Annotated in this window: 53 protein-coding genes and 1 pseudogene (2 of these 54 cut by a window edge); 26 read left to right on the top strand and 28 right to left on the bottom strand. The window is 59.8% G+C overall.

The genetic code is table 11. The annotated features are described in order from the left end of the window. On the top strand, window positions 1–159 hold the end of the coding sequence (gene deoR, locus ACIOYV_RS14555) for a DNA-binding transcriptional repressor DeoR (protein ID WP_177332721.1). The gene continues 612 nt to the left of window position 1, outside the view; the window shows 159 of its 771 coding nt (coding positions 613–771); its start codon lies off the left edge, out of view; its stop codon occupies window positions 157–159. On the opposite strand, the gene ACIOYV_RS14550 is transcribed toward deoR, so the two are convergent. The 3 genes from ACIOYV_RS14550 to rbsK are packed head-to-tail and all read right to left on the bottom strand — an operon-like array spanning window position 152 to window position 3,508. After that, the gene (locus tag ACIOYV_RS14550; protein WP_401324538.1) at window positions 152–1,210 is read right to left on the bottom strand and encodes an aldose 1-epimerase family protein; all 1,059 of its coding nucleotides are present in this window, start codon (window positions 1,208–1,210) and stop codon (window positions 152–154) included. The two genes, deoR and ACIOYV_RS14550, sit on opposite strands and share 8 nt — an antisense overlap. Beyond that, on the bottom strand, window positions 1,207–2,538 hold the full coding sequence (gene fucP / locus ACIOYV_RS14545; RefSeq protein ID WP_290026927.1) for an L-fucose:H+ symporter permease: 1,332 nt from the start codon (window positions 2,536–2,538) through the stop codon (window positions 1,207–1,209). Before fucP ends, ACIOYV_RS14550 begins: the two co-directional genes overlap by 4 nt. A gap of 43 nt (window positions 2,539–2,581) precedes the next feature. Continuing rightward, window positions 2,582–3,508, bottom strand: a complete 927-nt coding sequence (rbsK, locus tag ACIOYV_RS14540) for a ribokinase (protein ID WP_401324536.1) — start codon at window positions 3,506–3,508, stop codon at window positions 2,582–2,584. Window positions 3,509–4,003: 495 nt separating this feature from the next. On the opposite strand from rbsK, the gene ACIOYV_RS14535 reads away from it, so the two are divergent. Beyond that, window positions 4,004–4,954: an alpha/beta hydrolase gene (locus ACIOYV_RS14535; protein WP_290029472.1), complete on the top strand. Its 951-nt coding sequence runs from the start codon at window positions 4,004–4,006 to the stop codon at window positions 4,952–4,954. A gap of 3 nt (window positions 4,955–4,957) precedes the next feature. On the opposite strand, the gene ACIOYV_RS14530 is transcribed toward ACIOYV_RS14535, so the two are convergent. Continuing rightward, window positions 4,958–6,769: an ABC transporter ATP-binding protein gene (locus tag ACIOYV_RS14530; protein WP_401324534.1), complete on the bottom strand. Its 1,812-nt coding sequence runs from the start codon at window positions 6,767–6,769 to the stop codon at window positions 4,958–4,960. A gap of 161 nt (window positions 6,770–6,930) precedes the next feature. Here ACIOYV_RS14530 and ACIOYV_RS14525 point away from each other — a divergent pair, with 161 nt between their 5' ends. Then, window positions 6,931–7,509, top strand: a complete 579-nt coding sequence (locus tag ACIOYV_RS14525) for a DUF6932 family protein (RefSeq protein WP_401324532.1) — start codon at window positions 6,931–6,933, stop codon at window positions 7,507–7,509. Then, the gene (locus ACIOYV_RS14520) at window positions 7,502–8,407 is read left to right on the top strand and encodes a hypothetical protein (protein ID WP_401324530.1); all 906 of its coding nucleotides are present in this window, start codon (window positions 7,502–7,504) and stop codon (window positions 8,405–8,407) included. The genes ACIOYV_RS14525 and ACIOYV_RS14520 overlap by 8 nt, the downstream gene beginning before the upstream one ends. Before the next feature lie 99 nt (window positions 8,408–8,506). Here ACIOYV_RS14520 and ACIOYV_RS14515 read toward each other — a convergent pair whose 3' ends face one another. Next, window positions 8,507–9,547: an AraC family transcriptional regulator gene (locus ACIOYV_RS14515; protein WP_401324766.1), complete on the bottom strand. Its 1,041-nt coding sequence runs from the start codon at window positions 9,545–9,547 to the stop codon at window positions 8,507–8,509. A 165-nt stretch (window positions 9,548–9,712) separates the two neighbouring features. Here ACIOYV_RS14515 and ACIOYV_RS14510 point away from each other — a divergent pair, with 165 nt between their 5' ends. From ACIOYV_RS14510 to ACIOYV_RS14490, 5 genes are all read left to right on the top strand, one after another. Continuing rightward, window positions 9,713–10,564, top strand: coding sequence for a 3-hydroxybutyryl-CoA dehydrogenase (locus ACIOYV_RS14510; RefSeq protein WP_401324528.1), 852 nt, complete (start codon window positions 9,713–9,715; stop codon window positions 10,562–10,564). Further along, complete coding sequence (locus ACIOYV_RS14505) at window positions 10,551–11,147, top strand: TetR/AcrR family transcriptional regulator (RefSeq protein WP_401324526.1); 597 nt, start codon at window positions 10,551–10,553, stop codon at window positions 11,145–11,147. The genes ACIOYV_RS14510 and ACIOYV_RS14505 overlap by 14 nt, the downstream gene beginning before the upstream one ends. Window positions 11,148–11,203: 56 nt before the next feature. Beyond that, window positions 11,204–11,806 (top strand): hypothetical protein, encoded by a 603-nt coding sequence (locus ACIOYV_RS14500; protein ID WP_204280793.1) that lies wholly within the window; start codon window positions 11,204–11,206, stop codon window positions 11,804–11,806. Between the two features lie 151 nt (window positions 11,807–11,957). Continuing rightward, the gene (locus tag ACIOYV_RS14495) at window positions 11,958–12,371 is read left to right on the top strand and encodes a VOC family protein (RefSeq protein ID WP_163909400.1); all 414 of its coding nucleotides are present in this window, start codon (window positions 11,958–11,960) and stop codon (window positions 12,369–12,371) included. Window positions 12,372–12,612: 241 nt separating this feature from the next. Further along, the gene (locus tag ACIOYV_RS14490; protein ID WP_401324523.1) at window positions 12,613–13,374 is read left to right on the top strand and encodes a hypothetical protein; all 762 of its coding nucleotides are present in this window, start codon (window positions 12,613–12,615) and stop codon (window positions 13,372–13,374) included. A gap of 111 nt (window positions 13,375–13,485) precedes the next feature. Here the strand turns inward: ACIOYV_RS14490 and ACIOYV_RS14485 are convergent, their stop codons facing one another. Then, on the bottom strand, window positions 13,486–14,232 hold the full coding sequence (locus tag ACIOYV_RS14485; RefSeq protein ID WP_401324521.1) for an EAL domain-containing protein: 747 nt from the start codon (window positions 14,230–14,232) through the stop codon (window positions 13,486–13,488). Between the two features lie 212 nt (window positions 14,233–14,444). On the opposite strand from ACIOYV_RS14485, the gene ACIOYV_RS14480 reads away from it, so the two are divergent. Then, window positions 14,445–15,446, top strand: coding sequence for an AraC family transcriptional regulator (locus ACIOYV_RS14480; RefSeq protein WP_265044626.1), 1,002 nt, complete (start codon window positions 14,445–14,447; stop codon window positions 15,444–15,446). A 248-nt stretch (window positions 15,447–15,694) separates the two neighbouring features. Continuing rightward, on the top strand, window positions 15,695–16,639 hold the full coding sequence (gene folD / locus ACIOYV_RS14475; RefSeq protein ID WP_401324519.1) for a bifunctional methylenetetrahydrofolate dehydrogenase/methenyltetrahydrofolate cyclohydrolase FolD: 945 nt from the start codon (window positions 15,695–15,697) through the stop codon (window positions 16,637–16,639). Between the two features lie 211 nt (window positions 16,640–16,850). On the opposite strand, the gene ACIOYV_RS14470 is transcribed toward folD, so the two are convergent. Both ACIOYV_RS14470 and ACIOYV_RS14465 read right to left on the bottom strand, forming a co-directional pair. Next, on the bottom strand, window positions 16,851–18,125 hold the full coding sequence (locus ACIOYV_RS14470; protein WP_401324517.1) for a glucarate dehydratase family protein: 1,275 nt from the start codon (window positions 18,123–18,125) through the stop codon (window positions 16,851–16,853). A 26-nt stretch (window positions 18,126–18,151) separates the two neighbouring features. After that, the gene (locus ACIOYV_RS14465) at window positions 18,152–19,501 is read right to left on the bottom strand and encodes an MFS transporter (RefSeq protein ID WP_054053104.1); all 1,350 of its coding nucleotides are present in this window, start codon (window positions 19,499–19,501) and stop codon (window positions 18,152–18,154) included. A gap of 105 nt (window positions 19,502–19,606) precedes the next feature. Between ACIOYV_RS14465 and ACIOYV_RS14460 the strand changes: the two genes are divergently transcribed. Then, window positions 19,607–20,512, top strand: coding sequence for a LysR substrate-binding domain-containing protein (locus ACIOYV_RS14460; protein ID WP_163909393.1), 906 nt, complete (start codon window positions 19,607–19,609; stop codon window positions 20,510–20,512). Between the two features lie 88 nt (window positions 20,513–20,600). Here ACIOYV_RS14460 and ACIOYV_RS14455 read toward each other — a convergent pair whose 3' ends face one another. The 12 genes from ACIOYV_RS14455 to nac all read right to left on the bottom strand — a co-directional run bounded on the left by ACIOYV_RS14455 (window position 20,601) and on the right by nac (window position 30,525). Next, on the bottom strand, window positions 20,601–21,434 hold the full coding sequence (locus ACIOYV_RS14455) for an ABC transporter substrate-binding protein (protein ID WP_081360935.1): 834 nt from the start codon (window positions 21,432–21,434) through the stop codon (window positions 20,601–20,603). A gap of 56 nt (window positions 21,435–21,490) precedes the next feature. After that, the gene (locus tag ACIOYV_RS14450) at window positions 21,491–22,219 is read right to left on the bottom strand and encodes an amino acid ABC transporter ATP-binding protein (protein WP_265045762.1); all 729 of its coding nucleotides are present in this window, start codon (window positions 22,217–22,219) and stop codon (window positions 21,491–21,493) included. A gap of 23 nt (window positions 22,220–22,242) precedes the next feature. Continuing rightward, window positions 22,243–22,986, bottom strand: a complete 744-nt coding sequence (locus ACIOYV_RS14445) for an amino acid ABC transporter permease (protein WP_265044617.1) — start codon at window positions 22,984–22,986, stop codon at window positions 22,243–22,245. A gap of 6 nt (window positions 22,987–22,992) precedes the next feature. Then, window positions 22,993–23,694: an amino acid ABC transporter permease gene (locus tag ACIOYV_RS14440; RefSeq protein ID WP_401324514.1), complete on the bottom strand. Its 702-nt coding sequence runs from the start codon at window positions 23,692–23,694 to the stop codon at window positions 22,993–22,995. A gap of 117 nt (window positions 23,695–23,811) precedes the next feature. After that, window positions 23,812–24,564, bottom strand: coding sequence for an SDR family oxidoreductase (locus ACIOYV_RS14435; protein WP_265044614.1), 753 nt, complete (start codon window positions 24,562–24,564; stop codon window positions 23,812–23,814). Between the two features lie 131 nt (window positions 24,565–24,695). Beyond that, window positions 24,696–25,463, bottom strand: coding sequence for a LamB/YcsF family protein (locus tag ACIOYV_RS14430; protein ID WP_265044612.1), 768 nt, complete (start codon window positions 25,461–25,463; stop codon window positions 24,696–24,698). Between the two features lie 179 nt (window positions 25,464–25,642). Then, on the bottom strand, window positions 25,643–26,044 hold the full coding sequence (locus ACIOYV_RS14425; protein WP_401324512.1) for a biotin/lipoyl-containing protein: 402 nt from the start codon (window positions 26,042–26,044) through the stop codon (window positions 25,643–25,645). Between the two features lie 12 nt (window positions 26,045–26,056). Further along, window positions 26,057–27,028 carry a biotin-dependent carboxyltransferase family protein gene (locus tag ACIOYV_RS14420; RefSeq protein ID WP_401324510.1) on the bottom strand — a complete coding sequence of 324 codons (972 nt, stop codon included), beginning with the start codon at window positions 27,026–27,028 and terminating at the stop codon, window positions 26,057–26,059. Next, complete coding sequence (gene pxpB / locus ACIOYV_RS14415; protein WP_401324508.1) at window positions 27,025–27,696, bottom strand: 5-oxoprolinase subunit PxpB; 672 nt, start codon at window positions 27,694–27,696, stop codon at window positions 27,025–27,027. Before pxpB ends, ACIOYV_RS14420 begins: the two co-directional genes overlap by 4 nt. Then, on the bottom strand, window positions 27,693–29,045 hold the full coding sequence (gene accC, locus ACIOYV_RS14410; protein ID WP_401324507.1) for an acetyl-CoA carboxylase biotin carboxylase subunit: 1,353 nt from the start codon (window positions 29,043–29,045) through the stop codon (window positions 27,693–27,695). The genes pxpB and accC overlap by 4 nt, the downstream gene beginning before the upstream one ends. Window positions 29,046–29,076: 31 nt before the next feature. Then, window positions 29,077–29,505, bottom strand: coding sequence for an acetyl-CoA carboxylase biotin carboxyl carrier protein (locus ACIOYV_RS14405; RefSeq protein ID WP_401324505.1), 429 nt, complete (start codon window positions 29,503–29,505; stop codon window positions 29,077–29,079). A 114-nt stretch (window positions 29,506–29,619) separates the two neighbouring features. Continuing rightward, window positions 29,620–30,525: a nitrogen assimilation transcriptional regulator NAC gene (nac, locus tag ACIOYV_RS14400; protein ID WP_401324504.1), complete on the bottom strand. Its 906-nt coding sequence runs from the start codon at window positions 30,523–30,525 to the stop codon at window positions 29,620–29,622. Between the two features lie 389 nt (window positions 30,526–30,914). Between nac and ACIOYV_RS14395 the strand changes: the two genes are divergently transcribed. The 3 genes from ACIOYV_RS14395 to ACIOYV_RS14385 all read left to right on the top strand — a co-directional run bounded on the left by ACIOYV_RS14395 (window position 30,915) and on the right by ACIOYV_RS14385 (window position 35,073). Next, complete coding sequence (locus tag ACIOYV_RS14395) at window positions 30,915–32,123, top strand: aspartate transaminase (RefSeq protein WP_401324502.1); 1,209 nt, start codon at window positions 30,915–30,917, stop codon at window positions 32,121–32,123. Between the two features lie 10 nt (window positions 32,124–32,133). Then, window positions 32,134–33,678: an MFS transporter gene (locus ACIOYV_RS14390; protein ID WP_401324501.1), complete on the top strand. Its 1,545-nt coding sequence runs from the start codon at window positions 32,134–32,136 to the stop codon at window positions 33,676–33,678. 63 nt (window positions 33,679–33,741) lie between these two features. Further along, window positions 33,742–35,073 carry an OprD family porin gene (locus tag ACIOYV_RS14385; RefSeq protein ID WP_401324499.1) on the top strand — a complete coding sequence of 444 codons (1,332 nt, stop codon included), beginning with the start codon at window positions 33,742–33,744 and terminating at the stop codon, window positions 35,071–35,073. A gap of 134 nt (window positions 35,074–35,207) precedes the next feature. Here the strand turns inward: ACIOYV_RS14385 and treS are convergent, their stop codons facing one another. The 5 genes and pseudogenes from treS to ACIOYV_RS14360 all read right to left on the bottom strand — a co-directional run bounded on the left by treS (window position 35,208) and on the right by ACIOYV_RS14360 (window position 41,302). Further along, complete coding sequence (gene treS, locus ACIOYV_RS14380; protein ID WP_054053100.1) at window positions 35,208–37,274, bottom strand: maltose alpha-D-glucosyltransferase; 2,067 nt, start codon at window positions 37,272–37,274, stop codon at window positions 35,208–35,210. 175 nt (window positions 37,275–37,449) lie between these two features. Then, window positions 37,450–37,746 (bottom strand): annotated as a pseudogene (locus ACIOYV_RS14375) (helix-turn-helix transcriptional regulator); the annotation flags it as partial. Next, complete coding sequence (locus tag ACIOYV_RS14370; protein ID WP_054053098.1) at window positions 37,743–39,377, bottom strand: GMC family oxidoreductase; 1,635 nt, start codon at window positions 39,375–39,377, stop codon at window positions 37,743–37,745. The gene ACIOYV_RS14370 and the pseudogene ACIOYV_RS14375, both read right to left, overlap by 4 nt. Then, on the bottom strand, window positions 39,374–39,913 hold the full coding sequence (locus ACIOYV_RS14365) for a sugar dehydrogenase complex small subunit (RefSeq protein WP_401324497.1): 540 nt from the start codon (window positions 39,911–39,913) through the stop codon (window positions 39,374–39,376). Before ACIOYV_RS14365 ends, ACIOYV_RS14370 begins: the two co-directional genes overlap by 4 nt. Window positions 39,914–39,928: 15 nt before the next feature. Then, complete coding sequence (locus tag ACIOYV_RS14360) at window positions 39,929–41,302, bottom strand: c-type cytochrome (protein WP_401324496.1); 1,374 nt, start codon at window positions 41,300–41,302, stop codon at window positions 39,929–39,931. 608 nt (window positions 41,303–41,910) lie between these two features. Between ACIOYV_RS14360 and ACIOYV_RS14355 the strand changes: the two genes are divergently transcribed. Next, complete coding sequence (locus ACIOYV_RS14355; protein WP_401324494.1) at window positions 41,911–43,551, top strand: methyl-accepting chemotaxis protein; 1,641 nt, start codon at window positions 41,911–41,913, stop codon at window positions 43,549–43,551. Window positions 43,552–43,619: 68 nt separating this feature from the next. On the opposite strand, the gene ACIOYV_RS14350 is transcribed toward ACIOYV_RS14355, so the two are convergent. Further along, complete coding sequence (locus ACIOYV_RS14350; protein ID WP_401324492.1) at window positions 43,620–44,552, bottom strand: helix-turn-helix transcriptional regulator; 933 nt, start codon at window positions 44,550–44,552, stop codon at window positions 43,620–43,622. Window positions 44,553–45,135: 583 nt separating this feature from the next. Between ACIOYV_RS14350 and ACIOYV_RS14345 the strand changes: the two genes are divergently transcribed. From ACIOYV_RS14345 to ACIOYV_RS14330, 4 genes are all read left to right on the top strand, one after another. Continuing rightward, window positions 45,136–46,485 carry an MFS transporter gene (locus ACIOYV_RS14345; RefSeq protein ID WP_054053087.1) on the top strand — a complete coding sequence of 450 codons (1,350 nt, stop codon included), beginning with the start codon at window positions 45,136–45,138 and terminating at the stop codon, window positions 46,483–46,485. Between the two features lie 100 nt (window positions 46,486–46,585). Next, window positions 46,586–47,278: a fumarylacetoacetate hydrolase family protein gene (locus ACIOYV_RS14340; protein ID WP_401324490.1), complete on the top strand. Its 693-nt coding sequence runs from the start codon at window positions 46,586–46,588 to the stop codon at window positions 47,276–47,278. Between the two features lie 41 nt (window positions 47,279–47,319). Next, window positions 47,320–48,078, top strand: coding sequence for an SDR family oxidoreductase (locus ACIOYV_RS14335; RefSeq protein ID WP_054053083.1), 759 nt, complete (start codon window positions 47,320–47,322; stop codon window positions 48,076–48,078). Window positions 48,079–48,109: 31 nt separating this feature from the next. Further along, window positions 48,110–49,066 (top strand): 2-hydroxyacid dehydrogenase, encoded by a 957-nt coding sequence (locus ACIOYV_RS14330; RefSeq protein ID WP_401324488.1) that lies wholly within the window; start codon window positions 48,110–48,112, stop codon window positions 49,064–49,066. 45 nt (window positions 49,067–49,111) lie between these two features. Here the strand turns inward: ACIOYV_RS14330 and ACIOYV_RS14325 are convergent, their stop codons facing one another. Next, window positions 49,112–50,413: an Nramp family divalent metal transporter gene (locus ACIOYV_RS14325; protein ID WP_401324486.1), complete on the bottom strand. Its 1,302-nt coding sequence runs from the start codon at window positions 50,411–50,413 to the stop codon at window positions 49,112–49,114. Between the two features lie 229 nt (window positions 50,414–50,642). Between ACIOYV_RS14325 and ACIOYV_RS14320 the strand changes: the two genes are divergently transcribed. After that, on the top strand, window positions 50,643–51,776 hold the full coding sequence (locus tag ACIOYV_RS14320) for a lactonase family protein (protein ID WP_265044588.1): 1,134 nt from the start codon (window positions 50,643–50,645) through the stop codon (window positions 51,774–51,776). A gap of 132 nt (window positions 51,777–51,908) precedes the next feature. On the opposite strand, the gene ACIOYV_RS14315 is transcribed toward ACIOYV_RS14320, so the two are convergent. After that, complete coding sequence (locus ACIOYV_RS14315; protein WP_401324484.1) at window positions 51,909–52,838, bottom strand: LysR family transcriptional regulator; 930 nt, start codon at window positions 52,836–52,838, stop codon at window positions 51,909–51,911. Between the two features lie 181 nt (window positions 52,839–53,019). Here ACIOYV_RS14315 and ACIOYV_RS14310 point away from each other — a divergent pair, with 181 nt between their 5' ends. From ACIOYV_RS14310 to ACIOYV_RS14290, 5 genes are all read left to right on the top strand, one after another. Then, window positions 53,020–53,412 (top strand): nuclear transport factor 2 family protein, encoded by a 393-nt coding sequence (locus ACIOYV_RS14310; protein ID WP_401324482.1) that lies wholly within the window; start codon window positions 53,020–53,022, stop codon window positions 53,410–53,412. Between the two features lie 175 nt (window positions 53,413–53,587). Beyond that, window positions 53,588–54,424, top strand: a complete 837-nt coding sequence (locus ACIOYV_RS14305; protein ID WP_401324480.1) for an SDR family oxidoreductase — start codon at window positions 53,588–53,590, stop codon at window positions 54,422–54,424. 191 nt (window positions 54,425–54,615) lie between these two features. Next, window positions 54,616–55,605: an aldo/keto reductase gene (locus ACIOYV_RS14300; RefSeq protein WP_401324478.1), complete on the top strand. Its 990-nt coding sequence runs from the start codon at window positions 54,616–54,618 to the stop codon at window positions 55,603–55,605. A 67-nt stretch (window positions 55,606–55,672) separates the two neighbouring features. Beyond that, window positions 55,673–56,665, top strand: coding sequence for an aldo/keto reductase (locus ACIOYV_RS14295; RefSeq protein ID WP_401324476.1), 993 nt, complete (start codon window positions 55,673–55,675; stop codon window positions 56,663–56,665). A gap of 70 nt (window positions 56,666–56,735) precedes the next feature. Continuing rightward, window positions 56,736–56,837 carry the start of a cupin domain-containing protein gene (locus ACIOYV_RS14290; protein ID WP_401324474.1) on the top strand. 390 nt of this gene lie beyond the right edge of the window, so only the first 102 of its 492 coding nucleotides appear in the window; the start codon lies at window positions 56,736–56,738; its stop codon lies off the right edge, out of view.

Here is a 56,837-nt window from a genome sequence, read left to right as displayed (position 1 = left end):
CAACAACGGTTACTGCTGGCCGATCACAGCAAGTTCGACACCGTGCGCACCGCACATTTCGCCGCTCTTGAGGATTTCCAGTACGTGGTCAGCGACAAGAAAATCCCCAAGGCCTATCGCGACGCCATCGCCGCCAGCGGTGCCCAGTTGATTATCTGATCAAGGCCCGTTGCTCGGCCTTGTTCAGATAGCCGGTGGTGACCTTGAACGCCGCCGTCTCCCCCGCCGCCAATGCGCGCACGTGGCCCTTGGCGGACTCAGCGCGATAGCCTTCCGGCTCGCAGGTGGCGGGCAAGATAAACGCCGCCACTTGTTGATCGGCGTTGTGCAGGATCCAGCGCGCGGCGTGGTCGAATTGGTCGGGGCGATAGCGCGTGTAGAACGCCGCGCCGTCCGGATGACTCAGCAGGAAATGCGCATCGCCATTGGCATCGGCGTGCACGCCGTCGAAGAAAAACACAATCTCCGGGTCGTACAGCTCCGGGCGATCCAGGCACTGGAACTGTTCCGGCTCCAGCGCCAATTGCTCCATGTAGCGGCTCCAGGCCGGCGTCGGCTTGACGTGGGCCGGCACGCTGCTGCGCAACCGCACCCGTTCAAAGCCCAACGGTTCGACAAACCGCGCGCCCTCGACGTAGGCGTAATTCATGTGCGCCATGTACATCAGGTCCATGGGTTTGCCGGCCAGATTGGTCACGTGCATGGCGATATCGAACAGGCCTGAATCGGCGCGCAAAGTGACGCTCGGGCTGGCCAGATAACGGTCGCCAAAACCCTGGGCGTATTCGTACTCGCCGCCCAGGCGCAGGAACGGTCCTGCGCTGTCTTCACCGACGTCCAGCCACGCACGATCCATCGCCGCGCAGGGCATTTCGCCGTGCAACGGATGGTCGTCCTCGGGTGTCGGGCAACCGTTGCGCAACAGGCCGCTGTGGAACATGAAACAGCCGTAGGTGCCGATCACTGTCGGACTCGGTCGGGGTTGGCTGAACAGGTTGCTCATGGTCAGGTCGCAACCGTCGAACACCGCGTCCCAGATCATCTGGCCCTGATACGGCAGCACCACCAGTTTTCCACGGCTGTTGCTCATTTCCAGCGCCAGTACGCCGCTTGGATAAACGCTGGCGCTGACGCTGAATTGTTCGGACTCCAGCAACGTCTTCGGCGCTTCGCCAAACAGTGCCGGATAAAGATTGATCCGCGTGCTCATGAGGTCACCGCCGCACCTACCGGTGCCGTTTCGCTGGCGGAATGACGCAGGCAACGCACGGCGTAGGCCACGATCACGATGAAGCACAGCAACGGCACGCTATAGGCCAGTTGCATGTTGCCGCCGCTGTAATCGGACAGCAGGCCCTGGAAGATCGGAATCACCCCGCCACCGACGATGCTCATTACCAGCAGCGAACCGCCGACGCCGGTGTCTTCACCGAGGCCGTCGATGGTCAGGCCATAAATGGTCGGCCAGCATGGGCCGAGGAACACGCTGACACCGACCGCCGCATAGACTGCGGTGATGTTCGGCACGAGGATGGTGTAGGCCAGCAACACGATGCACAGCACGCCATACACCGCCAGAACCTTGGCCGGGTGCATTTTGCGCATCAGCACGTTGGCGATCATTTTGCCGATGAAATACGCGGCGAAGGTCGTCAGCAAAAACCACGACGCGCTGCGCTCGTTCATTCCGCCCAATTGCATGGCAAGGCGAATGGTGAAACTCCACACGCCGACTTGTGCGCCGACATACAGGAACTGCGCCAGCACACCGAAAGTGAACCGTTTGTTGCCCCACAACCGCGACAGGCTCTGACCGAGGCTGGCGGTTTTCTTGGTGGCGGTCTGCACGCCTTTGCACGCCGGAAACCGGGTGATGGCGATCAGGATGAACATCAGCACCAGCACCGCGATCATCCATTTGTACGGCAGCAAGGTGGACTGGATCATTTGCAGTTGCTGGACCGCCGCGTCCGAGGCGCTCATTTGCGTGAGCTGCTCGCGGGTGGCGTCGGTGTCCTTGAACATCACGAAGCTGCCGACGTAGACCCCGGCCATCGCACCGAACGGGTGGAAGGTCTGGGAAATGTTCAGGCGACGGGTGCCGGTTTCACGCGGTCCCATCAGCGTCGAATAGGTATTACACGCGGTTTCCAGGAACGACAGACCCGCCGCAATCACGAACAGCGCCAGCAGGAACATCCCGTACTTGGCGGTGGACGCCGCCGGGAAGAACAGCAGGCAACCGAACATGTAGAGCATCAGGCCGATGAGAATGGTGGTCTTGTAGCTGAATCGCCGCACCACCAACGCCGCCGGAATCGCCACGAAGAAGTAGCCGAGGTAAAACGCCGACTGCACGAACGCGGTCTGGAAATCGCTGAGCAGGAAGGCTTTCTTGAAATGCGCGATGAGCACGTCGTTCATGCTCGCGGCAGCCGCCCACAGCGCGAAGATGCTGCACAGCAAGATGAAGGCGAACCAGGGCGTGCGGTTCAGGTAGAAACCATCGGGCGTCTGTTGGAGCGGAGGCTTTGTCATTGTTGTTCTCCGGGTGAGCGTTAGGTGGTGAATCGGGTCGGCGTCAGGCGCCGAACTGGCGCTGGAATTCAGCGAATGCGGTAGCGTCCGGGTAGGAGGTCTGGGTGCCCAGACCGGTGACCGAACAGGCGGAATAGGCCACCGCTTCGATCATCGCGGCGCGGATATCGCGGTCGCGGCTCCAGCGCTGGATGAAGCAACCGATGAAGGCATCGCCCGCGCCGGTGGTGTCGCGGGCCGCGACTTGCAGGCCGGGAATCTGGAACTCACCCTCCTCACCGACGTACAGCGCACCTTTTTCACCGAGGGTCACGATCACGTGGCGAATGCCGCTGGCGACCAGGGTTTTCGCGGCTTTCAGCGCAGACTCAGGCGAGTCCACGGTCTGGCCGCTGATCAGCGCCAGTTCGGATTCGTTCGGTACCAGGAAATCCAGTTGTGCCAGGTGATCGCGGCTCAGGCCGGCCAAGGCTGGCGCCGGGTTGAGCAACACCGGGATGTTGTGTTCGCGGCCGAAGGCGATGGCGTGGTAGACGGTTTCGACATTGATTTCGAGTTGCAGCACGATCAGGGAACACTCGCGCAGGGCTGGCGCGGCAGCGTCGATATCCGCCGGGGCCAGGTGGGCGTTGGCGCCTTTGACGATCAGGATGCTGTTGTGGGAATCAGCCTGGACGAAGATCGGCGCCACCCCGCTGGATACGCCTTGCACACGCTGCACGTAGCGGGTGTCGATGCCGAAGCGCTGGAAATTCGCCAGGGTGTTGTCGGCAAACATGTCATCGCCGACCTTGGTCAGCATCAGCACATCCGCCCCGAGCTTGGCCGCGGCCACCGCCTGATTGGCGCCCTTGCCGCCGCAACCGAGGGCAAACCCCGGCGCTTCCAGCGTCTCGCCCTGGGCCGGCATGCGGTCGATGTAGGTGATCAGATCCACCATATTGCTGCCGATGACTGCGATCTTGCTCATTGCTATCCCACCTTGTGACGGCTTGCCGGACTGGAGTCGGCGTTGTTGTTTTGTTATTTAAATAACATTTGATGTGATTATTCAATCTTTTTTATTGGATTGGTGAACAGGCAAAGACGAGCGGCTTTGCGCAAATGCGGTGCAGGGCCAAGGCGAACGTGGATCCCCTGTGGGAGCGGGCTTGCTCGCGATAGCGGAGTGTCAGGCAACATCCATGCTGACTGTCCGGACGCCTTCGCGGGCAAGCCTCGCTCCTACAGGGGGACTGCGGCGAGCATTGATCGGGTGAACGACACCAATCCATTGTGGGAGCGAGCCTGCTCGCGAAAGCGGAGTGTCAGGCGACATCGATGCAGGATGTGCCGCCCTCTTCGCGAGCAGGCTCGCTCCCACAAGGGGAATGATCTTGCAACACTCACGACTGTCGAAATAATTCCCCTCCCCGCCGCGCATCTGTTAAAACCCGTGCTTTCCCCTGTTCGACTGGATCGCTGCATGTTTTCTACCCTCATGAGCCGCTTGGGCCGGCGCTGGTTGCCGTTGTTGTGCATGGCGCTGTTGATCGTCGGTCTGCCGGTGGGTTGCGGGGTGCTCAAGTACAAAGAGCGCGAGTTGCTGTTTCGTATCGAGCCGGGCACGGCGGGCTGGTATCACGGTTTGCCGCAGGACGTTCAGGAGTTCGACATCAAGCCTGCCAGCTTCAAGGGCGGGCAAAACCTGCATGCCTGGTGGTGGCCGGCGGCGCGCCGCGATGCGCCGTCGATTCTTTATCTGCACGGCGTGCGCTGGAACCTCACCGGCCAGGCGTTTCGCATCGAACAATTACGCGCCATGGGCTATTCGGTACTGGCCATCGACTATCGCGGGTTTGGCCAGAGCAAAGGGGATCTGCCGTCGGAAGCCAGCGTCTACGAAGACGCGCGCGTCGCCTGGGAGCGTTTCACGTCGATGCAACCAGACCCGAACAAACGCCTGATCTACGGCCATTCGTTAGGCGGCGCGGTCGCTATCGACCTCGCGGCCGACCTGGCTACCCAGGCGAAAAAGGATCACGTCCCAGTGCCGGTGCGCGGGTTGGTAATCGAATCCACCTTCACCACGCTGGGCGATGCCGTCGCACAAGTGGCCGACAGCAACCTGCCGGTGAAATCCCTGCCGGTGCGCTGGCTGCTGTCGCAGAAATTCGATTCCATCGACAAGATCACCGACATCGACATGCCGTTGCTGGTGGTTCACGGTCTGGCGGATGCGTTCATGCCGTCGCGCTTCAGCCAACAGTTGTTCAATGCCGCCAACGAACCGAAGCGCCTGCTGCTGATTCCCGGTGGCACGCACAACAACAGCATGAGCCTGGGCGGCAGTCAGTATCGCCAAGCCATCGAAAACCTGATGAAAGCCAAGCCTGCGCAGGTCGCAGCGGTGAATCGCAGTTCGCCAGAGACGTAAGGTCTAGCGATACCCTCGGGCCTGCAAATCGAACAACTGCGCATAACGCCCACCCGCCGCCACCAGACTGTCGTGATCGCCGCGCTGCAGAATCGTCCCTTGGTCCAGCACGATGATGTGGTCGGCGTTGCGCACACTGGAAAACCGGTGCGAGATCAGCAAGGTCATGCGGTCCTGGGTGTGCTGGCTGAAATGCTCGAACACCGCCGCTTCCGCTGCCGGGTCGAGGGCTGAAGTCGGTTCGTCGAGAATCAGGATGTCGGCGTCGCGGCGCATGTAGGCGCGGGACAAGGCGATCTTCTGCCATTGGCCGCCAGACAGTTCCTGGCCACCGGCAAACCAGCGCCCCAGTTGCGTGGCATAACCGCGATCCAGCCCTTCAATAAACGGCGCGGCCATGCCCTCGGCAGCCGCCGCTTTCCAGCGTTGTTCATCGTCGAAAGCCAGAGTGTCGCCGACACCGATGTTCTCGCCCACGGAGAACTGGTAGCGAATGTAGTCCTGGAAAATCACGCCGATGCGCCGACGCAGCGCATCTTCTTCCCAGCTATTCAGGTCACTGCCGTCCAGCAGAATACGACCCTGATCGGGGCGATAGAGTCGGGTCAGCAATTTGATCAGCGTGGTCTTGCCCGAACCGTTCTCCCCCACCAGCGCCACACTGCGACCGGGCACCAAGTGCAGGTCGATGCCTTCCAGCGCCGCGCGACTGGCCCCCGGATACCGAAACCCGACGTTCTCGAACCGCAGCCCATCCCCGGGCACTGCGCCCACGATCAGGCTGCCGTTATCGCTCACCACCGGTTCGGCCAGATATTCGTATAGGGCTGACAGGTACAAACCGTCTTCGTAAAGACCGCTGATCGCACTGAGGCTACTGCTGACGGCGGTTTGTCCCTGCTTGAACAACACCAGGTACATGGTCATCTGCCCGAGGCTGATATTGCCGTGCACCGTGTCCACCACCACCCACGCATACGCCAGGTAAAACGCCCCAGTGCCCAGCAACCCGAGCACAAAACCCCAGCCGTCCCGGCGCAAGGTCAGGCGCCGGTCTTCGGCGTAGAGCCGGGCAAACGTCTCGCGATACCGCTTCAACAGCAACGGCGCAAAGCCGAACAGCTTGACCTCCTTGATGTAGGCCTCGTGGGACAGCAGCGTCTCGATGTAACTCTGCTGCCGACTCTCCGGCGCCCGACGAGTGAATAGCCGAAACGCATCCCCGGAAAAATGCGCCTCGGCAAAGAACACCGGCAACGCGCCGACCACCAGCAACACCAGCGCCCACGGTGAAAAATGCACCAGCAGCACACCGAAACTGATCAGCACAATCAGGTTCTGAATCAACCCCAACGACTTCATCACCAACGCCAACGGCCGGGTCGAAGCCTCGCGCCGGACCCGCACCAATTTGTCGTAGAACTCGGAATTCTCGAACTGCACCAGCGACAGCGTCTGGGCCTTCTCCAGAATCATCGTGTTGACCTTCTGCCCCAACTGCACCCGCAACAGCGACTGCTGAACCGACAACGCCCGTTGCGTCCCGGACAACAACGCCAACACCCCCGCCTCGAACAACACATAACGCACCACCGGCCACAACGGCGCACTGCCCTGCTGCGCGTGTAATTGCATGGCGGTGACGACCGCGTCGACGATGCGCTGGCCGAGCCAGGCAGCGAGTGCCGGCAGCACACCGGCGATCAGGGTGGCCAGCACCAGCCCGAGGAATAATCCGCGAGAGGTGCCCCAGACCAATAGCAAGGCGCGTCTCGCCTGGTCGAGCAGAGCGGCGAAACGGGTAAGGGTTGGCATGGGGCGATGGGCTCGGCAAGGACGGACGTTGATGAGCCATGGTACTTCAGCGTAGCGATGAGAGGAGCTGCGAAAGAACTGTAACGTTTGTTCGCTTGACGCACGCACAGGTCCGGCTGAGGATCGCCTGCCATTTAAGCTGCAATGCAAGGAGGCCAGAATTGATACCTGAATGGAATCCACAAGGACTTATTCCTCCAATCAATGAGCACAATCCAGCGGGGATGGACAGATCTCCCTACCAAGTTGATCTAGTAGCATTCGTGGAGCGCTTCGCTATCAACCTGGACCGGTGTGCTATTTTGGAAGGCTATCTCTCACACCGTTCTGAGCTTCATAGAATGGGCATGATTGAGGGTTTTCAATGGTTGGACGGCAGTTTCACAGAGAACATCGAGCTCTCTGATCAACGATCACCCCGAGATATTGATGTCGTTACCTTCACTTTTGAGGGAGACGAGTTCTACGATTGCTTACAGCCTGATCAACTAAGATTATTGGGAGCAACATGGGAGGATCAGTCCTTCATAAAAAATCAATTCAAAGTCGATTTTTATGTTCAATCTCTCAGTGATGCGCCAGAGCGCCTGGTAGAAATGACATCGTACTGGTACAGCATGTGGTCCCATCGAAGAACCAAGCAGTGGAAGGGTTTCCTGCGGGTTGATCTTGCCCCACGTCAGGATCAAGCAGCAATCGCCATGCTGAAGGCTCGTAAAAAGGAGCTCACTCATGAATAGGAATGAATATCTGCATAAATCAGCAGAACTTCTTTTCCTAGAGAAGCAGCTGGAAAAGCCTGGGCTCAGCAAGCTTTCTGCGATGTCCATTCGCTCACGGATAGCTGAAGCAAAATCGTATCTGGAAACGAATAGTCAGGACACGTATCAGCCGGCCAAGGTCATTCTGACCTATCGTGGCGCGCCTGTTTGGGGAACGCACGGTGTTCTAGCCGAATTTGGTGCTGCTGCCACCCAGGCATTCAGCGAGGCTATTGCCACAATTGCTGCTTCCATCTCCGGCACCCTCGCCGACAAAGGACCTATCCCAAACCGTTCGAGTAATCAGTTGCTCATAACAGGCACCGCTTTGGGCTCTTTTGGATTCGAGCTGGAAGAAGTGCCCGCGCAAACGCAACTTGAGATTGAGGGCACAACCTCAGTGTCACTGGCGATAGATTTGATGGCGGAATTGCTGGAAGCAACGACTAAAAGTGACGAAGAATTATCCGAGCCTGTTTCACGGCTTGCCGATAGAGCGATATCCAGCGTTTCTGATTTTTTGGGAAAGCTTTCCAGCTACGATGCTTCTTGCTCGCTGACCACCCGCACCAGGCAATTTCAGTTTACCGATAGCGAACAGGTTCGACGCAGCAAGGCCCGACTGAACCTGGATAACATTCAGGAAACCGTAGAGACGTTCACGGGTGAATTTATTGGAGCACTTCCAGACAAGCGCTCGTTCGAATTTAAAACTGCTGATGGATTGGTGATTTATGGAAGCATCGCGCGAGAACTCCCTAACCCCAATGCTGTGAATCTGCACCTCTATAAAACCTATGACGTCACATTGAGCGCCAAGCGAATCGGCTCCAGCAAACCCCGCTATATCCTGCATCGATTTCCTTGGACTGATTAATTCAGAGACTCGGTTATCCAAGTACAAACAGCCCACCCTGTCACACGAAAGAGAGGGCTGTTTCTCGAAGTCGCAGATAAAACTTCATCTGCGCAGGTTTTAGAGTTGATCTGAATCGGGCCCATTCGCGGCCCTTTCCTGAAACCGCGCCCGATACCGCCCCGGACTCTCCCCCGTCCACTTCTTGAACGCCCGGTGAAACGCACTCGCTTCCTGAAACCCTAGTTGCTCGGCAATATCCCCCACGCTCGCCTTACCGTGCCGCAACTGCTCAAACGCCACCCCACGGCGCACTTCGTCCTTGATCTCCTGATACGAGCAGCCTTCGCGTTCCAGTTTGCGGCGGAAGGTGCTGGGGCTCAGGTGTTGTTCGAGGGCGAAGGCTTGCAGGGTTGGCCATTGGCTGTAATGGCTGTTGCGCAGGCGTTGGTGAACCTGTGACGCGAGGCCGTGTTGGTTGCGGAAGCGGATGACCAGCCATTGCGGCGCGGTGCGCAGGAATACTTTGAGTGACGCCAGGTCTTGCACCACGGGCAGGCGCAGGTAGTGGCTGGCGAACTCGATTTCGGTGCGTTCGGTGCCGAAGGTCAGGTTGGGGCCCCAGAGCAGTCGGTCGTCGCTGAGGGAGACGCGGCCGTGGCGGAAATCTGCGCGGTCGATGGGGATGCGTCGCCCGCCGAGCCAGCACAACAGGCTGATCATCAGCACCATGAAGGTTTCTTCGCCCAAGCGGCTGACGTCGTTGTCGGTCGAGCGGGTTTGCAGGCTGATGACTGCGCGTTTGCCACGCACGGTCAGCGTGCCGCGAAAATCGCTGAGGAACAGGGCGAAGTAGGCCAGGCATTGGCGCATGGCTTTGTGCAGGTCGGGTTCCTGGATCAGCGCCCGGCAGATCAGGGCAAAACTGCCGAGTGGCATGCCGTGGCTGTCGAGGCCGAAGAACTCGTCGTTGAGCTCGCGTATCTGCAGCAACCACAGCGCGGCAAAAGCGTTGGCCGGCACCCGGGCCGTGGGCTGGTCGAGCAACGCCGGGTCGATATTCGCCTGTTCCAGCACGGTCGTCAGACGCTGGGGATTGCCCTCCAGCCGATGGATCATCGCCCGCACGAAGTAGGCTGCCACTGAATCCTTTTCCCGCATGTGAACGCTTTTCTCCCCATCGCCCGAATGGCAAAAAACACCACTGCCGTTGAACAGTTGCGGCATAGGACAAGCGCCCTGCCGGCTCTAGACTCGCGCCATAGTACGCCTTCGGCTGTTCTGGCGGCCAAGGTATCGAAGGGTTTGATCGCAAGGATTTCCAGCATGAATCTGCAACACATCGGCGTGATTGGCGCGGGCACCATGGGCAACGGGATTGCGCAGGTCTGCGCGGTGGCCGGCTTCAACGTGACCTTGATCGATACCAGCGAGAGCGCGCTGCAAAAAGCCCTCGCGACTGTCGGCAAGAACCTTGATCGGCAAGTCGCCAAAGCGACGTTGAGCGAAGAGCAGAAGCTCGCCGCCCTCGACAAGATCCGCACCAGCACTGATTACAGCAGCCTGCACAGCGTGCAACTGGTGATCGAAGCCGCCACCGAAAACCTCGACCTGAAACTGCGCGTGCTGCAACAGATCGCCGCGCAGGTCAGCGCCGAGTGCGTGATCGCGTCCAACACTTCATCGCTGTCGATTACCCAACTCGCCGCCAGCGTCAGCCAGCCCGAGCGTTTCATCGGTCTGCACTTTTTCAACCCGGTGCCGGTGATGGGGCTGATCGAAGTGATTCGCGGCCTGCAAACCAGCGACGCGACCCACGCCTTGGCGCTGGACATGGCAACCACCCTGGGCAAAACCGCGATCACCGCCGGCAACCGTCCGGGCTTTGTGGTGAACCGGATTCTGGTGCCGATGATCAACGAAGCGATTCTGGTGCTACAGGAAGGCCTGGCCACGGCGGACGACATCGACACCGGTATGCGCCTGGGCTGCAACCAACCGATCGGACCGCTGGCGTTGGCCGACCTGATTGGCCTGGACACGGTGCTGGCGATCCTCGAAGCGTTCTACGACGGCTTCAACGACAGCAAATACCGCCCGGCGCCACTGCTCAAGGAAATGGTCGCCGCCGGCTACCTGGGACGCAAAACGGGGCGCGGCTTCCATGCCTATGCCTGAGCGTTGTTCGCGCTTCGCCGAGTACCGGGACAAAGTGCTGGAGCTGTTCGCCAGCAAGGGTTTCGGCCAGGTCGGCATGCGCGAACTCGCCACCTGCCTGGGGCTCGCCCCGGGCTCGTTGTATCACCACTACCCGAGCAAGCAACACTTGCTGGCGGACTTGATTGAAGAGTTCTACGAAGAGTTGCTGGCGACGCTTGGGCGCATCGAGAAAAAGACCAAGCGCGACATGTTGCCAAGGTTGATTCAAGCGCACCTGAACCTGCACCGGGAAATGCCCTGGCATTTTCGTCTGGCGGAGCGGGACAGCGGTTGTTTGAATGACGATCAGCAGGCGCGTGTCCGGCAGTTGCGCGAGCAATACGAACGCACGCTGATGCAGATGCTCGGCAGCAAATCCCGACTCGGTGACCCGGCTCAGTCCGCCATCGGTCACGCAATCGCCAGCTTGCTCAACAGCGCACCAGGCTGGCTGACCCAGCATCCATTGGCCGACGCCGAGCGTGATGAATTGCTGGAAAACCTGGTGAGCGGCGCCGTCGAGCGCTTGCTGCGTCCCACGTCCCCGCGAGCAGTTGCCTGAGGCCCGCACGTTCACGGCATAATGGCGCCCCCCTCAAAACACCAAAAGGATTTCGTGTGTTCTCGCGCCTCAATACCCTGTGGACATGGCTGTTCTACGCCATGAGCTGGCTCGTCGTACTCGTCTTGATGTTGCACTACGCCTTCTACGATTGGTTGTTGATCACACCGATTGATGTCGGCGGCACGTTTATGGGCGGCGGCATGGCCACGCAGCTGTATCTGATGGGTTGGACCGTGGCCACGCTGGGTCTGATCGTCGCCGTGCTGTTGCGCCTGCCCGGCGCCCTCTACGGCTGGATCGGCGCCGGCCTGGTGCCGTTGGGCATCGGTGCCTGGTGGCAACTGAACTACCCGGACAATGGGGAAGAAGTGATCTACAGCACCAGCCCCCACGAGATCGGCACCGTGATGCTGATCGGCGTGATGTTGCTAAGCAGCGGTCTCTACTTTCGCGCCAAACGCAAACGCTGGGCGCTGGACCGGGAGTTCATGTCGGTGCAATTCATTGTCGCCATGATGCTCGCCGCATTCTTCATTGGCGTGCCCATGGCGATCTACAAACAGCAAAACCTGCCCCACTGCGCCTTCAGCAAGGAAGGTCAGCAATTGACGGTGTGCCTGGGCGATGACGACAACGAACGCGTCATCGTCGATTGATCGGGCAATAAGCCGCGCCCTGTCTATAGAAAAAACGTCTGAACAATCCCGGCAAAAGTTGCCCTCTAACGCTTTGCTATTTGAGGTCAAACCCCATTGAAGCTGGCGGCCGCCGTGGCCTCCAGCCAGACTCGGTTACCGGGAGTACAACATGAAAATCAATCCCTACCTGATCTTCAACGGCGACTGCAAAGCCGCGTTCACCTACTACGCCAAGGCCCTGCCCGGCACCATCGACGCCATGATGACTTTCGGCGAAACCCCGGCCAAGGATCACGTACAGGCGGACTATCACAACCTGATCATCCACACCCGCCTGTCGGTGGGCGACCAGGCGATCATGGGCTCGGACACCACACCCGACCGCCCGACCGATGACATGAGTGGCTGCTCGATTTCGCTCAACGTCGACAGCATCGCCGAAGCCGAACGCGTTTTTGCTGCACTGGCGGATGGCGGCACGGTGCAAATGCCGCTGGAGGCGACGTTCTGGGCGGCACGGTTTGGAATGTTGGTGGATCGGTTTGGCGTGGCGTGGATGGTGAATTGCGAGAAGGATCAATAAGCAAAAAATCCCGACCGTGAAAGGTTGGGCTGTCTGGCTGACGCAGATTGACGAGTACCTGTGGCGAGGGAGCTTGCTCCCGCTTGAGTGCGCAGCGCTCACAAGATTTCAGGACCGCTGCGCGGTCCAGCGGGAGCAAGCTCCCTCGCCACAGGGTGGGTGTTAAGCCGGGCACTGTGGCAACTCGCTGCCCGTCTGCTACCTTCAACACGCCGTCCCCCGTCGCGTCAACGGAGGTCCAATGAATCATCTGCTGATCGCACTGATCGTGTTCGCCTGCCTGTTCGGCAGCGCACTGGTGGGCTCGTATGTGCGGCAGCGCTTGCCCTCGCATCACCTGAGCGATGACTCCGTCGCCGTGTTGAAACTGGCCACCGGCCTGATCGCGACCATGTCGGCGCTGGTGCTGGGCCTGCTGGTTTCGTCGGCCAAAGGCACGTTCGAAACCACCAATGCGCAACTGGAGAGCGCGGCGGCCAAGGTCGTCGAGTTTGACCGGGTGCTGGCGCGTTATGGCCCGGACACTCAACCGATCCGCACGCAACTCAAACACAACTACGCCGAAATCGTGCAGGTCCTCGCCTCCCGGGAGCCGTCCCGCCTCGCCCTGCTCGACAGCCCCGAAGCGATCAAACGCTCCGAAGCGCTGCAACAACAGGTCGCCGAACTGTCCCCGACCACCGACAACCAACACGCGCTCAAGGCCTCGGCCCTCCAGACGATGAACGCCGTGTTCGCCGCCCGCTGGCTGACCATGCTCCAGGCCAACCAGTCGATCCCGCCCGTGATGCTGGTGATCCTCATCACCTGGCTGTCGATCATCTTCGGCTCGTTCGGCTTGTTCGCCCCGCGCAATGGCACGATTGTGGTGGTGTTGCTGTTGTGCGCCGCGTCGACAGCGGCGACGATTTTGCTGGTTGAAGAACTGAATCGGCCACTGGACGGGTTGATCAGTGTGTCGCTGGAGCCGATGGTGCATACGATGGACCGGTTGGGGCAGTAACCGTCCTGTGGCGAGGGAGCTTGCTCCCGCTTGAGTGCGCAGCGCTCACAAGATTTTGGGGCCGCTTCGCAGCCCAGCGGGAGCAAGCTCCCTCGCCACATTGAGATCCTGTTACGCCATCGATTTCACTAGGCACTGTTCACCCAACGCATCCATCCGCGGCCGACCAAACAGATAACCCTGCCCCCACTCGCTGCCGCACCCAGTCGCCAACGCACGATCAGTTTCGGATTCGATCCCCTCGATAATCACGCACGGCGCCAGGGTTTTGCACAGTTGCACCAAGTGGCCAAGGGTCTGGGCGTTGTTGGTTTCCAGACGCGCGCGCTGTAGGTAGCCCTGGTCGATCTTGACGATGTCGGGGCGGGTCTGGCGGATGAATTCCAGGGTGCCGAGGCCTGCGCCGAAGTCGTCGATGGCCACTCGGCAACCCAGCTCGCGCAGGCACAGGACGAACTCGATGGCGGCTGAGATGCTCGGCGGTGTGGCGCTTTCGGTGATTTCGATCACCAGTCGCGCCGCCACAGAAGGCGCGTCACGCAATTGCGCGAGGATGTCTCGCCAATGACCATCGACGATCGCACTTTGCGCGGAGATGTTGCAGCCCAGGCGCAGGTGTTCGTTTTGCTGCAAGCGCTCGATCACGCTGTGCACCACGCTGCGGTCGAGCTCGCGCATCAGTTGGTGCTTCTCCAACATTGCGAAGGGATAGACACCCTCGCCCCGGGCATCGATATGGCGCAACAACCCTTCCTGGTACAGCACCCGACTGCTGTCAGGCAACCAGACCACCGGTTGAAACGCCAACACCAACCGGCCCTGTGCCAACTCTCGATAAAAGCTTCTGACTCTGTGCATGTCATATCCGTAGACAAAGCGGCGGCCGGCCGCGGTTGAGCGTTGACTGCCGGCCATAATCGACGCTCACCCCGCCCTCAGGAAGTGTTCCGGGATACCTTTCGCTTGTCCTTGGAAACCTGCACATACCGTTTATCGACTGCGATCATTTGTTTATTGCGATCATGCGCCGGCTTGCGCGACATCACTTAGCCATCACCGCGGGAAAGACTATGCACAGAATGACCAGCGCCAGTTTTCAGGTGCTTGCCGATGTCCTGACTGACGGTGGGGCCAACGTTGACGCCTTGCTTAAACAATTCGACAGCGGCGAAGAGGTCTTCGCCAACCCCAAGGGTGTCGGGATGGAGCTGGTCTATAAGGTGATGGCGGAAGCGGCCAAGCGCACCGACAACCCGGACATCGGCCTGCTGGCGTATACCCGCGCGCACCCGGCGAATCTGGAGGTGTTGGGTTACGCGGTGATGTCATGTGCAACTCTGGGCACGGCATTGCAACGGCTGGTGGACTATCACTCACTGATCTGCAATGGCTTTTATATGTGCCTGGACCACAAGCCCCGGGCGCTGAAGCTGATCGGTTTCGACATCAGCATCGAGCCGTCGCTGACGCCCCGGCCCTTTATCGACGCGGGCGCCGCGCAAACCCTGGGGCTGGTTCACTGGCTGCTGCCCAAGCACAAACCGCATCCGCTGGCGGCAACGTTCACCTATCCCGAACCCGCTGACACCTCCCGATTGGAACGATTGCTGGGCAGCAACCTGATGTTTGGCGCGGCGTATAACAGCCTGACTTTCAGCAAGGACGATTGCTCGATTGCCCTGCCCACCGCCGACCCGGCGCTGGATGTGCTGCACGTCGAATACGCGCGCGCACGCTTGAACGTGCTGCTCAATGGCTCGATGACCGCGCGGGTGCGGCGGGTGTTGTCCGAGCGCCTGGCCCAGGGCGTGCCCAGTGATCTGGACAAGATCGCCCAGGTGGTCGGCGTCAGCGCGCGCAGCTTGCAACGGCGCTTGAGCAATGAAGACATGCACTTCTCGGCGTTGCAGGATGAGGCGCGGTTGATGCTGGCGCATAACTTTTTGCGCAATTCGGCGCGCAGCGTGAAGTACATCGGCGCGTTGCTCGGGTTTCGGGATCAGAGCAGTTTTCACAAGGCCTGTATTCGCTGGTTCGGGATGACGCCGGGGCGGTATCGGCAGGCGTCCTGATTCGTGATCCACAGGGGGGTTGTTGTGAGCACAGGGCTTATGAGTAGCAAAGATCAAATGTGGGAGCGAGCTTGCTCGCGATAGCGGTCTATCATTCAGCATTGATGTTGACTGACCTACCGCCATCGCGAGCAAGCTCGCTCCCACAGTTGATCTGCGACAGGCTTCACATCCCCGCGACATCCTGTCCATCTGCTGCCGGTGGTCGACGGCCACCCTCCACTGGTAACCTGCGCCCTGCTCTTTCAATGACGACGGTGACGCATTTGATCAGCAGTACCCCCACCCTGGCCCGGGATATCGACGGCAAAGCCATCTCCGCCCAGGTGCTCGACGAGGTTCGGGAAGAGGTTCAAGCCCTGGCCGCGCAGCAGATTTTTCCCGCGCTGGCGGTCCTGCTGGTCGGCGACGATCCGGCCAGCCACGTGTATGTGCGCAATAAATTGCTGCGGGCCAAGGAAGTCGGGATTCGCTCGCTCGAATACCGTCTGCCGGACGATGCCAGCCAGGCGCAAGTGTTGGAACAGATTGCGCAACTGAACGCCGATGCTTCGGTGAACGGCATTCTGGTGCAGTTGCCGTTGCCGGGGCATATCGACGAGGCGGCGGTGATTCATGCCATCGACCCGATCAAGGACGTGGACGGTTTCCATCGCGAAAACGTCGGCGGCCTGGTGCAAGGCATGGAGGTGCTGACGCCGTGCACGCCCAGCGGTTGCATGCGTCTGTTGAAGGAAACCTGCGGCGACATCAGCGGCTTGCACGCGGTGGTTATCGGACGCTCGAACATTGTCGGCAAACCCATGGCGACCTTGCTGTTGCAGGCTCATTGCTCGGTCAGCGTGGTGCACTCGCGCAGCGTCGATGCGCCGGCGCTTTGTCGATTGGCGGACATTGTGGTGGCAGCGGTGGGTCGGCCGCACTTGATCGATGCCAGTTGGCTCAAGCCTGGGGCGGTGGTGATCGATGTCGGGATCAATCGCGTGACCGATGCATCCGGCAGCCATTTGGTCGGTGATGTCGACTACGCCAGCGCGCGGACGGTTGCCAGTGCGATCACCCCGGTGCCGGGGGGTGTTGGGCCGATGACGATTGCGTATTTGCTGAAGAACACGTTGATCGCCAGCCAATTGCAGCGTGCGGCGCAGGCGCGTGATTCGGATCCGGATGGATGTGATTCGGATATCAACTGACCGACGCTAATCTGTGGCGAGAGCGTTAGCCGGTTATTACAACCTGTAGCAGCTGGCGAAGCCTGCGTTCGGCTGCGTAGCAGTCGTGAAATCAGGCAACGCGGTGCTTCAGGAAGACCGTATGCTCAGGTTTTACGACTGCTTCGTAGCCGAACGCAGCCTCGTGCCTCGGCAGCTGCTACAAGCCGAACGCAGGCTGCGTCAGTAGCGATCAAAACCTAGGCTTAACCGTCTTCCACTCCGGCTTGTACCGCTGCATCTGCTTCACATCATCGCGCTGGCGAATCCCGCAAGTCAGGTACTGATCATGCAGCTTGCCCAGTTGATCGTGGTCCAGTTCCAACCCCAAACCCGGCGCTCGGGTGATCTTTACGCAGCCATCCACGATCGGCAACTTGCCGCCCTTGATCACCTCTTCGTCCGGTTCCTGCCACGGGTAATGGGTGTCGCAGGCGTAATCCAGATTCGGCACCGACGCCGCCACATGCGCCATCGCCATCAGGCTGATGCCCAGGTGCGAATTGGAATGCATGGACACGCCGAGGCCAAAGGTCTGGCACATTTTCGCCAAGGCCTGGGTATCGCGCAGGCCGCCCCAATAATGGTGGTCGGCGAGCACGATCTGCACGCTGTTCAACGCCACGCTACGGCGGAATTCATCGAAATCGGTGACCACCATATTGGTCGCCAACGGCAGACCAGTGCGTTTGTGCAGCTCCGACATGCCTTCCAGGCCCGGCGTCGGGTCTTCGTAATATTGCAGGTCATCGCCCAGCAGTTCGGCCATGCGAATCGAGGTTTCCAGCGACCAGTTGGCGTTCGGATCGATGCGCAACGGATAACCCGGAAAGGCTTTTTTCAGCGCCTTGATGCACGCGACTTCATGTTCCGGTTCCAGCGCGCCAGCCTTGAGCTTGATGCTCTTAAAGCCGTAGGTTTCGATCATGCGTCGCGCCTGGGCGACGATCTGTTCTTCGTTCAGCGCCTCGCCCCAACTGTCCGGTTTGTAGGGTGAATCAATGTGCTGCGCATACTTGAAAAACAGGTAGGCGCTGAACGGGATTTCATCGCGAATCGCCCCGCCCAGCAGGTCCACCAACGGCACGTTCAGCGAGTGTGCCTGCAGGTCGAGAAACGCCACTTCGAACGCCGAATACGCGTTGCTCACCGCTTTGCTGGCGTGGGAGCCCGGCGCCAGTTCGGCACCGGCAATGCTCGTGGTTTTGTTGGCCGCCACGGTCGCCTGGACGATGGCGCGCAACTGGTTGAGGTTGAACGGGTCGAGGCCGATCAGTTGATCCTTGAGTTGCAACTGGATCGCCAGTGCCGGGGCATCGCCGTAGCTTTCGCCGAGGCCGATGTAACCGTTGTCGCTCTCGATTTCGATGATCGAGCGCAGCGCAAAGGGTTCGTGAATGCCGCTGGCATTGAGCAGTGGCGGATCGCGGAAGGCGATGGGGGTCACGGTCACTCGTGTGATTTTCAAAGGGTCAGGCTCCGATTATCCAAGTCTTAATGTGAAGCGGCGTGGCGCGGCACCACGACGTCGTTGCGCGGGGTTGGCTTACCGGCTTTCGGGGTGGTGCGGGCAAAGAAGATCACCACGGCGGCCACCAGCGACGTCGCCGCCAGGCCGTACAGGCCACCTTCGATCGAACCGGTGGATTGCTCCAGGAAGCCGAACGCCGTTGGGGCGACGAAGCCGCCGAGGTTACCGATGGAATTGATCAGCGCAATCACCGCCGCCGCGATCCGCGCATCCAGATAACTTTGTGGAATCGGCCAGAACAGCGCCGACGCAGCCTTGAAGCCGATGGCAGCAAAACAGATCGCGACAAAGGCGAAAATCGGGCCGCCGGTGGTGGACATGAACATGCCGAACGCCGCGATCACCAGGGTCAGTGCGACCCAGGCCTGCTGGAATTTCCATTTGCTGGCCATGGCCGCGAAGCCGTACATCGCGATGATGGAAATGATCCACGGCACCGAGTTGAACAGGCCGACCTGGAAGTCGCCGAGGTTGCCCATCTTCTTGATCATGCTCGGCAGCCAGAACGTGGCGCCGTAAATGGTCAGGGCGATGGAGAAGTAGATGAAGCAGAACAGCGCAATCTGCCGGTCCGCCAACAGCTTGAACATCGACGGCACAGGGCCTTTCGCAGCCTCGCGGACTTGCTGTTCTTCGGCGATGGCAGCAATCAGCGCGCCGCGCTCCTCATCGCTCAGCCATTTCGCTTCGCGTGGATGGGATTGCAGCCAGAACCAGACAAAACCGCACAACACGATAGAAGCAAAGCCCTCGATCAGGAACATCCACTGCCAGCCATGCAGGTTCAAGCCGTTGACGTTCAACAATGCGCCGGAGACCGGGCCGGAAATCACCGAGGCAATCGCCGAACCGCTGAGGAATACCGCCATGGTCTTGCCGCGTTCAGACGCCGGCAGCCACTGGGTGAAGTAATAAATGATGCCGGGGAAGAAGCCGGCCTCTGCCGCGCCGAGGATAAAGCGCAGCACATAGAAACTGGTTTCACCTTTGACGAAGGCCATCGCCATCGCGGCGGCGCCCCAGGTGAACATGATCCGGGTCAGCCAGACCCGCGCGCCGTAGCGCTGCAGCAGCATGTTGGACGGCACTTCGAACAGCGCATAACCGACAAAAAACAAACCGGCGCCCAAACCATAGGCCGCGGCGCCGATGCCGAGGTCCGTTTCCATGTGGCTGCGCACGAAACCGATGTTGACCCGGTCGATGTAGTTGACGATGAACATGACCACGAACAGCGGCAGCACATGCCGTTTCACTTTCGCGGCGGCACGCGCAAGTACCGTGGGCTCCGGCGAACTCTGGAGGGTTTTCAAGGGGCGACTCCCGATCTTGTTTTTTTGGGGACGAACCGATCATGGACGCGGCAATTGATCCCGTCTAATCTAACTTTGCATTCGATTGATACCTGGATTAGATCAATGTTCGAACTCACCCAGCTGCGCTGCTTCACCACGGTCGCCACCGAACTGAATTTTCGTCGCGCCGCCGAACGCTTGAACATGACCCAGCCGCCGCTCAGCCGGCAGATTCAATTGTTGGAGCATCACCTGGGCGTCGAACTGTTCACCCGCACCACCCGCAGCGTCGCCCTGACCGCCGCCGGTCGCGCGTTCTTCATCGAAGCGCAGAACCTGCTGGAGCGCGCCCAACAAGCGGCGGTCACCGCCCGGCGCTTTGCCGAAGGCGACATCGGCACGGTCAACATCAGTTTCGTCGGCAGCGCGGTGTATGAATTCCTGCCCAAGGTGATCGCCGAAGCACGGCTCAAACAGCCTCACGTGAAAATCGATCTGTCGGAGATGAACACCTACCAACAGCACGAAGCGCTACGTGCGCGCCGTATCGATCTGGGCATCGTCCGTGCGCCGTTGCTGGAACCGGGCTACGCCACCGAATGCCTGGTGCGCGAGCCGTTCGTCCTTGCCGTGCCGAGCAATCATCGGCTTGCCAGCGCCGAAAGCGTGTCCGTGCAAGACCTCGACGCGCAACCTTTCCTAATGTACTCCCACGCTGCCTACCCGCCGTTCAACGAACTGCTGACCGGTATGCTGCGTTCGGCGCGCGTCGCCCCGGAATACGTGCAATGGCTGGGCTCGTCGCTGACCATCCTGGCGCTGGTCAACGCCGGCATGGGCCTGGCCCTGGTACCGCGTTGCGCTTCAAGCGTGGTGTTCAAGAACGTGGTGTTCCGCGACATCGACCTGGGGGAAGGCGTGCAAAGCGAGCTGCATCTGATCTGGCGCGAGAACAACGACAACCCGGCATTTGCGATGTTGCTGGAAGGGATTCGACGGGCGGTCCGGGACGGTTGGGGAGCACCGTGAACGCCTTTTCGACAAGCATGAAAAAGCCCGGCGCGAAGACACTCGCCGGGCGTTTTGATTATTGCACTGCAATGACGTTGATTCGGGTTTAAGGCAACGGATCGAACTTCAAACTGCTGAGGCTTTGCACCTTGTCCTCACGCACCATTTTGTAGGCGGTGTTCGGACCGATCCAGCGGTCCCAGATCGCATCGATCTCCCCGGCCTTCTCCATTGATGCCAAGGATTCGTTGACCTTGGCGAGGAACGCCGGCTCATCCCGACGCATACCGGCGCCAATCGGCTCAAGCGCCATTGGCTCCTTGGCCAGTGCCAGTTCGACGCCACTTTCCTTGGCCTGCCCGACCAGTTTCAACGCGGTCATGGTGTTGGTCACCAGTCCCACGACCTTGTTCTGCTGCAAGGCCATGTAAGCCGAGCCGGTGTCCTGGAACGTCACCGGCGTAGCCCCGGCCAAACGGATCGACTGCTCGGACGTCGAGCCTTTGGTGGAACTGATGCGCTTGTCCTTGAAGAAGCTTTTCGGCTGATCGGCGTTGACTGCGCGCACCACCAGGGTTTCCTTGGCGATGTAGTACGGGTCGCTGAACTGGATCTGTTCGGCGCGAGTCTTGGTGTAGGCCAGGTTGGCGAAGATCACATCGACACGGCCCATTTTCACTTCAGGAATTCGTGCTTCCACCGACAGCGGCTTGAGTTCCAGTTCGACGCCCATGGTCTTGGCCAGGGCCTTGCACAAATCGACGTCCATGCCCACCAGTTCGCGGGTCTTCGGATCCGGCGCCGAGAACGGCGGCACGTCGGCGTATACGCCGCAGCTCAACGACTTCTTGGCCATGATGTCGCTCAATTGATCGGCCTGCGCGACCGCAACAGCCAAAGGACCTAACGCCAGCGTGACAAACAGATGCTTCATACGCATGGAAAAACTCCGGGAATGGGAAAGTCGGATGGCAGAGTGAGCAAAACCGCTGCGGCTCAATGAGCGCGCAGGTCGGCAATAAAGCGTTGCGCGCGCGGGTGCGCGGGCTGATTGAAGAAGCTTTCGGGCGTGCTCTTTTCCAGAATCTGACCCGCGTCCATGAACCAGATGGTGTCGGCGACTTCACGGGCAAAGTTCATCTCGTGGGTCACGCACATCATGGTCATGCCTTCCTTGGCCAAGCCCTTCATCACACTCAGCACTTCGCCGACCATTTCCGGGTCCAGAGCACTGGTGGGTTCATCGAACAACATGACTGGCGGTTCCATCGCCAACGCCCGGGCGATGGCCACCCGCTGCTGCTGACCGCCGGAGAGCTGTGCCGGATAGGCGCCGGCCTTGTGCGCCAACCCGACCCGATCCAGCAGTTGCATGGCTTGCTGCTTGGCAGCCGAACCTTTCAGGTTGCGGATTTTGCTGGGCGCCAGGGTGATGTTTTCCAGCACCGACAAATGCGGGAAAAGGTTGAAACTCTGGAACACAAAACCCACCCGGCTGCGCAGTCGATTGATGTGCGCATCGGTGCCGTGCACATCCTGGCCGTCGAACAGGATCTGACCGTCCTGAATGTCTTCCAGGCGATTGACCGTGCGGATCAACGTCGACTTGCCGGAACCGGACGGGCCGCACAGCACCACCACTTCACCGGGTTTCACTTCGGCGGTGATGTCGGTCAGCGCGTGGTACTCGCCGTACCATTTGTTGATGTTCGAAAACATGATCATTGGATGCATGGACGCAACCCTCTTCAATTATCGATGGCCAGCAAGGGGTCGGCGGCCACGGCCGGACCGCCGTTGCCCAGACGCTTGCGAGCGATACGGCGCTCCACCCAGCCGGCCAGATGGGTCAGGCCGAAACAGAGCAGGTAGTAGATGATCGCCAGGATGAAAAACACCTGGAACGGCTTGGTCAGCAGCTGGTTGTTGACCTGGTTGGCGGCGAAGGTCACTTCCTGGACATTGATCACATAGCCCAGCGAGGTTTCCTTGATGATCGAGATGAACTGGCTGATAAGGCTCGGCAACGCGTTGTACAGCGCCTGCGGCAAAATCACCCAGATCGTCGTGCGCAGGTAACCGAGGCCCAGCGCCCGGGATGCTTCGTATTGACCAGGTGGTAATGCCTGGATGCCGCCGCGAATGATTTCGCACAGGTAGGCGCTCTGGTAGATCACCAGGGTGCACAGCATCGTGACGAACCCGGTGATGTTGTGGCCGATCAGCAACGGCACCAGGAAGTAGGTCCAGAAAATCACCATCAGCAGCGGAATACCGCGCAGCACATAGACCCAGACCGTCGCTGCCCAGCGCAACCCGGTCCATGGGGACACCCTGGCCAGCGCCAGCAGCAACCCGAACGGGAACGCCAGCAACAGCGCCAGCGCCGCCAGAATCAAGGTGCTGGCCAAGCCACCCAACGGGCCGTGCGGGTACTGACCGATCAGAAACAACGTCCAGTTCTGCTGCACAATCGAAAAGAGATCGAACATCGTCGTCTACCTCGCCAGCGCTTTGTTGAAGCGTCGCGCCAACAGCGCGCCGAGCCCCATCAACAACAGTGAAAAGACCAGGTAAAACACCGTGGCGACCAGGTAGGACTCGAACGTGCGGAAGGTGTAGTTCTCGACTTCGCGGGTGGCATACGTCAGCTCGACCACGCCGATCGCCATCGCCAGGCTGGTGTTCTTGAACAACAGCACCGTGTGATTGATCAGCGATGGCAGGCAATTACGCACACCCTGCGGCAGGATCACGTAGCGCATCGAGCGCACATAACCCAGCCCCAGCGCCCGGGACGCTTCGGTCTGCCCCGCCGGTATGGCGCGCAAACCGCTGCGGATGTCTTCACAGAAATACGCGGCCTGACACAGTCCCAGCGCAATCACCGAGAACAGGTATTCGGTGCTGTAGTTCGCCAACCAAAGCTGGGTGGATTCGCTCAGCAACGTCGGCACACCGAAGTACCAAAGCATCAATTGCACCAGCGTCGGCACGTTGCGGTGATAGGACACGTAACCCGCCACCAGATGATCAGCGAGCTTGCTGCCGGTCAAGCGCACGGTCACCAGCAACAGCGCGAGGGCCATTGCCAGCAGCCAGGCGAACAGCGCCAGCTGTAGAGTCGTTTCGATGCCCTTGACGATCAGCTCGGCATATTCGCCTTGCAGAACCGCGGCCAAATCGAAGTCATGCTTCATGGTCAATCCCTATCGGCATTGGGCTAGGGCAGAAATAAGTCGCCAGCGACAGGCGTGGCGTGGGTACGGCATGACGGATTGTTCCGTTCTTCTGGCAGGCGTCTTTCGCAGGGGAACTCAGCCCTGGTAATCCTGTGGACGGGCTGTCGAAAGACCGCCGGGCACTTGCAGGGTCGGGGTGATTTCCATGTGCCCGACGTTGACCGCAATCGGTGCGGCGATGGCAAACGCGATGGCGTCGGCGATGTCTTTGGCCTGGGGCAGCTCGAAGCCTTCGACGAAGCGCTTGTAGGTTTCTTCGGAATCGCCGTGGACATGGGCGAAGATGTCAGTAGCCACTCGCCCCGGACAGATCTCGGTGACCCGCACCCGCTTGCCGAAGGCATCGATACGTAGTTGCCGCGAGAGCATGCTCACGGCGGCTTTCGTTGCGTGGTACGTGGAGTTGCCGCCGAAGTTGTACGCGGCAGCAATCGAACTGATGTTGATGATGTGGCCGCAGTCACGTTCGACCATCCCCGGCAGCGCCAGGCGCGCCAGGTGCAGGACCGCGCGCAGGTTGACGTCGATCAGCAAGTCGATGCCTTCGGCGTCTGCCTTGAGAATCGAACCCGGCTTATCAACCCCGGCGTTGTTCACCAGAATGTCGAACTGCTGGGTTTCGAACAGACGAGTCAGCCCGGCGAGGTCAGTGACATCGATGGCGTGTGCGATGCAGCCGGTCTTGGCCGCCAGCTCTTGCAGCTTGTCGGCGCTGCGGGCCAATGCATGCACTTGCACGCCTTCCTGACACAGACGTTCGACGACGGCGGCGCCAATCCCGGAAGAAGCGCCGGTCACCAGCGCGGTTTTGTAATCTGAAAATGGCATGACGTTGTCCTCGTATTACGTGTGCGGATCACTCGGTGATCGCGATGACTTCGACTCTATCCAGCCCTGAAGCCGTGGACCAAGACGGAATGACTGTGTGGCAATAAGCCCTGCTTATGACCGTGCAACCGTTACGCCAACAGCTGCGAAATCGGCGTGATAGAACCACCTGCCAGCTCGATTTCTCGACGGATGGTCCGAGCCAGTTCCACCGCGCCAGGCGTATCGCCGTGCAACAGGATCGAATGCGCCGGCACCGCGATGTGCTTGCCATTCAGGCTGGTCACGCTGCCCTCCTCCAGCAACTGGCGAACCCTTTGCAACACGGCCGCCGGCTCCTTGATCACCGAGCCCGGCACCTTGCGCGGCACCAGCAGGCAGTCATCGTCATAGGCGCGATCGGCCAGAAACGTCGTGGCGACCCGCAGCCCACATTTGTCAGCAGCGTTCTCGATGGCACGACTGCTCGATGAGCTGATAATCAGTGTCGGATCGAACGCTGCCACCGCTCGCACCAAAGGCTCTGCCAACGCCGCATCGGCGGCGACCATATTGCCCAGCGCGCCGTGAAAGCTCATGTGCGTCATGCGGTGGCCATTGACCGCCGCCATCCCGGCCAGCGCGCCGAGCTGATAAATCACGTAGGTCGCCAGTTCCTTGAGCTCGATGTTCATCTGCCGCCGGCCAAACCCCATCAAGTCGGGAAAACCCACATGGGCGCCCAGATCTATGCCGCCGGCCTTGGCCAGGCGCACGGTGTTGTCCATGATCAGCGGATCACCGGCATGGAAACCGCACGCCACGTTGGCCGATGAAATCAGGCTCATCAACGCTTCATCCTCACCCATGCGCCACGGGCCGAAGCCCTCGCCCAGATCAGCATTCAAATCAATCTTCATCACATAACCTCTCCGTTTCCCGTAGCAGCTGCCGAGCCTGCGAGGCTGCGTTCGGCCGCGCAGCGGTCGTTAAACCTGCCACCGCGTTATTTCAGGCAAACCCTATTCGCCGGACTACGACCGCTGCGCGGCCGAACGCAGCCTCGCAGGCTCGACAGCTGCTACGTAGGTGTTGGGCTTCAGGCCGTCAGGCGCATGAACGCCTCGCCATAGCCGACGGTCGTGCCGCACACCGTCAACACCGCCGTCAGCCGTCCGGCCTTGTGGCTGCGCACCGGCAGCAGCAAATCGCCGACTTGCAGCAACGCCACCAGTTGCCCTTGCTCCACTCGACTGCCGAGCGATGCCAGCACCTCGTTCTGTTGCGGATGCGTCAGCAGCAACTGGCCCAGGCCGGGGGTCTTCAGCAGCCATTCATCTGTAACCTTTGGCGCCATGGGTGAAGTGACTTGAAGGGGTGCCGCGACTTCGTCAACACCTCGCTTGAGCAGCAAATGCAGCCCCGGACGACGAATTTCCGCGCCAGCCAGGTGGGTCTCCTTGAGCCACACCGCCAACTGGCGGATTTCCTGATTTGTCATGTCTGAATGTCCTTAACGCGAGGCCAGCCCGTGAAGATCGACCAAGCGGCTGACCTCCGCGAGATAGCGCGAATTGTCTTCCAGGGCCGCAACGGCTTCGGCATAGCTGCACTCGATAAACCGCACCTTACTGCCAATCGGCGCCTGACCCAGGCGCCACAGATCGGCCTCGATCACCGTGCCGAATTTCGGGTAACCGCCGCTCGGTTGTGCGTCGCGCATCTGGATGATCGGCTGGCCACCGTGGGGCACTTGAATCACGCCGGGGACGATGCCGTGGGAGCGGACTTCCATTGGCGTTTTGGGCAAGATCGGCGCGCCTTCGAGCCGATAACCGTAACGGTTGCTCTGGGTCGTGACCTTCCACTCTCCAGACCAGAATGCCGCCCGGGATTCCTCCAGAAAGCACTCGTATTGCGCCGCAGGCAGCACGCGCATGGCCGGCAATCCATCGAGTTGCAACGCCAACGCCTGATTCGGGGATACCACGCCGAAATCCGTAGGCAGTGCACTCGCGCCTGGACGCAGCGCTGAAATCCGGTCGCCCTGCTGCAAGGCTCGCCCCTGCAAGCCACCGAATTCACCGCGTAATTGAGTGCTGCGCGAGCCGAGCACCTGCGGTACGTCGACACCGCCGGCCAGACACAAGTAAGCGCGGCTGCCTGAAGTCGGAAAGCCAAGGCTAAGCACCTGACCTTCCCGCGCCTGCATCACCCAGGACGGCGGCAATGGCTGACCGTCGAGGGAGGCCTCGCAAGCCGCTCCGGTCACCGCAAAAGCGCAGTCTTGGACAAACCGTACGTCGAACGGGAACAGCGGGATTTCGATGGCCGCCGCGTCCTCGGGATTACCCAGAAGCAGATTGCCCAGCGCCAGGGCCAAATGGTCCATCGCGCCGGAGGTTCCGACGCCGTAACCGAGGCTGCCAAAGCGGCCGAAGTCCTGCACCGTGGCCAGGGCCGTGGCGGATAAAATCTCGATCATCGAATGATCCTCTCGATGCGCAAGCGCAACATATCGCCCGGCCGCAGCATGGCCGGCGGGTTTTGGGTCGGGTCAAAAAACGACATTTCGGTACGGCCAATGGTGTTCCAGCCGCTGGGGCCAGCGGAGGCAGAAACACCGGTCTGCACCCCGCCAATCGACACCGAGCCGGCGGCAATGCTGATCACCGGCACTTGGCGCCGTGGCGTGGCCAGGCGCGAATCCATGCCGCCGAGGTAGCAATAGCCGGGGTGGCTGCCCAAGGCGTACACCGGGTACAACGGCTCGCAATGCAGGTTGGCAATGGTCTCGATGTCGAGCCCGGTGTGCGCGACCACGTCGTTCATGTGTGGGCCGAACTCGCCGCCGTAGACCACCGGTAATTCAACGATGCGCCCTTCGAGTGGTAGCGGCTGACTGGTTTCCCAGGCCTCCATCAGTCGCTCGCACAACCCGTTGAGGTCTCGCGGCGGCTTGATGAAAGTCAGCATCAAGTTATTCATGCCAGGAACCGCTTCGTGGATCTCGGACCATTCCCCTGCCTGCAACGCCAGGCTCCAGATACGTTGTTGCGGCGCCAGATCGAGTTCCCCCGGCGCTTCGAACAACAAGGCCGTGGACCCCAGCAGACTGATGTGCGGACGCGGCAATTCAGATGCAGTACTCATGTCGGACTCCGTTGCTGCAACCAGCGCTCCAGGTGATGAATGTCTACGCCACCGGCACAGAACGCCGGGTCGTCGAGAATCTCCCGGTGCAAGGGGATATTGGTCGAGATGCCTTCCACGACCAGTTCGCTGAGGGCCAGGCGCATACGGGCCATGGCCTCATCACGCGTCGCGCCGTGGGTGATGACCTTGGCCACCATCGAGTCGTAGTACGGCGGCACCCGGTAACCGGTGGTGACGTGGGAGTCGACCCGCACACCAAAGCCACCGGGGACTTCCCAGCGCTGGATCAGCCCCGGCGTCGGCATAAAGGTGATCGGGTCTTCGGCGTTGATCCGGCACTCCAGGGAATGACCGTTGAGTTGCACATCCTGCTGACGCAGCTCAAGCACTTCGCCGCGGGCCATGCGCAATTGCTGCTGAACGATGTCGATGCCGGTGGTCATCTCCGTCACCGGGTGTTCGACTTGCAGCCGGGTGTTCATCTCGATGAAGAAGAACTCACCGTCCTCATACAGAAATTCGAAAGTACCGACGCCGCGATAGCCGATCTGCCGGCAGGCCGCCGCACAGCGTTCACCGACCTTGGCGATCAACTCAGGATCGATGCCTGGCGCCGGCGCTTCTTCCAGGACTTTCTGGTGCCGGCGTTGCAAGGAGCAATCGCGGCAACCGAGCCAGATCGCGTGACCATGGGCATCGCATAACACCTGGATTTCCACATGCCGGGGATGGCCGAGAAACTTCTCGATGTAGAGCTCCGGATTACCGAAAGCCAGCCGTGCCTCTTCGCGGGTCAGGGCGATGGCGTCGAGCAACTCGCCCTGTTCTTTCACCACGCGCATGCCACGTCCACCGCCACCGCCGGCAGCCTTGACGATCACCGGGTAACCGATTTCACGGGCAATCGCCTGAATGCTGGCATCGTCGGTGGGCATGACTGAATCCGGCCCCGGCACGCACGGTACGCCGGCCTCACGCATCGCCCGTTTGGCCGCGACCTTGTCGCCCATGGTGCGAATGCACGCCGCGCTCGGCCCGATAAAGGTCAGCCCGGCGGCCTCGATGCGCTCGGCGAACCCGGCGTTCTCCGACAGAAAACCGTAACCCGGATGGATCGCCTGGGCGCCGCTGACCTTGGCCGCAAACAGCAGCGCTGCCTGGTTCAGATAACTTTGGCTGGGTGACGCCGGCCCGATGCACAGGGCCTGATCGGCGTTTTGCACATACTGCGCGTGACGATCCGCCTCGGAGTGCACGACCACGGTTTGTATCCCCAGGCCATGGCAGGCACGCTGAATGCGCAGGGCGATTTCGCCACGGTTGGCGATCAGCACTTTGTCGAACATTGAATTCACCTGAAAACGTAAGAGCGTGGGATCAACCGAGTCGGAACAACGACTGACCGGCTTCGACTTCGACGCCACTCTGGGCAAGGATCGCGCTGATTCGGCCGGCGGTTTTGGCCTTGACCGGGTGGAACATTTTCATCGCTTCGAGGACCGCCAGGGTTTGTCCCGCTTCAACTTGATCGCCGACAACCACAAAGGGTGGCTCCCCGGCCGCCGGCGTCAGATGCAGCACGCCGTAAAGGCTGGCCTTGATCTCCGTGGCCGTCACCGACGGGGTCGCCACCTTCGCTGAATGCTCGGTGGGTAACGGCAATGGATCGACCTGCGCCTCGGTTACCACGACTGTTCCGGCCTGCTTGAAAAGGCGAATCGTACTGTCGCCTTCGGTCAGACTCAGTTCGAGCAGATCGGATTCGGCGAGCAAATCGATCAACCCCTTGATGCGTTCTGAATCCATGCGTGGGCCCCTGCCTGTCGAGCTGTCTTGAGTGGATGGGGTCAATGTAGCGAGCCCGTCCGAAGACGACCAAGACGCTTTGGCTTTGGGGTAATAAGCCGTCCTTATGACTGCTCAGATCAGGCTGCCGCGCATCTCCGCCACCAGTTCCAGCAGGATCGCCTTGACCGCCTGGGCCGGCACGGACAGCGGCAGGTGACCGGACAGACACAGCGCCAGCGGCGCTTCGACTTCGGGCTCGACAATCCGGCACATGTGCATCGAGGTAGCCGCCACCATCACCCGCGCCGAGGATTCGGGCAGGATCGTCGAGCCGAAGTGCTCGGCAACGGCGGCGGTCAAGGTGATCGACGATTCGATTTCCGCCACCACCCGCGCGCTCATGCCGATGCGTTGGAAGGCTTCATCCACCAAACGCCGCATGACGTTGTAGGGCCGTGGCAGGAGCATGTCCATGTCCGCGAGTTCGGCCAGGGGAATCTCGTCGAGCGCGCTGACCGCCGGATCAGCGCTCACCAGATAAAGGTGTTCGCGCAGCAGCGAAATGAAGCTCAAGCCATGCACTTCCCGCCCGCCGTAGAGCACCGCCATGTCCATCCGGCCGTTCATGATCAGCTCGCTCAAGGTGGTGCCGAAGTTTTCATTGAGATACAGCAAAATCCCCGGATGGCGCTCACGCACCCGGCGCAACAGCGGCAGGGAAAGTGTCGATGCGGCAGTGCCCGGCGCCAGGCCTACCGACACCTGCCCGGACAAGGCATGTCCCGTGGCATTGATGTCGCTCTGGGCCTGCTCACACTGACGCAGAATGATTTGCGCATGACCGTAGAGCACCTTCCCCGCCTCGGTCGGAGTGACGCCGCGTTTGGTCCGAATCAGCAATTGCTGCTGCAGTTCCGCTTCCAGCGTGGCCAGTTGCTGACTCAATGCCGGTTGCGCGACATGCAGCACATCGGCGGCCTGGGTCATGCTGCCGATATCGACGAGTTTCACGAAATACTTCAAACGGCGCAGGTTCACGGTGGCGATGCTCTTGCTCGAAAAAGGGAGTCAACCCACAGGCTTTAGCAAGAGCCAGGCCAGCCGGTCCCGAAACCCGTAGGAGCGAGGCTTGCCCGCGAAGAACGATGACGCGTGATACCTGAAAAACCGCGCCGCACTCTTCGCGGGCAAGCCTTGCTCCTACAGGTTCTGCGTCTCAACCATAAGGCTTTGCTATGGCTGGGAGATGGCGACGTCAGTCGACCCCCGTCTCGGTCATACAGGCTTGGTCGCACCAACCTGGTGCAAGCACTGTTCAGTTCCAGCCATAAGCGATTCCTATCCGACCAGAACGATCTCGTCTTATGGCTGCCCGGTTAGCGGCTCGTACTGTAGGACCTCGTCAACGTCATAACGAGGAACGACACGTGACCGCCTCCCGCATCGCCGCCCGTGTGCAACGCATCAAGCCGTCTCCCAGCAGCGCCGCTTCCGACCGTGCGAACGAACTTCGCCGGCAGGGCAAATCCATCATCAATCTGGTGGTCGGTGAGCCGGACTTCGATACCCCGGTGCATATTCGGCAAGCGGCCAGCGCAGCCATCGAACGGGGCGAAACCCGCTACACGCAAAATGCCGGCACCCCGCAATTACGTCAGGCGATTGTCGACAAGCTGGCACGGGAAAACGGCCTGACTTACGGCGCGAATCAGATTCTGGTCACCAGTGGCGCGAAGAGTGCGATTTTCAATGCCTTCGCCGCCACCCTCGGCGCGGGCGATGAAGTACTGATTCCGGCGCCATATTGGGTGTCGTACCCGGACATGGTGCTGGCCTGCGAAGGTGAACCGGTGACCCTCGCCTGCCCGGAAGAAAACGCCTTCAAGCTGACTCCGGAGCAACTGCGCGACGCGATCACCGAACGCACTCGCTGGCTGCTGCTCAACTCGCCGAGCAACCCGACCGGCGCCAGCTACAGCGCTGCCGAACTGCGCGCCCTGGCCGATGTGCTGCTCGACCATCCGCACGTACTGCTGATGACTGACGACATCTACGAACACATTCGCTACGAAGGTCTGGATAACCCGCACATCCTCGCCATCGAACCGGCACTGACCGAGCGCACGCTGGTGGTCAACGGCGTGTCCAAGACTTACGCCATGACCGGCTGGCGAATCGGTTATGCCGCCGGCCCGGCCGACCTGATCAGCGCCATGGCGACCCTGCAATCGCAATCGACCAGCAACGCTTGCTCGGTCAGCCAGGCTGCAGCAGTCGAAGCGCTTAACGGCGACCAGACTTTCGTCAAGCAAAGCGTGGCGGTGTATCAGCAACGCCGTGATCGTTGCCTGGACCTGCTCAACGCCATTGATGGCCTGAGTTGCCGCAAACCCGACGGGGCGTTTTATCTCTACGTGAACTGCTCGGGTTTGCTGGGCAAATCGACAGCTCAAGGCAAACGCCTGGACACCGATTACGACGTGGTGATGTACCTGCTCGAAAGTCAGGGAGTGGCCGTGGTGGCCGGGACCGCGTATGGACTCGCGCCGTTCTTCCGGATGTCGATCGCCACCGACATCAAGACCCTCGACGAAGGCTGCGCACGGATTGCCGCTGCCGTTGCGGCGTTGAGCTGAGGAGCCGGCGATGAGCGTGGCAACCCACCCGCCCCTGAGCTTTCGGCAAGCGCTGCTGGCGATGCTCGGCATCTCGCTGGTGCTGATGCTTTCGGCGCTCGACCAGACGGTAATCGGCAACGCCTTGCCGAGCATCGTCGCCGAGCTCAAGGGGTTTGAGCTTTACGCGTGGGTAGCCACGGGGTACATGCTGGCGTCCATCGTCACCATCCCGATTTTTGGCCGACTGGGCGATTACTACGGACGCAAACCCTTCGTCATCGCCGCCACCGTGATCTTCACCTTGGCATCGCTGGTCTGCGCCATGGCCAACGACATGCTGTGGCTAGTGATCGGTCGCGCCTTGCAGGGTGTCGGCGGCGGCATGCTGATCGGCACCGCGTTCGCCTGCATTCCGGAACTGTTTCCCGACACCCGCCAACGCCTGCGCTGGCAGATGTTGCTCAGTGCCTTGTTCAGTGTGGTCAACGCCATCGGACCCGGGCTGGGCGGTTACCTGACCGGGGCCTACGGTTGGCGTTCGGTGTTCTATATCAATCTGCCGCTGGGTTGCCTGGCGCTGTTTTTTGCCTGGCGCTATCTGCCTTATTACCGCCCGCAGCAGCGCGCAAAAATCAGCCTCGACTGGCCCGGTGCGTTACTGATCGCCCTGGCGCTCGGCAGCCTGCAGTTGTTCGTCGAATGGCTGGGCCATTCCAGCCTGATCCTGAGCGCGGCGCTGGGACTGAGCTGCATCGCGGCCACCCTCGCCCTATGGCACTGGGAACGACGCTGCCAACACGCGCTGCTGCCGGCGGCGTTACTCGGATTACCAAGCATGCGCCTGTTGTTCCTGCTGTCGATGGCTGCCGGGGCGATCATGTTTTCGCTGTTGTTCTATCTGCCGCTGTTACTGCAAGGCAGCTACGGCTACTCGCCGCAGGATGCCGGCCTGTTGATTACGCCGCTGGCGTTGAGCATCACCCTCGGTGCCATCGTCAACAGTCGCATCGTCACCCGCTTGCGTAATCCAAACCTGTTGCCGCTGAGTGGTTTTGTCGCGCTGCTGCTGGCTTGCCTCGGGCTGGCCTTCGCCGGACGCGGTGCTTCGTTCAATGCGCTACTCGGCTTGATCCTGCTGGCGGGCCTTGGCCTGGGTTTCATCCTGCTGAACCTGACAGTCTTCACCCAGACCCTCGCCGAACGCCAGTTCCTGGGCATCGCCACCGCGCTGACCCAATCGCTGCGCCTGGTCGGTGGTTTGCTGGGCACTGCGGGAATGGGGGTGTTGGTCAACCTGCTGTACAGCGCCAACCTGCAACGACTGTTCATTGCCCAAGGGCACCTCGACGAATTGGTTTTGTACGCTGATCCGCAGGTCCTGTTGCGCCCCGACGCCGCCCTGCTCGAACACCCGCAATGGCTGAACCTGGCCCGTGATGCACTGGCCCAGTCGGTGGGCGTCGGCCTGCTGCTGTGTGCCGGCCTCGGCGTATTGGCGTTGTTCACCCTGTACCGCTTGCCGCCCGTGAAACTGAACGTTTCACCGGCCACCGTAGCTCCTGAAAAACAATAAAAACGTCTACTGCCGCTTTTGACTGCCTCTCACAACATTCGACAACTCATGGGGATGACTCCGATGGAGCTTTTCAATCGCGCACCTAAAGTAGTGGCCGGCATTTGCGGCCTGATTATCGCTCAACAGGGTTACGCCGCCGGCCTGGTGGAAGACAGCAAACTCAGCGTGCTGGCGCGTAACTTTTTCAGCAATGCCGACAACCGCAGCGGCGCGGCCGACCCCAATTACACACAGGAATGGGGCCAGGGTTTCATCGCCAACTTTCAGTCGGGCTTTACTCAGGGCACCGTCGGTTTCGGTGTGGATGCGATTGGCATGTTCGGGGTGCGGCTGGACTCTGGCAAAGGTCGGCACTACAACCCGCAAAGTACGGCCTTCAACGGTAACGTCTTCCCGACCGACAGCGACGGCCGTGCCGTGGATGAGTTCGGCAGTTTGGGCCTGACAGCCAAGGCGAAGTTCTCCAACACCGAACTGAAATACGGCACGCTGGTACCGATGTTGCCGGTGGTGATGTCCACCGACCGCATGCTGCAACAAACCTTCAATGGCGGGCAGATTCAGTCCAAGGACCTGGAAAACTTCACCTTCACCCTCGGCCAGCTGGAGCACGTCAAAGGTCGCGGTTCGAGCAATCAGATGGGCATGTCGATTCCCGGTGCAAACAACGCGCAGACGGGTGAGTTCGTCAACAAGTTCTACTATGGTGGCGTGGATTACAAAGCGACCAAAGACCTGACGTTGCAGTACTACTACGGCAACCTGCAGGAGTTTTACAAACAGAACTTCCTGGGACTGAAATACGATTGGCAAGTTGGCCCCGGCACCCTGCGTACCGATCTGCGTCACTTCGACAACCGTTCCGATGGCGCCAACGGGCATGACCCGGATTTCTACACCTTCGGCTACTACGGCAATGGCGTCACCAAAGGCAAAGTCGACAGTCGCCTGGACAGCGCACAATTCACCTACCTGGTGAACGGCCACACCTTCGCCGCCGGCCTGCAGCAAGTCAGCGGCGACAGTGACGCGGTCTGGTTGAACCAAGGTGACGGTTCCACCGCCTACTTCATGACGGAATCGATGATTGGCAAGTTTCAGCGCGCCGGGGAAACCACTTGGCAGGTGCGCTATGGCTATGATTTCGCCAGGGTCGGGGTTCCGGGCCTGAGCTTCCTGGGCATGTACGAAAGCGGCTCAAACATCCGTACCCCGACAGGTGACAAGAGCGAGTGGGAACGTAACCTGACGGTGAGCTATGTCATTCAGCAAGGACCGCTGAAGGACCTGAGCATCGCCCTGCGTCATGCCTCGTTGCGTACTGAAGTCTCCACGCAACGGGACAGCGATGAGCATCGGGTGATCATCAGCTATCCGCTGAACATCCTGTAAACGCGCGGCGCACTGGATGATGCGCATCGTCGTCCAGTGTGTGTTGCCCGATCCCATGAACGCCGTCGCAACGGGATAATCCCCGTTGCTTCAACTCCCCTCGTCACAACCACCTCAACCTTGGTTGCGCAGCCCTAAAGCATCGGCGAAGTGCTCACCACCCGCAGCGCCAGACCTTCAAAAGCATCCAGCGTGATGGTGAACTCACCCTCAGGCGTGAGATCACCTTCGACCCGTTCATTGATGATGTCGACCACCGGCCCCGGCGCGATATTGGGCAGGTGCAGGGTTTCGGTGATCGGCGTCGAGCCGAAGTTCAGCGCGGTGATTTGCGTACCTTTGCCGGCCGGCAATTCGTGGACCATGATCAGCAGCCCAGGATGTTCGACGTCCGGGATCAGGATCTGGCGACTCGCGGCGATGTCGTAGGCGCGGCGCGCGGCGAGGATTTTGCGCAACTGCGAGACGAACGAATCCGGGTCTTTCAATTGGCTCGGCAAGCTGCCGTACAACGTCTTCGGTCGCGGCATTTGCCCGGCCGACAACGGCGCATCCGGGTTGAGGTCGACCAGGTCGTAGGCGCCGCGATGAATCCAGCGGGTGTCACCGTCGCCCATCAGATGCTCGACTTGTTCCGCCGGCAACGGCAGCGCACCGACCAAATCCCAACCCGACAGCGCGAACACGCCCGGCTGCATGGCGTTGTACATCACCAACAGTAAATGCACTTGGCGAATCTGCTGGATGTCGGCGGTGGTGATCGCGTCAAGGTCACGGATTCCCAACGCGGCGGTGATGATGCTCGCGGTGGTGCAGGACACGCCGTTGGTGACGAATTTCAGGTTGTAAGGCGCGTGCTCGCCGGCCAGGCGTTCGTACATCTGCTCGCGGATGTGCTCACGCAGGATGCTGCCGGGAAAGGTCTGGCCTTGAAAGAGGTAGGTGTCGTGGGCGTGCAACGTCCAGAAGTGCACCAGTTCCAGAGTCAGTTCGTCGTGGTTCTGCAACGCATGGATCAGCGAGCCCGGATCGATGCCCTGGGTGTGCATCTGCCGCAGCATCAGGCGCAGGAATTCGGTATCGCCCATCAACAGCGCATGCTGGTAAGCCGGACGCGTGATGAAGTCGTACGAGAGATCGGCGCCGCCGTGGGACATCGCGGCGATGTCGTCGACGGTCAGGTTGAGTTCCTGGAAGCTGAAACCACCGGCCTTGCGGATCGCCCCGGCGAGTAACTGATTGCCGGTGATCGACAACGGATGGCTTTCAGACCAGGCGGTACCGTCGAGCTTGCGCTCCACGCCGAGGAAGCCGTTGGCGTCCAGGCGCAGAATTTTCGCGCCCATGACATCGATGGCATGCAACGCATCACCGATGATCATTTGCTGCGCGGCGAAGGTCGGGTCCAGCCAGTTCAACGACGGCTGCCCTTCCTTGAAGTAATGCAGGTAGACCCAGCGCCGTGGCTTGCCGTCGACGCCGATCACGACATCGGTGGCGCTCCAGTCGGTTTCCTTGACCCCCGGTTCGAAGAAGATCACACGCTGCAATTGCCCGACGATGTAGTGCTTGTCCCGCAGCACATCGACCTGCGCCGGGCTGAGGTTTTGCGCGTCGCGGCCTTCGGCGATGTCCGGCAGCAGCGGCCAGTCTTCCTCACGGATCTCGACCATGTGGTACAGGCCCGGGTAATCCTCATACGCCATCTCGGCCAGACGGAAATCCGCGCCTTTGCCGGTGTGCGAAGGGATCACGTCATCGATGATCACCGCGTTGTGCGCAGCGGCCATGCGGGTCAGTGCCTGAAGCTGCGCCTCGGTGCCCAGTTGCGGGTCGATCTCGAAACTGATGCGGTCGAAATTGCCATCAATCGTTGGCGTGTGTTCAGTCCCCGTCAGGCCACCGGACATTTTCAGCGGCCCGTTGTGGATGCCCTGGATACCGATTCTCGACAGTGCATGCCACAAGGTTTCATCCCCCAGCGCCTCCAGCACCGTGCCATTTTCACGGGTCACGATGGAGGCCGGGTACGCGGTGAACCACACCGACGCCAGGGCCGAGGCATCCCGGGGCCGCGTATGCGCATACGGTTGTTGCCACAGCCGGCCTTGCCCGGAATACAACTTGGCCCGTTGTTTTGCCGCATGCAGCATGGATTGCTCGACCAGCCAGGTCACTTGGTTCTTTTCAGCAGCCGTCATAAAACAATTACCTATTGTCGGAGTAAAACCGCAATTGGCCAGTGCCTACGTACAGCAAAGGCTTCGCTCGTCTTTATATGAGGGCCTGGCGTGGCATTCGTTGCGTCGGAGTGGCAGGAAGCTGGAGATAGGCGGTTGGTTCGAAGCCCCGCATCACGCGCGTTGCCTCTGAAGATCACGTGTTGGAGAGTGATTGCGGCGTATCCGGATTGAGCTGCTGACGCCTGAACTGTCCGGGAGGCTGGCCGTGGATCTGCCGAAAGCGTCGCGAGAAATACGCCTCGTTGGCGAAACCGCACAACCTCGCCACCTCCCCCACCGGTCGGGCTCCATTGAGCAAATAATTGCGCGCTACGTGCATCCGGCGTTCGAGCACCAGTTCGGTGAAGGTCTTGCCGATTTCCTTGCGCAGCCAGTGCGTCAGGTACGTCGGTGACAGATCAGTCGCAGCAACCACCTGCGGCAGACCTAGACCTCGCTCACTAGCACATCAGCGATGCGGATGCTTAGCGCCGCGCCGGTCAGCGTCGGGTTGACACAAGATGACGACGGCATGACGCTGGTGCCGGCGATGAACAGGTTGGCGTGGTCGTGGCTGCGGCAATCGCGGTCCACTACCGAGTCCTTCGGGTCGTCGCCCATGATGGTCGTGCCCATGATGTGCTGGCGGTTCTGAAAGTTGACATCGGTGCTGAGAATATCGGCGTCCAGCAGTTCCGCGAACTTTTTGAAGTCCACCAGCGCTTTCTCTTTGCCGGCATGCCAGTAGTCAGGAACGCTGTAGTAGATCTCCGGTACTGGCAGTCCAACGGCGTCGAACTTGGTCTTGCTCGGCGTCACGCGGTTTTCCGGCAGCGGCAGCGTTTCAAAGTCTACGGCCCAGTTGAGTGAGCGTGCCGACTGCAAACGAATCTGCTCGTCCAGCCTGGAGCCCAACACACCCTTGGCGATCAGGTTAGTGGTGATCTGCGAGGTCGGAACCGTGTTGCGGACCTTGATCTTGTATCCCGGGTAATCCTTGCGGAAGGCACCGTCGCGGCTGTTCAGATACACCAGCAGTTGCGTCGGTCCTTCACCGGGCCACATGTCCTCCTTGGTCATGACGTTCATGCTGATACCGGTGTGGTCCATCAGATTACGGCCCACCTGATCGGAAGAGTTGGCAATGCCGTTCGGGTACTTATCGGAGGTCGACATCAGCAGCAGCTTCGGCGATTCGATGCCATACGCCGCGAGTACGAAATAGCGAGCCGTCAGCTTGTGGGTCGACTTGTCGGGGCGCATGTACCAGATGGCGTTGATCTTGCCGTCATCCCCAGCTTCGATTTTGTAGACGACTGAGTTTTCCAACACCTTGGCGCCATGGCGCTCCGCTTCGTCGATGTGCATTGAGCCGTCGTATTTGGCGGCAATCGGGCACACCGGGTTGCAGTTGTTGTTACCGGCGCAGGGTGGTCGCTTGCCGTATGGGCGGGTGGCGCGGCCATTGGGTTCGAGTATCGGATTGTATCCGCCCTTGCTGAGCATTTCCGAGAGTCGGGTGAACATGTAGCTAGGTTTGAGCCCTTCCATCGGGTACGGAATCGAACGTGGCGGAAAAGCGTCGCCGCCCTGCCCGCTTTCATCCTGACCATCGACGCCGGACACCCCCAATTCAGTCTCGGCCCGGGCATAGAACGGTTCCAGTTCGTCGTAGCTGATCGGCCAGTCACGACCGCGACCGTACAAGGACTTCAGCCGGAAGTCGTTGGGCAGCATGCGCCATAGCGACGAGCCGAAGTGCCAAGTGGTGCCGCCGACAACCCGCAAGTAGGACGTGTTGTATTTGACCGGCCCGACCTGTTGCAAATAATCACCGTACGTCGACGGCGCGTGCGGCAAGCTCGGGTACGGCGATCCGGCCCCCTGCAACTTGGCGTTGGCCAGGGACAGCTTGACGGGCGCGTTGCGGAAGGTCTCGACCACATCCCGCCGATTGACCCGCGGCCCCGCCTCGAGAACGATCACCGATTTGCCCGCTTTGGCCAGACCGGTTGCAATCAGGCCGCCCATGACACCGGAGCCGATGATGACTACGTCGGCGTCGAAATCACCGTTGCTCATAGTTTGAAATCCTGAGTGGCTGCTGGTTTGGGACCCCAAGAGTTCGGGCCGCCACCATAAGTAGGGATGATGAGAATGCCGTGGGTCGGGCCGTACATCATGGCTTGCGAATAGCTGATCATTTGCGCGTCGGCCGGCTCACCGACAACGCCGAGGTACCAGGCTGAAATAATGCTGGTCGCGGTCGCCTTCAACGAAGGATCTGCGTCGGTCAGTGCCAGGTATTCATCGACGTGTTTGAAGCCCCGCTCGCCCACCAGTTGTTTGAGGGCAATCACGTTGGTCATGAAGTTCGGTGCTCGCTTGGCCAGTGCCGCGTAATAGCGTGCCGCCAGAACCGGGTTGACCGTACGGCTCACCAGAAACTGCGACAGGGCGATGAAATCAGCGTCTGACTGCGCAGCCGCCATGACCGATTGCCAAGGCATCAGGCCGCTGACCATCGCGCTCACCCCCACGGCGACAGAGGCGCGCAGCAGGCTGCGACGAGAGAATACCGAGGAGGCGGAGGGAATCGGTGTGGGTTTGTCAGTCATCGAATTATCCATCGTTCAGACCTCCTGGCGTCTACGGCGCGAGATCAACATCATTGCCATCAGACCGATCAGCACGGCCGCAAGGACGATGACTGGAATGGTGAATTTCGCCATGACCGCCAGCGGTGCCTTCGGCCCGCCCTCCCGCACCTGCGCCACGTCGGCGGCACTCACTTTCAGGGCGGCGTTGCCGTAACGAGACAGCACATAGTTGCTGACGTCGGCAATCTGTTGATCGTTGAGGCGGTCGGTGAACAGTGCGTCGGGGCCGAATGCGGGCATGTCGATTGCCACACCGTCTACTTCGCGATGCACGCCGTAGACAATCGCGGCGATCAAGTTGTCGCTGCGACTGGTGGCGGTGTTGTGGAACAGCGAAGGATACTCGCGAGTGCCCTGGCCGTTGGCCTGGTGACAGTTGGCGCATGTGCCACTGAAGATGTGCCAGCCCGGATTGTCCTCGGGATTGCCGCCGCGCAGGGTCAGTTCATCGGTCGAGGTTTGGCCGAATTCGTGTCTGGCCTTGGTCTCTCCGGTGTTGATCGGTTGTGTTTGCAGCAGGTAGGCCGCGATGGCCTTGAGGTCCGCGCCATCCAAGTGTTGCAGGCTGTGTTCGACCGCTTCGGCCATCGGTCCGGCGGCTTGCGCTTTGTCTTCGGCGTGACCGGTGCGCAGGTAAGCGACCAGTTCATCGCTGGACCACGCGCCGATGCCGCTGGTTTTGTCGGACGTGATGTTAGGCGCATACCAACTGCCGAGCGAACCACCGGCAAGCGGCTTGCTGGTATCGGCGGCCATCAGGAAGTTGCGCGGGGTATGGCAGGTATCGCAATGGGCCAGTGCGTTGACCAGATAGTCACCTCGGTTCACCTCGGCGGATTTGCCCGGATCCGGAGTAAAGCGCTTCTGACTGTGGAACAGCGCGTTCCAGCCGAGCATCGAGGAGCGGATATTGAACGGGAAATCGAGGTCAGTTTTATGCGTCGTCGCATCGACAGGCTGTACTTCGTGCATGAAATAGTTGTAGAGCTCACCCACATCAGCGTCGGTCATTTTCGCGTAAGAGGTATACGGCATTGCCGGGTAGAGAAGCGTGCCATCTGGCGTTACCCCGTCTCGTACTGCACGGGCAAACTGCTCGCTCGTATAGCCACCGATGCCAGCGGTTTTGGAGGGGGTGATGTTGGTCGAATAAATGACCCCCATCGGCGAACCGAGCGGATAACCACCCGCAAATGGCTTGCCCCCTGGCGCGGTGTGACAAGCCACACAATCCGCCGCGACCGCCAGGCGCTTACCCGGCGACGCCGAGGCATCCAGTACTTGACCGTGAGCGCCGCCAGCGGCGCAAACCAGCAGTGTCAGTAATCCGTTAAAAGCAGTTCTCATGCCTTTTCCCTTACCCGTTTTACTCGGCATGTCTTCTACCCTGAGCAACTGCATTCATGACTTTCAAGATTCGGCCATCACTGACAAATTTGCCATGTCATACGATGTCATATGTTTTCACGGAAAGAATATTTCACACTCCGAAACACCTGGCAATACGCCATCATGCAAAAATTTATTATTCGATAAATGCGTCTATTACGGCCGTCTTAACGATATTTACGGCCTGAGAATCGTCACATTAATGTGAATCTGAACGCGGGCGAGTGGATTTTTTTCAGTTTTGCTCATGCTTGCATGCCTGTGCTTTTATTTTTGATTGCCGTCATCAACATAAAAGCATCTATATAGTTGATTTAAATTGATTTATTTCAAAAATAACGACTTGCACAGATCGTCTGACAATTTCTGAAAAACGCCTCACAAATGCACGAAACAGGTGAATTTTTGCGTCGAAACGCCCGTTCTAGAGGGGTTTTTCAGGCATTCGCACTACGTGGCGCTTTAGCCTTTTGCGAATTTGTCGATAGACATACGACGACCGATCACATCAGTGACGTCGGTCCACTTCATAGACTGTTCAGTCAAACCCTTTTCAGGACATACCGATGAGCTGGCTTAACGACGCAAAACTTTCGACTAAATTAATCACTTCATTCGCGCTCTGTGCGCTGATCACCCTCGGCGTTGGCGTACTGGGAAGTCGGGGCGTGGCCGCGCTGTCGGAGAGCCTGAAGTCCGTGTTCAACAACAACCTGGTTGCCATCGCGAACACCGCTCAAACCAAAACCAAGGCCGTTGGGCAAAGCCGCGATCTTTATCGGCTATACATCGCCCACGCCTCCAACGCGCCGCAGAATGTGAAAGACGAGTTCATCGCCTCGATGAAGGCCAACCAACTGGCGAGCGAGCAAGCGTTTGCCGAATACCGTAAGCGCCCCCTGGCTGACGATGAGCGGGCGGCAGGTGACAAGATGTTGCGCGACTGGCCGGTGTATCAGGCAAAGGTCCAGCAATACATCGCTTTGCTGAATGCCAATGATTTGGAACCAGCCCGTGCCCTGCTCCTCGGCGACCTGCAAAAGACTTATCGCGTAGTCATGGATGAACTGACCGTGATGGTCGACTCCAATGACCGTCAGGTCGCGGAAAGTGCGGCAGACGCCACCGTTCAAGAGTCGTCTGCCAAAAATACCCTGTACTCGGGCATCGTCTTGGCGTTCATCGCTGCGATTCTGCTGGGGTTGTTCATCAGCCGCCTGATCAGCCGTCCCATCGCCACCGCAGTAGCCAGCGCCCAGCGCATTGCCGAGGGTAATTTGACCGAGGCTATCGTCAGCACCGGGCGCGATGAAACCGGCCAGTTACTGACCGCCCTCGGCGACATGCAACTCAGCTTGAAGGAAACGATCCAGCAAATTGCCAGCGCCTCTGACCAACTGGCCTCGGCAGCGGAAGAACTGACCGCTGTCACCGATAACGGCAGTCGAGGCCTGATCCGCCAGAACGACGAAATTCAGCAAGCCGCTACAGCGGTAACCGAAATGACCTCGGCGGTGGAAGAAGTGGCGCGTAATGCAGTGTCCACTTCCGAAGCCTCACGCTCGACCAGCGAACAGGCCAGCAATGGCCGCGACAAAGCCCGGAACGCCGTCACTGCAATCAACCACGCCACCTCTGAAATTGCCTCGTCGACCACCATGGTCAAGGATCTCGCGGGGCGAGTCCGTGAAATTGGTAAAGTACTGGACGTGATTCGCGGTATCGCCGAACAGACCAACCTGTTGGCCCTCAACGCCGCCATTGAGGCCGCCAGGGCCGGCGAGCAGGGTCGCGGCTTCGCCGTGGTCGCCGACGAAGTTCGCGCACTCGCCGCACGCACCCAGGCGTCGACCGGCGAAATCGAAGGCATGATCAATGCCGTGCAAACCAGCGCCGATCAGGCCGTGTCCGCCATGGGCAAAAGCCAGGCACTGGTCAACGATACCCAGTCACTCGCTCATGCCACTGGCGAGGCGCTGGAACTGATCGCAGAAGGCATTTCGCAGATTAACGAGCGCAATATAGTCATCGCAACGGCCTCGGAGGAGCAGGCCAACGTTGCCCGTGAAGTCGACCGCAACTTGGTCAATATCCAGGACCTGTCGGCGCAAACAGCGGCGGGTGCGCATCAGACCAACGCGTCAACCCAAGAGCTGTCGAACCTGGCAATCTCGTTCAACACCCTGGTCAACCGCTTCCGCTTGTAAGCACCGAAACAGGACGAGCGGCTCTGCTTAAGCTGCACGTCCCTCGTTGCAAACCTCTTCTCAATCGATCACGTATTGGACGGCGATTGCGGCGTATCCGGATTGAGCTGCTGGCGCCTGAACTGTCCGGGAGGCTGGCCGTGGATCTGCCGAAAGCGTCGTGAGAAATACGCCTCGTCAGCGAAACCGCACAACCTCGCCACCTCCCCCACCGGCCGGGTTCCATTGAGCAAATAATTGCGCGCTGCGTGCATCCGGCGTTCGAGCACCAGTTCGGTGAAGGTCTTGCCGATTTCCTTGCGCAGCCAGTGCGTCAGGTACGTCGGTGACAGGTAGGTCGCCGCAGCCACCTTGATCAGGTTCAGGTCGGGGTCGGCGATGTTCTTGCGCAAGTATTCCGACATCCTGCTCAACGCATCGCGTCGGCTGACCTCGGCGGCATTCTCTTCCGCCAGGCGTTTCAGCGGCTCGGCATACAGGGCGCAGACGCTTCCCACCAATTGCAGCAGCAGGCCCTTGAGCATCTCGCGGGTGCCGAACTGACGGTTTTCGTCCAGCACGCGCATCTGTTCGATCAGGCCACAGACTTTGCTGAAATCCTCATCGCCAAGGATGAAATCCAGATGTTCCTGGAAGCGGAACGGCGACAACTCCGGGGCCAGCAGAATCGAGACTTCCTCCAGGTCCATCGGGTCGCATTGTAGGTGCGGCAGCAGAAAGGTCTGGGAAAAATTGATCACCATGAAATTGCTGTCGGCCGGGTGCGGAATCACGTGCACGCGATGCGGCAGGATAAACGCCAGCGTGTTGCGCGGAAACGGACGTTCGACGTTGCCAATGTGCTGCACGGTGTCGCCACCGAGGTTGACCTGAATCTGGAAATACTCGTGGCGATGCGGACTGGTTTCGGCGCGCCGACCCTTTTTATCGCGGATGTAGAAATCCGTCAGTTCGCTGCGCTGCTGCATGACGTAGGTGGGGACTCGACTCGGTGACGACATTTCCTGAGGATCCTCGACAGGTGCATGGACAGGTTGTCGTCGCGCCGAGGTGCTGGCGGCGACATGGGTGATTGTGACGGTGCACACCGGCAGATTTCAACATGTCATAGGATGACCATGGCTTTCAACGAATTAATTGAGCCCGTGTGCTCTCTATCGCCTGTCCAAAAAGCAAAGTGCGATCACAATTATTTTATCTATATATAACAGCTAGTTATCGACAATTTAAGCAACACACCTGGAAATGAGCGGACCGCCGTTTTCTTGGACACCCTCAATAATCCCTATTTTCAGAGGAAAAAACGTTCTAACACCTACGTTGATTTTGAAAGGTTGTACGACCACTGTGGCAGCCAATGCAGCCCGATCTTCCAAAAACAATCAAAAGGTGCGCACTCATGAACCGACTTTTTTTCCCCGCGACTCCTCCCCCGACCAGCCCTGTCCGAAGGCGTACCTGAGCGCCTGACAGCAGCTGTCCGCGCCTCCCATTCAAGCAACGATTGCCCTGCCCCGGTACTGGGGGCTTCGGTTTCGGCTGCGCGCGAACATCTCGATTTTCTAACAATAAAAAGGTCCATCCATGTCGAACTCGCAAACCTCCCCGTCCACCGCGTCGTCGGTGAGTATCGGCGCCCGGGACGCCGTACAGACTCAGCGCCTGCCAACCCGTCGGCGCTGGTTCATGCTGTCGTTGCTGCTGATTGCGACCATCATCAACTACATCGACCGCGTGAACATCTCGATTGCCGCACCGTTCATGGCCAAGGACCTGGGCCTGGACAAGATTGAAATGGGCCTGATTTTTTCCGCGTTTGCCTGGACCTACGCCCTCGCCCTGGTGCCCGCCGGGTTCATTGCCGATCGTTTTGGGTCGCGGTTCACTTACGGGGTGTCGCTGATCAGTTGGTCGACGGTCACCGTGTGCCAGGGCTTTGCCACGGGATTTGCCTCGCTGTTCGGGTTGCGCCTGGCCGTCGGCGCCATGGAAGCGCCGGCCTTCCCGGCCAATAGCCGTGCGGTGACGGTGTGGTTCCCGGCCCGCGAACGCGGTCTGGCCAGCAGCATTTACGTGTGCGGGCAGTATCTGGGCACGGCGCTGTTTACCGGCGTGCTGTTATGGCTGGCCACGACCTATGACTGGCGTCATGTGTTCTACAGCACCGGGATACTCGGCATCGTATTCGGGGTGATCTGGCTGTGCGTGTACCGCGATCCGCTGAGCTGCAAGAAGGTCAGCAAGGAAGAGTTGAAGTACATCGAAACCGGAGGTGGCCTGGTCAAGAGCAGTCAGGAACGCACCCGGTTCAACTGGCGGCAAATCGCCGAGCTGTTCAGCTATCGGCAGATCTGGGCGATTTGCATCGGCAAGTTCGCCAGCACCTCCGCACTGTACTTCTTCCTCACCTGGTTCCCGACGTACCTGATCGAAGAACGCAAGCTGACCATGATCAAGGCCGGGATCTTCGCGGTGCTGCCGTTCGTGGGTGCCACGGTGGGCATTTTGCTGGCGGGTATCGTCTCCGACCTGCTGATACGCCGGGGCTATTCCATGTCCTTTGCGCGCAAGTTGCCGCTGGTGGTCGGATCAATGCTGGGCATGTCGATTGTGCTGGTGAATTTCACCGATTCGAACGTGATCTGCATTGCCGTGTTGACCATCGCCTTCTTCGCCCAGGGCATCGCCTCATCGTCGTGGGCGGCTGTGTCGGAAGTCGCGCCCAAGGAGTTGATCGGCCTGACCGGCGGGGTCACCAGCCTGGCGGCCAATATCGGCGGGATTGTCACCCCGATCGTGATTGGCGGCATCGTTCACGCAACAGGCTCCTTTGCCTACGCATTCTGGTTCATTGGTGGCGTGGCGCTGATCGGAACCTTGTCCTATTCGCTGCTGCTTGGCCGCTTGTATCGCATCGAACTCAAGGTGCGCTAAGCCGGAAAAAAGCGTTTTTCTCCAACACGAGGCGGCATTCGTCCAACTTTGCAAAAGAATGCCGCCGTACGCTGACGTGACTAACCGGACGACTACAAAAATGACCATGACTGAATACGTGTTTACCCCGGATCTACCCGTAACCCTGCCGGTCGCCGGCAGCCAGCAGCGCTTTCCCGTTGGCCGGGTATTTTGCGTCGGCCGCAACTACCCTTGGCCAGACAGCCAGGGCCAGTCCCGCCAGCCACCGGTGTTCTTCATGAAACCGGCGAGCACAGTGGTGGATGCTTCCGGTGAAGTGACCTTCCCGCCGTTGACCGAAGAGTTTGCCCACGAAATCGAATTGGTCGTGGCCATCGGTGAAGGCGGCGCCAATATTCCGGAGAGCCAGGCGCTGGCGTATGTCTGGGGCTACGCTGCCGGGCTGGACCTGACCCGGCGCGATGTGCAGCGCGCGGCCAAGAGCAACGGTATGCCGTGGGAAGGTGCCAAGGTGTTCGACGGCGCCGCGCCGATGACCGCCATCGTGCCGATCACTCGCGCCGGGCACCCTGATGGCGATTTGTGGCTGAGCGTCAACGGCGAAGAACGCCAGCGCGACAGCCTCGACAGCCAGATCTGGTCAGTGAGTGAAATCATCAGCCGCATCTCTCAGTCGGTCGCGCTGCGGGCCGGTGACTTGATCATGACCGGCAGCCCGGCAGGCGTCGATGTGCTGCAACCAGGCGACATCATCAACGCCGGGATCGACGGCATCGGCCAACTGGAAATGCGTGTCGGCCAGCGGCCTTGAACCCGGCACATGCCCTCATAAATCGAAAAGGAGATAACAACATGAACAGTCCTTTGAAAGTCGCCCTGGTCACCGGCGCCGGCAGTGGCATCGGCCGCGCCGTAGCCCTGGCCCTGATGGCCGATGGTTTCACCCTGGTATTGGCCGGACGCCGACCAGAGCCGTTGCAGGCGGTAGTCGAGCTGGCGCTCAGCGAGGGGCATCAAGCGTTGGCGGTGCCCACGGATGTACGCGACCCGGCCAGTGTCGATGCGCTGTTTGCAACCATCAGCGAGGTTTACGGACGCCTCGATGTGGTGTTCAACAACGCCGGGATCAACGCCCCTGCGGTGCCGCTGGATGAGCTGACATTCGAGCAGTGGCGCAACGTGATCGACACCAACCTCAACGGCGTTTTCCTCTGCGCCCGTGGTGCCTTCGGGCTGATGCGCCGACAACAGCCACAAGGCGGACGCATCATCAATAACGGCTCGATCTCGGCGCACACCCCTCGCCCGTTCAGCAGCGCCTACACCGCCAGCAAACACGCGGTGTTGGGATTGACCAAATCCCTGGCCCTGGACGGCCGCGAATTCAACATAGCCTGCAGCCAGATCGACATCGGCAACGCCCTGACCGACCTGTCGGTGCGCATGACCAAAGGCGTGCGCCAGGCCAACGGCACCATCGCTGTCGAGCCGATGGTCGACGTCAAGCACGTGGCCGATGCCGTGCGCTACATGGCCGGCCTGCCGCTGGAGGCGAACGTCCTGAACATGACCGTCATGGCCAGCGCCATGCCGTTTGCCGGTCGCGGTTAAACCGGCTTTTTTATTCTGTCACGAGGTCCACATGAAGCCAGAAGTCTTGCAGCTCAGCCCGATCCTGATCCCTGAAATCAACACGCGGCTTGATCAGCTGTTCACCGTCAGACGTTACTTCCAGCAGGCCGACAAGCAGGCGTATATCCAGGAGCACGGCGCGAACATTCGCGGGGTAATCACTGGCGGACACACGGGGATCAGCCAGGCACTCATGGCGCAGCTGCCCAAACTGGAAGTGATCGCGGTCAACGGTGTCGGCACCGATGCGGTGGACCTGGCGTATGCCAGGGATCGCGGGATCCGTGTGACCGCCACCATCGGCGCGCTGACCGAGGATGTCGCTGACCTGGCCATCGGCTTGTTGATCGCCGTGTGCCGCGGACTGTGCACCAGCGATCGCTATGTACGTTCGGGGCAATGGCCCCAGAGCCCTACGCCGTTGGCTCCGCTGCCGCTGGCGCGTCAGGTGTCCGGCATGCGCATCGGCATCGTCGGCATGGGCCGGGTTGGCCGTGCAGTGGCGACCCGGGCTGCCGCGTTTGGCTGCCCGATCAGTTACACCGATCTGCAACCGATGAGCGATGTGAACCACGCCTTTGTCGCCGATCTAAAACAACTCGCCAGCCAAAGCGATGCGCTGATTCTCGCGGCCGCCGCCGACCAGGCTGAGGCCATCATCAATGCCGAAGTGTTGCAGGCGCTGGGCAAGGACGGATACCTGATCAACGTCGCGCGGGGCAAACTGGTCAACGAGACGGATCTGGTGGCGGCGCTGGCCGCTCAAGAAATCGCGGGGGCGGCGCTGGACGTGTTTGTCGATGAACCGAATGCACCCGAGGCGCTGTTCGCCAACGAAAACGTGGTGCTGCAACCGCATCGCGCCAGTGCGACGTTGCAGACCCGCACACGAATGGGAGAAATGGTGGTGGCGAGCCTGGTGGACAGTTTCGCCGGGAGAATACCGCAGGGTTCGGTGACTGACTGAGCCATCGCTGCCGAGGGGACATTGCATCCCCTCGGCGACGCGATGTCAGGTAAACAGATCGACACCCAACTGGAAGGCGACCCACAGCGCCAGGCCAGTGGCAAACAGCAGCGCAACGTTCTCAAACAGGTTGTTGCGATATTTCTTGTCCAGCAACGATTTCTGGTTGGACATGATCAGCAGGCCCAGGGAAATGACCGGCAAGCCAATGATGTTCAGCGCGCTGACACCGATGGTCAGGGTCACGAAATCCGGCATGCCTGGCAACGACCAGACCAACGGCGTCACAAGGATGAACAGCATGAACCACTTGTGCATCGGATCATGGTGAAACTCTTTGCCGTACTTCTCGCGACGCTCAGGAAGAACGTGCTGGAAGGCGTCGGTAATCAGCATCGGGAACGCGGTGGTCTTGCCTGAAATACTGGCAAACAGCGTGGCGAATACACCGATGAAGAATACGTACCAACCGATCGGGCCGAAGAAAATTTCCAGCGCCTTGCCGAGGTCGGCCAAGGTCTTCACCTCAATGCCATTGGGCCGCAGGATTTCCGCGCCGACGATCCAGATGGCCAGGTTGATGACGATCCCGACGAACACGGCGAACAGCAAATCGTTGCGTTGCACGCGCTTGTGTTGCGGCCCTACCCAGCCCTTTTGGCGCATGACGTAAGGATGGACGAAGTTGGCAATCGAACCGGCCACCGCGCCGATCACCGAGACCGCCACCAACAGCGCGCCATGCACGCCTTCATCCGGCGGAATACTGAAGCCGATAGTGCCTTTGACGATGCCGACGACATCGGGGCCGGACATCACGGCCAGGGCAATGAACGCCAAGGTCATGATCGCCAGCAACACCTTCATCACGCCTTCGATCATCGAATAAATATTACGCCCCACCAGCATCCACACGGCGAGCACCACCGCCAGTGAGCACAGCAGTGGCTGGTCGATTTTCAACAGCATCGCCAGCGACTCACCTGCCCCTTTGATCATGTAGGCGTTCATCAAGTGCCCCATCAGCAGGGCGTAGACCAGCATGAACCAGGCGAAAAACGGATTGAGTTGGGCATAGCCCTGCAGGATGGTCATGCCCTGGTTATTGCACAGCTGGAAGCGAGCGATGATGTTGACGATCAGGTATCTCAAGAGCAGAGAGACCGCCAGCACCCACATCATTGCGTAACCGTAATTGGCACCGGCCACCGATGAGGTGATCAGGTCACCTGCGCCCAGCCAGGACAGCACCGCGATAATGCCGGGGCCCAGCAGCTTGAGTACACGTGAGAATCGATTTTGTGCGGGTGCCGCAGCTTTGCCTTCGACCGAAGGAATGCTCGTCATAGAGGGTATCTCCGTTTATTTTTTTTGTGAGACCGAGCGCAGTCGAACACAGTAGATAAGACGTCGTACAACTATTATTGAGCCAGAGTATGTTGAAATGTTTCCGCTGTGTGGCCTTTACCTATTGGCTTTAGCCTGAATTTCCCGCTATCCAGGTAAAACAGGTATTGATGCCATTCAGCGACAGTCATAGGATGACCGATCACAATCATAAAAATAAGGAATCACTGTGGCCAAACCCCTTCTCATCGCCGCTGCCGTTGTGTGCGGTATCAGTCTGCAAGCCAATGCCGCCACGTTCGCCTACATCTCCAGCCCCGGAGACGGTCTGATTTCCCAGTATCGCCTTGACCAGAGCAACGGCGCGCTGAGCCTGATTGAACAGGTCAACGCCGGCGATCAGGTCAACCCGATGGCCATCACGCCTGACGGCAAAGTGTTGTTTGCAGCATTACGGGTCAAGCCGTTTCAGGTGCTGGGCTACCGCATAGATCCCAAGAGCGGACACCTGGCTCCGCTGTCCAAAGCGCCCCTGGCAGAAAGCATGGCCTACCTGTCTACCGATAGAAAAGGACACTATTTGCTCGGCGCATCCTATGGGGCCGACACCGTCAGCGTGCAGTCCATCGACAAGGCCTATCAGCCTTCTGCCAGCATCCTGACCTACAAGACCGGCCCACATGCGCACTCACTGCGTACCGACCCGAGCAACCGATTTGCGTACGCGGGCAATCTGGGCGCTGACAAAGTGCTGCAATATCGCCTCGACGCCAAAACCGGCGCGCTCACGCCGATCGGCAGCGGCTACATCAGTGTCCCGAGCAATACCGGGCCTCGGCACCTGGCCTTTTCCCCGAATGGCAAATACCTGTACGTGGTCGGTGAAATGAGCGGCACCGTCACGGCGTTTTCGATCGATAACAGCACCGGTGCATTGACTCAGATCAGCGTGGCCAATGGCATTCCCGAGCGTTTGAAACTGGCTCACGGCGAAGTGCGTGACGCGCGCAACAACGACCTGAAGGATGACCCCACGCCACGTATCTGGGCCGCCGACCTGCGGATCTCGCCGGATGGCAAGCTACTGCTTATGACCGAGCGCACCAGCAGCTCGGTGTCGGCGTTCGCGGTTGATCCTTCCACCGGCCACTTGAGCTTTCTCGAGAACTATCCGGTTGAAGAAAAGCAGCCACGCAATATCGCGTTTTCACCCAATGGTCGCTGGTTGCTGGTGACGGGTGAGAAAAGCGAAAAAGTCGGCACGTATGCCGTCAGCGACAAGGGTGCCTTGAAACGTGTCGGCGAAGCGGCATCGGGCAAAGGCGCGCTGTGGATAGAAGTGCTGCAGACGTCGGTGGAGTAACTTTCGGGAGCAAGAAGTGGACGACAGGGAGGTCGGGGCGGCGTGATTCGAGCACTCGCCCCTCGCCTTCCTCAACACCCTGTGCAGGCTCCCGAGTGAGACGCCACAAACAGCATCACATGACCAGGATGTTCAGGCCGGACGCCATTTTGCACCCGAAAATGATGCATCGACGTTCTTGCGCAATGCCTCAACCAAGAGCGTAAACGCGGGAGACTGCTGACGTCGGCTGGGGAAATAAAGGTGGTATCCCGCAAAAAACGGGCACCACTCATCAAGCACCTGAACAAGTTCACCGGATCGCAGTTGTTCCTGCGCAACGTCCTCAAAAATGAATGCCAGGCCGAAACCTTCCACCGCCGCTTGTTGCACCATGCGCATGTTGTTAAACGTCAGCGGGCCATCAACCCGTACATTCAAGTCACGTCCCTGGTGATGGAACTCCCAGACGTAGAGCGCTCCCGACGATGGCAGACGCACATTGATGCAGGCGTGACGGGTCAGGTCATGCGGCTTGGTGATCGCTGGACTGCGCGCCAGGTACGACGGCGATCCGACGACGATCATTCGCAGGTCAGGACCGATCCTTACGGCGATCATGTCCCGATCTATCTGCTCACCCAGTCGCACTCCGGCATCGAAGCGATCAGTGACGATATCGGTTAGTGCCGAGTCGCTGGATATCTCGACCTTGATGTCCGGATATTCGAGTAACAGACGTGAAACCGTGGGCCAGAGAATCCCTTCCGCCGCGTGCTTGCTCGCCGTGATGCGCACGCTGCCGGCCGGTTTCTGGCGCATCTCACTCAGCTCGCTCAGCTTGGCTTCAATGTTGCCAAATGCAGGTCGTACGGTTTCCAGTAACCGTTCTCCCGCCTCCGTAGTGGCCATGCTCCGGGTGGTGCGAGCGAGCAATCTGACGCCCAGGCGAGCTTCGAGCCGGCGAATGGTCTGGCTGACCGAAGACTGCGACGTAGAGAGTCGTGCAGCTGCGCGAGTGAAGTTCAGCTCCTGCGCCACGACCAGGAAAACCGCCAGATCGCCGAGCTCAGACCGATCCATTTATTATCTCAAAGTATAAGTTCATGCAGATCCTAGCATCTAATCATGTGGATGCTGGCGTTCTATATTGGGCAGCCATACGTCCCGCGACGGATGAGTCCGACACCCTTGAAGGTGTGTTGTCGGGCATGGCGATCCAGGATCACACGCACTTTTCAGTAAACGCTCACAGGACAAATACATGTTGAGTTCCATGGCGCACGCTGACGAAAGCTCAGAGATTATTGAAGTCCTGAACGCCTATCACACTGCCATGGTGGAGGCTCGTACGCCTGATCTTGATCGCTTGCTCGAACCGGGTTTCTCACTGGTGCATATCACCGGCTACGTTCAGCCCAAGCACGAATGGCTCGATCTCGTCTGGTCGGGAGACTTCAACTATCACCGAATCGAACTGGTGCAGAACTCGCTTGAAGTCAGCGTCAAGGAAACAGACTCCACAGTGCAAGGTCGCGGCATTTTCAACGCCAGCATTAACGGCATGACTGCCCCCTGGAGATTGAGATTCGTTTTAGAACTCAAGCAGCACGAAGGTGCATGGATGATCGCGAGTGCCCGCTACACCGCGTTCTAAAGAACTGCGTTTGAACAGTGGCTGAGATATTTAGAGATCTGCTGATCGATGGCGGTGTCATAGCGGCAATGCGCGCAGGCAAGTTGCCCACTCCGGGCTGAAATTCATGGCCTGCGATTGCTTGCGAAAGCGATCAACCGGATGAATCAACTCAAGCCTGACCAAGGATCTGCTCATGAAAAATCTTTCAAAAGTAATTGTCGTTATAGGCGCCGGTTCGATCGGCCAAGCCATTGCCCGCAGAGTCAGTGCCGGTAAGCACATCGTATTGGCAGATCTCAAACAGGAGAACGCCGATGCCGCGGCCAAGGTCTTGCTCGACGCAGGATTCGAGGTCACTACGGCCATCGTAGACGTCTCTTCTCGCGAGTCGGTTCAGGCGTTGGTGCGGACCGCAACGGCAATTGGAGAAATCACCGGCGTCATTCACGCTGCGGGTGTTTCACCCTCTCAAGCACCAGTTGCAACCATTTTGCGGGTTGATTTGTATGGAACGGCGGTCGTTCTTGAAGAGTTCGGCAATGTCATCGCCGAAGGCGGCTGCGCAATCGTGATCGCTTCACAATCCGGCCATCGCTTGCCCGCGTTGAGCGACGAACAAAACAAGGCCCTGGCGACCACGCCAACGGATGACCTGCTCGCGCTCCCGATGCTTCAAGCGGATCAAGTCACCGACCCTTTAAACGCTTACCAAATCTCCAAGCGTGGGAACTCGTTGCGGGTCATGGCGGAAGCTGTTCGCTGGGGCAAACGCTGTGCGCGAGTCAATACGATCAGCCCCGGCATCATCTTTACCCCATTGGCGCGGGACGAGTTGAGCGGCCCACGTGGCGAGGGCTACCGACGCATGATCGACGTGAGCGCGGCAGGACGCGGTGGAACGCCCGGTGAAGTGGGCGCCGTAGGAGCGCTGCTCATGGGACCGGAGGGCACCTTCATTACCGGCAGCGATTTCCTGATGGATGGTGGTGTCACGGCGGCTTACTGGTACGGCGATCTGGCACCCCGGTAAAGGGTGCGCCACGACCGGATTAATGAATGCACCTCATCAACCCTTGCCGATTTACCCGTCTAGTCCCCACCCGGTAGCTCGCTTACTGTTTGCGCAGCGCTATTGCACATGGCCGACATTCACTGACCGCAGCCTTGTCCGATCTTTGATCCGTAAACCACATGCAGATCGCGACAAGCAGGGAGATTGAAATGCAAAAACGCAAACTCGGAAACAGCTCTCTTGAAGTATCCGCTCTGGGCCTGGGCTGCATGGGGCTCAGTCATGGCTATGGCCCGGCGACCGACACGAAACAAGCCGTCGCCCTGATCCGCACGGCAGTTGAGCGAGGCATCACCTTCTTCGACACCGCCGAGGTGTACGGTCCTTACCTGAACGAAGAAGTGCTCGGCCAGGCGCTGGCGCCGGTTCGCGATCAGGTGGTCATCGCCACCAAGTTTGGCTTTACCTTCGGGGCCGATAACAAACAACAGATCCTCAACAGCCGCCCGGAGCACATCCGGGTTGCCGTCGAGGGCTCGCTGCGCCGGCTGAAGACAGATTTCATCGATTTGCTCTACCAGCATCGAGTCGACCCGGACGTACCCATCGAGGATGTCGCGGGCGTGGTGAAGGCGCTTATCCAGGAAGGCAAGGTCAAGCACTTCGGTCTTTCGGAGGCGGGGGCGCAAACCATTCGACGTGCTCATGCTGTCCAGCCTGTTACCGCGCTGCAAAGTGAGTACTCGCTCTGGTGGCGAGAGCCTGAACAGGAAATTCTCCCGACACTTGAAGAGTTGGGTATCGGCTTCGTGCCCTTCAGTCCGCTGGGTAAAGGTTTTCTCACTGGAACCGTGACGGCAGACGCCTCCTACGGCAGCGACGATTTTCGCAGCATCGTTCCCCGCTTCAGCCCCGAAGCGCTTCAGGCCAACCAGGAATTGGTGGTCCTGATCCGCAAGCTCGCGGCCCAAAAGGCTGCGACACCCGCCCAGATCGCGCTCGCCTGGCTGCTCGCCCAAGCGCCCTGGATTGTTCCTATACCCGGAACCACCAAACTGCATCGCCTGGAAGAAAACATTGGCGGTGCGAGCATCACGCTCACCGAAGTCGATCTCAAGGCGATTGATTCGGCGCTGTCGCAGATCCGCATCCAGGGCGACCGCTACCCCGAGTCTCTCAAGGCTCGTGTCGGGCGTTGACGGTGAAATGCCGTGAATAACGGAATTGAACCGTGTACGCCTCGATGTCTGAAATTGGAGTAGATCAATGAAAATTCGCAAGCTGGGCAACGGCCTGGAAGTGTCCGCTCTGGGCCTTGGTTGCATGAGCATGACTTCGGCCTACGGACCGGCCGCTGACAAACACAGCATGATCAAGCTGATTCGCTCCGCGCGTGATCAAGGGATCACGCTGTTCGACACCGCAGAGGCGTACGGCCCGTTCAGTAACGAAGACCTGTTGGGTGAGGCTCTGCAGCCGATTCGCGATCAAGTGGTAGTCGCCACCAAGTTCGGCTTCGACATTGACCTGATCACTGGCGAGCGAGGCGGCGGCACCAACAGCCGGCCGGGGCATATCCGGGCGGTGGCAGAGGCCTCGTTGAAGCGCCTTCGAACGGATTGCATCGATCTGTTCTACCAGCATCGTGTGGATCCCGAGGTGCCGATTGAAGATGTCGCCGGCACCGTCAAGGATCTGATCGCCGAGGGCAAGGTGAAGCACTTCGGCTTGTCCGAGGCTGGCGTGCAAACCATTCGCCGCGCCCATGCGGTTCAGCCGGTGACAGCGGTACAGAGCGAATACTCGCTGTTCTGGCGTGGCCCGGAGCACGAACTCCTGGGCGTGCTGGAAGAGCTGGGTATCGGCTTTGTACCGTTCAGCCCACTCGGCGCCGGTTTTCTCACTGGCCAGATTGATGAGAACACTCAGTTCGATGCGTCCGACTTTAGAAATTTCGTGCCGCGCTTCTCTCCTGAGGCTCGCAAGGCCAACCTCGCACTGGTCGACGTGGTGAAGGCCGTCGCACAACGCAAAGACGCCACGCCCGCGCAGGTGGCGTTGGCTTGGCTGTTGGCGCAAAAGCCCTGGATCGTCCCGATACCTGGCACGACGAAGCAACACCGGCTGGAGGAGAACCTTGGGGCTATCGAGCTGGAGCTGACTGGCGAGGATCTGCGCTTGATCGATGACCAGATGTCGCGGATTCAGGTGCAAGGTGAACGCCTGCCCGAGCCTGCGCTGAAGATGACCGGGCTCTGAAGCCTCCCCTATGGCTGCTCCACCCGGAGCAGCCTTGCTGTCGGCTCACCACCTTGCAGGAACGCTGCCTATGAATCCCTTGATTGCTCCACTTGTTGCTTTGTCGCTTTTGGCCGGGGAAACCTGCGCCCAGGCCTCGAACGAGATCCGGATTACCCACGTCGGCGCTCAG

The sequence above is a fragment of the Pseudomonas sp. NPDC087342 genome, from assembly GCF_044744265.1.
Classification (GTDB): Bacteria; Pseudomonadota; Gammaproteobacteria; order Pseudomonadales; family Pseudomonadaceae; genus Aquipseudomonas; species Aquipseudomonas nunensis.
Note: the sequence above shows the minus strand (reverse complement) of the source record. Positions and strands in the feature narration are given on the sequence as shown.

Excerpts from the sequence above, each read along its gene's own strand:
- ACIOYV_RS14550 (WP_401324538.1), bottom strand. The coding sequence starts at position 1,210 with ATGAGCACGCGGATCAATCTTTATCCGGCACTGTTTGGCGAAGCGCCG.
- fucP (WP_290026927.1), bottom strand. The coding sequence starts at position 2,538 with ATGACAAAGCCTCCGCTCCAACAGACGCCCGATGGTTTCTACCTGAAC.
- rbsK (WP_401324536.1), bottom strand. The coding sequence starts at position 3,508 with ATGAGCAAGATCGCAGTCATCGGCAGCAATATGGTGGATCTGATCACC.
- ACIOYV_RS14535 (WP_290029472.1), top strand. The coding sequence starts at position 4,004 with ATGTTTTCTACCCTCATGAGCCGCTTGGGCCGGCGCTGGTTGCCGTTG.
- ACIOYV_RS14530 (WP_401324534.1), bottom strand. The coding sequence starts at position 6,769 with ATGCCAACCCTTACCCGTTTCGCCGCTCTGCTCGACCAGGCGAGACGC.
- ACIOYV_RS14520 (WP_401324530.1), top strand. The coding sequence starts at position 7,502 with ATGAATAGGAATGAATATCTGCATAAATCAGCAGAACTTCTTTTCCTA.
- ACIOYV_RS14515 (WP_401324766.1), bottom strand. The coding sequence starts at position 9,547 with ATGCGGGAAAAGGATTCAGTGGCAGCCTACTTCGTGCGGGCGATGATC.
- ACIOYV_RS14510 (WP_401324528.1), top strand. The coding sequence starts at position 9,713 with ATGAATCTGCAACACATCGGCGTGATTGGCGCGGGCACCATGGGCAAC.
- ACIOYV_RS14505 (WP_401324526.1), top strand. The coding sequence starts at position 10,551 with ATGCCTATGCCTGAGCGTTGTTCGCGCTTCGCCGAGTACCGGGACAAA.
- ACIOYV_RS14495 (WP_163909400.1), top strand. The coding sequence starts at position 11,958 with ATGAAAATCAATCCCTACCTGATCTTCAACGGCGACTGCAAAGCCGCG.
- ACIOYV_RS14490 (WP_401324523.1), top strand. The coding sequence starts at position 12,613 with ATGAATCATCTGCTGATCGCACTGATCGTGTTCGCCTGCCTGTTCGGC.
- ACIOYV_RS14485 (WP_401324521.1), bottom strand. The coding sequence starts at position 14,232 with ATGCACAGAGTCAGAAGCTTTTATCGAGAGTTGGCACAGGGCCGGTTG.
- ACIOYV_RS14480 (WP_265044626.1), top strand. The coding sequence starts at position 14,445 with ATGCACAGAATGACCAGCGCCAGTTTTCAGGTGCTTGCCGATGTCCTG.
- folD (WP_401324519.1), top strand. The coding sequence starts at position 15,695 with ATGACGACGGTGACGCATTTGATCAGCAGTACCCCCACCCTGGCCCGG.
- ACIOYV_RS14460 (WP_163909393.1), top strand. The coding sequence starts at position 19,607 with ATGTTCGAACTCACCCAGCTGCGCTGCTTCACCACGGTCGCCACCGAA.
- ACIOYV_RS14455 (WP_081360935.1), bottom strand. The coding sequence starts at position 21,434 with ATGCGTATGAAGCATCTGTTTGTCACGCTGGCGTTAGGTCCTTTGGCT.
- ACIOYV_RS14450 (WP_265045762.1), bottom strand. The coding sequence starts at position 22,219 with ATGATCATGTTTTCGAACATCAACAAATGGTACGGCGAGTACCACGCG.
- ACIOYV_RS14445 (WP_265044617.1), bottom strand. The coding sequence starts at position 22,986 with ATGTTCGATCTCTTTTCGATTGTGCAGCAGAACTGGACGTTGTTTCTG.
- ACIOYV_RS14440 (WP_401324514.1), bottom strand. The coding sequence starts at position 23,694 with ATGAAGCATGACTTCGATTTGGCCGCGGTTCTGCAAGGCGAATATGCC.
- ACIOYV_RS14435 (WP_265044614.1), bottom strand. The coding sequence starts at position 24,564 with ATGCCATTTTCAGATTACAAAACCGCGCTGGTGACCGGCGCTTCTTCC.
- ACIOYV_RS14430 (WP_265044612.1), bottom strand. The coding sequence starts at position 25,463 with ATGAAGATTGATTTGAATGCTGATCTGGGCGAGGGCTTCGGCCCGTGG.
- ACIOYV_RS14425 (WP_401324512.1), bottom strand. The coding sequence starts at position 26,044 with ATGACAAATCAGGAAATCCGCCAGTTGGCGGTGTGGCTCAAGGAGACC.
- ACIOYV_RS14420 (WP_401324510.1), bottom strand. The coding sequence starts at position 27,028 with ATGATCGAGATTTTATCCGCCACGGCCCTGGCCACGGTGCAGGACTTC.
- pxpB (WP_401324508.1), bottom strand. The coding sequence starts at position 27,696 with ATGAGTACTGCATCTGAATTGCCGCGTCCGCACATCAGTCTGCTGGGG.
- accC (WP_401324507.1), bottom strand. The coding sequence starts at position 29,045 with ATGTTCGACAAAGTGCTGATCGCCAACCGTGGCGAAATCGCCCTGCGC.
- ACIOYV_RS14405 (WP_401324505.1), bottom strand. The coding sequence starts at position 29,505 with ATGGATTCAGAACGCATCAAGGGGTTGATCGATTTGCTCGCCGAATCC.
- ACIOYV_RS14390 (WP_401324501.1), top strand. The coding sequence starts at position 32,134 with ATGAGCGTGGCAACCCACCCGCCCCTGAGCTTTCGGCAAGCGCTGCTG.
- ACIOYV_RS14385 (WP_401324499.1), top strand. The coding sequence starts at position 33,742 with ATGGAGCTTTTCAATCGCGCACCTAAAGTAGTGGCCGGCATTTGCGGC.
- treS (WP_054053100.1), bottom strand. The coding sequence starts at position 37,274 with ATGACGGCTGCTGAAAAGAACCAAGTGACCTGGCTGGTCGAGCAATCC.
- ACIOYV_RS14370 (WP_054053098.1), bottom strand. The coding sequence starts at position 39,377 with ATGAGCAACGGTGATTTCGACGCCGACGTAGTCATCATCGGCTCCGGT.
- ACIOYV_RS14365 (WP_401324497.1), bottom strand. The coding sequence starts at position 39,913 with ATGACTGACAAACCCACACCGATTCCCTCCGCCTCCTCGGTATTCTCT.
- ACIOYV_RS14360 (WP_401324496.1), bottom strand. The coding sequence starts at position 41,302 with ATGAGAACTGCTTTTAACGGATTACTGACACTGCTGGTTTGCGCCGCT.
- ACIOYV_RS14355 (WP_401324494.1), top strand. The coding sequence starts at position 41,911 with ATGAGCTGGCTTAACGACGCAAAACTTTCGACTAAATTAATCACTTCA.
- ACIOYV_RS14350 (WP_401324492.1), bottom strand. The coding sequence starts at position 44,552 with ATGTCGTCACCGAGTCGAGTCCCCACCTACGTCATGCAGCAGCGCAGC.
- ACIOYV_RS14345 (WP_054053087.1), top strand. The coding sequence starts at position 45,136 with ATGTCGAACTCGCAAACCTCCCCGTCCACCGCGTCGTCGGTGAGTATC.
- ACIOYV_RS14340 (WP_401324490.1), top strand. The coding sequence starts at position 46,586 with ATGACCATGACTGAATACGTGTTTACCCCGGATCTACCCGTAACCCTG.
- ACIOYV_RS14335 (WP_054053083.1), top strand. The coding sequence starts at position 47,320 with ATGAACAGTCCTTTGAAAGTCGCCCTGGTCACCGGCGCCGGCAGTGGC.
- ACIOYV_RS14330 (WP_401324488.1), top strand. The coding sequence starts at position 48,110 with ATGAAGCCAGAAGTCTTGCAGCTCAGCCCGATCCTGATCCCTGAAATC.
- ACIOYV_RS14325 (WP_401324486.1), bottom strand. The coding sequence starts at position 50,413 with ATGACGAGCATTCCTTCGGTCGAAGGCAAAGCTGCGGCACCCGCACAA.
- ACIOYV_RS14315 (WP_401324484.1), bottom strand. The coding sequence starts at position 52,838 with ATGGATCGGTCTGAGCTCGGCGATCTGGCGGTTTTCCTGGTCGTGGCG.
- ACIOYV_RS14310 (WP_401324482.1), top strand. The coding sequence starts at position 53,020 with ATGTTGAGTTCCATGGCGCACGCTGACGAAAGCTCAGAGATTATTGAA.
- ACIOYV_RS14305 (WP_401324480.1), top strand. The coding sequence starts at position 53,588 with ATGAAAAATCTTTCAAAAGTAATTGTCGTTATAGGCGCCGGTTCGATC.
- ACIOYV_RS14300 (WP_401324478.1), top strand. The coding sequence starts at position 54,616 with ATGCAAAAACGCAAACTCGGAAACAGCTCTCTTGAAGTATCCGCTCTG.
- ACIOYV_RS14295 (WP_401324476.1), top strand. The coding sequence starts at position 55,673 with ATGAAAATTCGCAAGCTGGGCAACGGCCTGGAAGTGTCCGCTCTGGGC.